At 64.5% G+C, this 56080-nt stretch carries 52 protein-coding genes, 3 tRNA genes and 1 riboswitch (2 of these 56 only partly in view); of the genes, 23 read left to right on the top strand and 32 right to left on the bottom strand.

Annotated features, from left to right (window positions below):
* Positions 1-361: the 5' portion of a TRAP transporter large permease gene (locus FNL56_RS01800; RefSeq protein ID WP_143571314.1), read on the bottom strand. It extends 905 nt beyond the left edge of the window; 361 of the gene's 1266 nt are visible here — the first part of the coding sequence; it begins with the start codon at positions 359-361; its stop codon lies beyond the left edge, outside the window.
* Positions 361-984, bottom strand: coding sequence for a TRAP transporter small permease (locus tag FNL56_RS01795; protein WP_143571313.1), 624 nt, complete (start codon positions 982-984; stop codon positions 361-363). The genes FNL56_RS01800 and FNL56_RS01795 overlap by 1 nt, the downstream gene beginning before the upstream one ends.
* Before the next feature lie 174 nt (positions 985-1158).
* Between FNL56_RS01795 and FNL56_RS01790 the strand changes: the two genes are divergently transcribed.
* A complete protein-coding gene (locus FNL56_RS01790) occupies positions 1159-1836 on the top strand; it encodes a GntR family transcriptional regulator (RefSeq protein WP_143577424.1) in 678 nt (225 codons plus the stop codon).
* Positions 1837-1958: 122 nt separating this feature from the next.
* Here the strand turns inward: FNL56_RS01790 and FNL56_RS01785 are convergent, their stop codons facing one another.
* From FNL56_RS01785 to tesB, 9 genes are all read right to left on the bottom strand, one after another.
* Positions 1959-2774 carry an exodeoxyribonuclease III gene (locus FNL56_RS01785; RefSeq protein WP_143571311.1) on the bottom strand — a complete coding sequence of 272 codons (816 nt, stop codon included), beginning with the start codon at positions 2772-2774 and terminating at the stop codon, positions 1959-1961.
* A 211-nt stretch (positions 2775-2985) separates the two neighbouring features.
* On the bottom strand, positions 2986-3825 hold the full coding sequence (locus tag FNL56_RS01780; protein ID WP_143577423.1) for an outer membrane lipoprotein carrier protein LolA: 840 nt from the start codon (positions 3823-3825) through the stop codon (positions 2986-2988).
* A 176-nt stretch (positions 3826-4001) separates the two neighbouring features.
* A complete protein-coding gene (locus FNL56_RS01775) occupies positions 4002-6497 on the bottom strand; it encodes a DNA translocase FtsK (protein WP_143581736.1) in 2496 nt (831 codons plus the stop codon).
* 25 nt (positions 6498-6522) lie between these two features.
* Positions 6523-7746, bottom strand: coding sequence for an aminotransferase class I/II-fold pyridoxal phosphate-dependent enzyme (locus tag FNL56_RS01770; RefSeq protein WP_143571308.1), 1224 nt, complete (start codon positions 7744-7746; stop codon positions 6523-6525).
* A gap of 268 nt (positions 7747-8014) precedes the next feature.
* On the bottom strand, positions 8015-9457 hold the full coding sequence (locus FNL56_RS01765) for an ammonium transporter (protein ID WP_143571307.1): 1443 nt from the start codon (positions 9455-9457) through the stop codon (positions 8015-8017).
* A gap of 54 nt (positions 9458-9511) precedes the next feature.
* Positions 9512-9850, bottom strand: coding sequence for a P-II family nitrogen regulator (locus FNL56_RS01760; protein WP_143571306.1), 339 nt, complete (start codon positions 9848-9850; stop codon positions 9512-9514).
* 106 nt (positions 9851-9956) lie between these two features.
* Positions 9957-10190, bottom strand: coding sequence for a hypothetical protein (locus tag FNL56_RS01755; protein ID WP_143571305.1), 234 nt, complete (start codon positions 10188-10190; stop codon positions 9957-9959).
* Between the two features lie 47 nt (positions 10191-10237).
* Positions 10238-10576 (bottom strand): P-II family nitrogen regulator, encoded by a 339-nt coding sequence (locus tag FNL56_RS01750; RefSeq protein ID WP_143571304.1) that lies wholly within the window; start codon positions 10574-10576, stop codon positions 10238-10240.
* Positions 10577-10745: 169 nt separating this feature from the next.
* Entirely contained in the window at positions 10746-11606 is an 861-nt protein-coding gene (gene tesB, locus FNL56_RS01745; protein ID WP_143571303.1) for an acyl-CoA thioesterase II, read from the bottom strand.
* A gap of 118 nt (positions 11607-11724) precedes the next feature.
* Between tesB and FNL56_RS01740 the strand changes: the two genes are divergently transcribed.
* The gene (locus FNL56_RS01740; RefSeq protein WP_143571302.1) at positions 11725-12945 is read left to right on the top strand and encodes a ubiquinone biosynthesis hydroxylase; all 1221 of its coding nucleotides are present in this window, start codon (positions 11725-11727) and stop codon (positions 12943-12945) included.
* A gap of 120 nt (positions 12946-13065) precedes the next feature.
* Here FNL56_RS01740 and FNL56_RS01735 read toward each other — a convergent pair whose 3' ends face one another.
* From FNL56_RS01735 to trxA, 3 genes are all read right to left on the bottom strand, one after another.
* Entirely contained in the window at positions 13066-13263 is a 198-nt protein-coding gene (locus FNL56_RS01735; RefSeq protein ID WP_143571301.1) for a Trm112 family protein, read from the bottom strand.
* Positions 13264-13332: 69 nt separating this feature from the next.
* Positions 13333-14007: an LON peptidase substrate-binding domain-containing protein gene (locus FNL56_RS01730; RefSeq protein ID WP_143571300.1), complete on the bottom strand. Its 675-nt coding sequence runs from the start codon at positions 14005-14007 to the stop codon at positions 13333-13335.
* Between the two features lie 31 nt (positions 14008-14038).
* Positions 14039-14956: a thioredoxin gene (trxA, locus tag FNL56_RS01725; RefSeq protein WP_143571299.1), complete on the bottom strand. Its 918-nt coding sequence runs from the start codon at positions 14954-14956 to the stop codon at positions 14039-14041.
* 295 nt (positions 14957-15251) lie between these two features.
* Between trxA and FNL56_RS01720 the strand changes: the two genes are divergently transcribed.
* From FNL56_RS01720 to FNL56_RS01700, 6 genes are all read left to right on the top strand, one after another.
* Positions 15252-15326 (top strand) — tRNA-Gly (locus FNL56_RS01720).
* 137 nt (positions 15327-15463) lie between these two features.
* Entirely contained in the window at positions 15464-15910 is a 447-nt protein-coding gene (locus FNL56_RS01715) for a hypothetical protein (protein WP_143571298.1), read from the top strand.
* A gap of 184 nt (positions 15911-16094) precedes the next feature.
* Entirely contained in the window at positions 16095-17111 is a 1017-nt protein-coding gene (locus FNL56_RS28105) for a DUF2235 domain-containing protein (RefSeq protein ID WP_246661498.1), read from the top strand.
* 339 nt (positions 17112-17450) lie between these two features.
* The gene (locus FNL56_RS28100; protein ID WP_246661497.1) at positions 17451-18386 is read left to right on the top strand and encodes a hypothetical protein; all 936 of its coding nucleotides are present in this window, start codon (positions 17451-17453) and stop codon (positions 18384-18386) included.
* Positions 18387-18573: 187 nt separating this feature from the next.
* Positions 18574-19830 (top strand): PQQ-dependent sugar dehydrogenase, encoded by a 1257-nt coding sequence (locus tag FNL56_RS01705; RefSeq protein WP_143571296.1) that lies wholly within the window; start codon positions 18574-18576, stop codon positions 19828-19830.
* 156 nt (positions 19831-19986) lie between these two features.
* Positions 19987-20571: a c-type cytochrome gene (locus FNL56_RS01700; RefSeq protein ID WP_143581735.1), complete on the top strand. Its 585-nt coding sequence runs from the start codon at positions 19987-19989 to the stop codon at positions 20569-20571.
* A gap of 43 nt (positions 20572-20614) precedes the next feature.
* Here FNL56_RS01700 and panE read toward each other — a convergent pair whose 3' ends face one another.
* The 4 genes from panE to FNL56_RS01680 all read right to left on the bottom strand — a co-directional run bounded on the left by panE (position 20615) and on the right by FNL56_RS01680 (position 23727).
* Positions 20615-21535, bottom strand: a complete 921-nt coding sequence (panE, locus tag FNL56_RS01695) for a 2-dehydropantoate 2-reductase (protein ID WP_143571294.1) — start codon at positions 21533-21535, stop codon at positions 20615-20617.
* A gap of 178 nt (positions 21536-21713) precedes the next feature.
* Positions 21714-22457, bottom strand: coding sequence for an SDR family NAD(P)-dependent oxidoreductase (locus FNL56_RS01690; protein WP_143571293.1), 744 nt, complete (start codon positions 22455-22457; stop codon positions 21714-21716).
* A complete protein-coding gene (locus tag FNL56_RS01685) occupies positions 22454-23062 on the bottom strand; it encodes a 2-hydroxychromene-2-carboxylate isomerase (RefSeq protein WP_143571292.1) in 609 nt (202 codons plus the stop codon). Before FNL56_RS01685 ends, FNL56_RS01690 begins: the two co-directional genes overlap by 4 nt.
* 62 nt (positions 23063-23124) lie before the next feature.
* Entirely contained in the window at positions 23125-23727 is a 603-nt protein-coding gene (locus FNL56_RS01680; protein WP_143571291.1) for a DUF2239 family protein, read from the bottom strand.
* 117 nt (positions 23728-23844) lie between these two features.
* On the opposite strand from FNL56_RS01680, the gene FNL56_RS01675 reads away from it, so the two are divergent.
* A complete protein-coding gene (locus FNL56_RS01675) occupies positions 23845-24510 on the top strand; it encodes a glutathione S-transferase family protein (RefSeq protein ID WP_143571290.1) in 666 nt (221 codons plus the stop codon).
* Here the strand turns inward: FNL56_RS01675 and FNL56_RS01670 are convergent.
* The 3 genes from FNL56_RS01670 to ggt form a co-directional block, all read right to left on the bottom strand.
* Positions 24507-25403, bottom strand: coding sequence for an amidohydrolase family protein (locus FNL56_RS01670; protein WP_143571289.1), 897 nt, complete (start codon positions 25401-25403; stop codon positions 24507-24509). The genes FNL56_RS01675 and FNL56_RS01670 overlap by 4 nt on opposite strands.
* Positions 25390-26694: an MFS transporter gene (locus tag FNL56_RS01665; protein WP_143571288.1), complete on the bottom strand. Its 1305-nt coding sequence runs from the start codon at positions 26692-26694 to the stop codon at positions 25390-25392. Before FNL56_RS01665 ends, FNL56_RS01670 begins: the two co-directional genes overlap by 14 nt.
* Positions 26695-26758: 64 nt before the next feature.
* On the bottom strand, positions 26759-28507 hold the full coding sequence (gene ggt / locus FNL56_RS01660) for a gamma-glutamyltransferase (RefSeq protein WP_143577421.1): 1749 nt from the start codon (positions 28505-28507) through the stop codon (positions 26759-26761).
* A gap of 100 nt (positions 28508-28607) precedes the next feature.
* Here ggt and FNL56_RS01655 point away from each other — a divergent pair, with 100 nt between their 5' ends.
* Positions 28608-30008, top strand: coding sequence for an MFS transporter (locus tag FNL56_RS01655; protein ID WP_143571286.1), 1401 nt, complete (start codon positions 28608-28610; stop codon positions 30006-30008).
* On the opposite strand, the gene FNL56_RS01650 is transcribed toward FNL56_RS01655, so the two are convergent.
* Positions 30005-30577: a thermonuclease family protein gene (locus tag FNL56_RS01650; RefSeq protein ID WP_143581734.1), complete on the bottom strand. Its 573-nt coding sequence runs from the start codon at positions 30575-30577 to the stop codon at positions 30005-30007. The genes FNL56_RS01655 and FNL56_RS01650 overlap by 4 nt on opposite strands.
* Before the next feature lie 67 nt (positions 30578-30644).
* Positions 30645-30878 carry a DUF1674 domain-containing protein gene (locus FNL56_RS01645; RefSeq protein ID WP_143581733.1) on the bottom strand — a complete coding sequence of 78 codons (234 nt, stop codon included), beginning with the start codon at positions 30876-30878 and terminating at the stop codon, positions 30645-30647.
* 191 nt (positions 30879-31069) lie between these two features.
* On the opposite strand from FNL56_RS01645, the gene FNL56_RS01640 reads away from it, so the two are divergent.
* The 3 genes from FNL56_RS01640 to purH all read left to right on the top strand — a co-directional run bounded on the left by FNL56_RS01640 (position 31070) and on the right by purH (position 36057).
* A complete protein-coding gene (locus FNL56_RS01640) occupies positions 31070-32410 on the top strand; it encodes an RsmB/NOP family class I SAM-dependent RNA methyltransferase (RefSeq protein WP_143571283.1) in 1341 nt (446 codons plus the stop codon).
* 170 nt (positions 32411-32580) lie between these two features.
* A complete protein-coding gene (locus FNL56_RS01635) occupies positions 32581-34296 on the top strand; it encodes a heparinase II/III family protein (RefSeq protein WP_143575978.1) in 1716 nt (571 codons plus the stop codon).
* Positions 34297-34358: 62 nt separating this feature from the next.
* Positions 34359-34440: riboswitch (ZMP/ZTP riboswitch) on the top strand.
* 24 nt (positions 34441-34464) lie between these two features.
* The gene (gene purH, locus FNL56_RS01630; RefSeq protein WP_143577420.1) at positions 34465-36057 is read left to right on the top strand and encodes a bifunctional phosphoribosylaminoimidazolecarboxamide formyltransferase/IMP cyclohydrolase; all 1593 of its coding nucleotides are present in this window, start codon (positions 34465-34467) and stop codon (positions 36055-36057) included.
* Positions 36058-36261: 204 nt separating this feature from the next.
* Here the strand turns inward: purH and FNL56_RS01625 are convergent, their stop codons facing one another.
* The 6 genes from FNL56_RS01625 to tsaD all read right to left on the bottom strand — a co-directional run bounded on the left by FNL56_RS01625 (position 36262) and on the right by tsaD (position 42629).
* The gene (locus FNL56_RS01625) at positions 36262-36777 is read right to left on the bottom strand and encodes a L,D-transpeptidase (RefSeq protein WP_143571281.1); all 516 of its coding nucleotides are present in this window, start codon (positions 36775-36777) and stop codon (positions 36262-36264) included.
* A gap of 398 nt (positions 36778-37175) precedes the next feature.
* Positions 37176-39125, bottom strand: a complete 1950-nt coding sequence (gene acs, locus FNL56_RS01620; protein ID WP_143571280.1) for an acetate--CoA ligase — start codon at positions 39123-39125, stop codon at positions 37176-37178.
* Positions 39126-39439: 314 nt separating this feature from the next.
* The gene (locus tag FNL56_RS01615; RefSeq protein ID WP_143575977.1) at positions 39440-40105 is read right to left on the bottom strand and encodes a class I SAM-dependent methyltransferase; all 666 of its coding nucleotides are present in this window, start codon (positions 40103-40105) and stop codon (positions 39440-39442) included.
* A gap of 43 nt (positions 40106-40148) precedes the next feature.
* Positions 40149-40562, bottom strand: a complete 414-nt coding sequence (locus tag FNL56_RS01610) for an EVE domain-containing protein (RefSeq protein ID WP_143571279.1) — start codon at positions 40560-40562, stop codon at positions 40149-40151.
* Entirely contained in the window at positions 40562-41545 is a 984-nt protein-coding gene (locus FNL56_RS01605) for an NAD(P)H-dependent glycerol-3-phosphate dehydrogenase (RefSeq protein ID WP_143571278.1), read from the bottom strand. The genes FNL56_RS01610 and FNL56_RS01605 overlap by 1 nt, the downstream gene beginning before the upstream one ends.
* 10 nt (positions 41546-41555) lie before the next feature.
* Entirely contained in the window at positions 41556-42629 is a 1074-nt protein-coding gene (gene tsaD, locus FNL56_RS01600) for a tRNA (adenosine(37)-N6)-threonylcarbamoyltransferase complex transferase subunit TsaD (protein WP_143575976.1), read from the bottom strand.
* A gap of 141 nt (positions 42630-42770) precedes the next feature.
* On the opposite strand from tsaD, the gene FNL56_RS01595 reads away from it, so the two are divergent.
* The 7 genes from FNL56_RS01595 (at position 42771) to FNL56_RS01565 (ending at position 49681) form a co-directional block, all read left to right on the top strand.
* The gene (locus FNL56_RS01595; RefSeq protein ID WP_143577419.1) at positions 42771-43529 is read left to right on the top strand and encodes a uroporphyrinogen-III synthase; all 759 of its coding nucleotides are present in this window, start codon (positions 42771-42773) and stop codon (positions 43527-43529) included.
* Positions 43530-43581: 52 nt separating this feature from the next.
* The gene (locus FNL56_RS01590) at positions 43582-44766 is read left to right on the top strand and encodes a hypothetical protein (protein WP_143571276.1); all 1185 of its coding nucleotides are present in this window, start codon (positions 43582-43584) and stop codon (positions 44764-44766) included.
* A gap of 7 nt (positions 44767-44773) precedes the next feature.
* A complete protein-coding gene (locus FNL56_RS01585; RefSeq protein WP_143571275.1) occupies positions 44774-46612 on the top strand; it encodes a heme biosynthesis HemY N-terminal domain-containing protein in 1839 nt (612 codons plus the stop codon).
* Between the two features lie 132 nt (positions 46613-46744).
* A tRNA-Thr gene (locus FNL56_RS01580) sits at positions 46745-46820 on the top strand.
* 262 nt (positions 46821-47082) lie between these two features.
* Entirely contained in the window at positions 47083-47841 is a 759-nt protein-coding gene (locus FNL56_RS01575) for a tyrosine-type recombinase/integrase (protein WP_368039327.1), read from the top strand.
* A gap of 495 nt (positions 47842-48336) precedes the next feature.
* Positions 48337-48921: a Crp/Fnr family transcriptional regulator gene (locus FNL56_RS01570; RefSeq protein WP_143571274.1), complete on the top strand. Its 585-nt coding sequence runs from the start codon at positions 48337-48339 to the stop codon at positions 48919-48921.
* Positions 48922-48940: 19 nt separating this feature from the next.
* Entirely contained in the window at positions 48941-49681 is a 741-nt protein-coding gene (locus FNL56_RS01565; protein ID WP_143577417.1) for a hypothetical protein, read from the top strand.
* 431 nt (positions 49682-50112) lie between these two features.
* Here the strand turns inward: FNL56_RS01565 and queG are convergent, their stop codons facing one another.
* Together queG and FNL56_RS01555 are read right to left on the bottom strand one after the other, a co-directional pair.
* A complete protein-coding gene (gene queG / locus FNL56_RS01560) occupies positions 50113-51240 on the bottom strand; it encodes a tRNA epoxyqueuosine(34) reductase QueG (protein WP_143571272.1) in 1128 nt (375 codons plus the stop codon).
* A gap of 232 nt (positions 51241-51472) precedes the next feature.
* Entirely contained in the window at positions 51473-52165 is a 693-nt protein-coding gene (locus FNL56_RS01555) for a glutathione S-transferase family protein (RefSeq protein WP_143581732.1), read from the bottom strand.
* Positions 52166-52368: 203 nt separating this feature from the next.
* Here FNL56_RS01555 and FNL56_RS01550 point away from each other — a divergent pair, with 203 nt between their 5' ends.
* Positions 52369-53178, top strand: a complete 810-nt coding sequence (locus FNL56_RS01550; RefSeq protein WP_168202833.1) for an undecaprenyl-diphosphate phosphatase — start codon at positions 52369-52371, stop codon at positions 53176-53178.
* Between the two features lie 155 nt (positions 53179-53333).
* Here FNL56_RS01550 and FNL56_RS01545 read toward each other — a convergent pair whose 3' ends face one another.
* Positions 53334-54302 (bottom strand): complex I NDUFA9 subunit family protein, encoded by a 969-nt coding sequence (locus FNL56_RS01545; RefSeq protein ID WP_143571270.1) that lies wholly within the window; start codon positions 54300-54302, stop codon positions 53334-53336.
* A gap of 184 nt (positions 54303-54486) precedes the next feature.
* Here FNL56_RS01545 and FNL56_RS01540 point away from each other — a divergent pair.
* A tRNA-Leu gene (locus FNL56_RS01540) sits at positions 54487-54573 on the top strand.
* 84 nt (positions 54574-54657) lie between these two features.
* On the top strand, positions 54658-56080 hold the 5' portion of the coding sequence (locus FNL56_RS01535) for a site-specific integrase (RefSeq protein WP_143577415.1). The gene runs 113 nt beyond the window's last position; 1423 of the gene's 1536 nt are visible here — the first part of the coding sequence; its start codon is at positions 54658-54660; its stop codon lies off the right edge, out of view.

The following is a 56080-nucleotide window of genomic DNA, read 5'->3' as shown; positions in this document are numbered from 1 at the left end:
CCATGATCTGCGCCATGATCGCGACCTGCGCGGTCGCAGATCCCAGGATCGAGGAGATGAACATGTTGGCGAGGATATTGACGTAGGCCAGACCGCCCTTCAGCGAGCCGACGAAGGCCATCGCCATGTCGACGATACGCCGCGTGATGCCGCCGCCGTTCATGATCTCGCCGATCAGGATGAACAGCGGAATGGCGATCAGGCCGTAGCTGTCGACGCCGCCGAACAGTTGCAGCGGGTAGGACTGGAACAGCACCGGATTGCCCGACGCCATGATGTAGACGAAGCCGGACAGGCACAGGCAGAGCCCGATCGGCACGCCGACCAGCATGAAGACCATAAAGGCAGCCGAGGTGAGCATCAGTTCACCCCGTCGAGTTCGGAAAGCTCGAAGCCCTTCGGCGGCGTTCGCGGCACCCATTCGAGATCCTCGAGCAGGTTGGCGATGCCGTGGATGGTGATCGACACGGCGAAGATCGGGAGCGTCAGGTAAACCGCCCAGGTCGGCCAGTTCAGCGTCTGGGTGCGTTCGGTGTAGAGGAAGTTGAAGGTGGCGCCGGCGAACTTGCGGGCGTCGAAGCCCGCGCTGGCGATGCCGATCGGGTCCATCCACAGCACGCAGGTGATGATCAGCCCCGTGCCGAACGCCACCACCAAGCCTGTCGAGATCACCTTGGCGATCTTCCGGTTCCGCGCCGACAGGTTCTCGGTCAGCATCGTCACCGCGAAATCGAGCCGCAGCCGAGTCATCACGGATGCGCCGATGAAGGTCAGCCAGACCACCGAATACACCGCCGATTCGTCGATCCAGTACAGCGGGAAGCGAGTGTAGCGGGTGACGACGTTGATCAGGATCAGCGCGGTCAGCAGCCACATCAGGCCCATCAGAGCGTACCGCTCGATCGTCAACAGCCCACTCGACGCCTTGATGATGGCTCGCCACAGCGGGGAACTCGGGGCGGGTGAAATCGTCTGATCGACCATGAGCGCCCCGAAATGCAACAAATGTGATGCTTTCCCGGATCGTATAATTTATACAATCCGGGTGTCAAACCAGAATATGCACAAATCTGCACCTTTTCCAATTTTGCGCGTTGGGTGAGCATTGGCGGCGAGAGGCATCAACAAGTCGCTGCGGCCAAGCCGCGAACGGAAGTCATGATGAGCGCCCTGAAGCATCGGACCCTCTCGGCCGCGATCGTCGACCAGCTTCGGCAATCGATCCTCGACGGCACCCACAAGGCCGGCGCGCAACTGCGCCAGGATGCTTTGGGCGAAGCCTATGGCGTCAGCCGGATCCCGGTGCGCGAGGCGCTGTTTCAATTGGAAGCGGAGGGGCTGGTCCGCATCGTGCCACAGAAGGGCGCCATCGTCGCCGAACTGTCGCTCGGCGAAATCGAGATCAACGACGTGTTCGACCTGCGCTGCCTGCTGGAGCCGCGCATGCTCGCGCAATCGGCGCCGCGCTTCGAGGCGGAGGATTTCACCCGGCTCGACGATATTCAGGCGGGGTTCGAACGCGCGATCGCGGTACGCAACGTCAGCGACTGGGGCCAGTTGAACGCCGACTTCCACATGGCGCTATACGTCCGCGCCGAGCAGCCGCGCACCCAGTCGATCGTCGCCTCGCTGCTGCAGACCAGCGACCGCTACACCCGCGTGCAGCTCTCGACCACGGCGTCGATGGGCACCGCCGAGACGGAGCATGCCGAGCTGATCGAACTGTGCCGGGCCGGCAAGGTCACGGACGCCTGCCGCTTGTTGGAACGCCATATCGAAGCGGTGCGTCGGGATTTGCTGCGCGTGGTGGGGCGAAAAGGCGCGGCGTCGACCTAGGCTGTCATTCCGGGGCGCAAGTAGCTTCCTCCTAGGGAACCGGGAATCTCGAAGTGTGTCGCATGTCGAGTTTCCCAGTTCGCGGTCGGCTGGCGCCGTCCGCGCTCCGGAACGACAGCTACCTACAGCTCCAGCACCGTCGTTACCGGCACGTGGTCGGACGGTCGTTCCCAGCTACGCGCCTCGCGCGTGACCGCGAATTCGCGGATCATGTCGCGCATCGCCGACGACACCCAGATGTGGTCGAGACGGCGGCCGCGATTGGCGGCAGTCCAGTCGGCGGCGCGATAGCTCCACCAGGTGTAGATCTTTTCCGACAGCGGGATCTGCGCCCGGGCGACGTCGATCCAGTTGCCCTCGGCCTGCACCGCCAGCAACTTTTCGCACTCGATCGGCGTGTGCGACACGACCTTGACCAGCTGCTTGTGCGACCAGACGTCGTTCTCATGCGGCGCGACGTTGAGGTCGCCGACCAGGATGTGGCGCGCCTCGCCGCGTGGATGCAGTCCTTCGCAGGCCTTCATTTCGTCGAGGAACATCAGCTTGTGGGCGAATTTCGGATTGGCGACCGGATCGGCAATGTCGCCACCGGCCGGCACATAGAAATTATGCACCACCAGCGGCACCGTCATGCCGGCCTTCTCGCCGAACGACACCGAGATGTGACGCGAATCGACGTTGTTGCAGAATACCCGGACGTCGCTGGACTCGAACGGCAGTTTCGAGATGATGGCGACGCCGTGATAGCCCTTCTGGCCGTGGATCGCGATGTGCTCATAGCCGAGCTGCCTCAGCCGCTTCAGCGGAAACGCGTCGTCCGGCGTCTTGGTCTCCTGCAGGCACAGCACGTCGGGCTGCATCTCCTCAAGGAATTTCGCCACGAGCTCGATGCGCAACCGCACCGAATTGATGTTCCAGGTCGTCAGCTTGAATTGCATGGGGGACCGCAGGTTCTTCCCCTCTCCCCTTGTGGGAGAGGGTGGATCGACCGCTCTTGCGAAGCTTGCTTCGCACGGGCGGTCGAGACGGGTGAGGGGTAGCCGCACGCCCGGAGGCCGATGAACCCCCCTCATCCCACGCCGACTTCGTCGACGCCACCTTCTCCCACAAGGGGAGAAGAGAAGGAAGAGCTACAGTAACTTCAGAGCGCTAGTTGTTGCCGCCGGGATATTTGGTGAAATCGATCTTGAACAGCGACGGATCGGGCTTCTTCGACGTGTCGAGATTGTAGATCGCCACGGTGGTGTCATAGCCCTGCGGGTCGGTGACGGTCCATTGCTTGAGCTGGCCGTCCTTGGTGCCGATCATCAGCATCAGCCGCGAGGTGCCGACCAGCGCATTCTTCTCCTCGATCGTCACCGAGGTATAGAGCTCGTCGCCGGTGATCGCGACCACGTTGGTGTCGCGCAGCAGGTCGATGCGGTCGGACAGCAGGTAACGCAGCGGGGTCTGCGACAGCGGGTAGATGTCCTGGGTCGCCAGCCTGGTGTCGCGCACCGCGAGCGACGAGCCGTCGGCGACCATCGCGATGGTGGTCGGCGCGTCATATTCGAACCGCACCTTGCCGGGCTTCTGGATGTAGAAATCGCCCTTGGTGCGGCTGCCGTCCGGGCCGACCTGGACGAAATTACCGGTGAGCGTGCTCAGCGACGACAGATAGGCGCTGACCCGGCCAGCCTGGGCTTTCTGGGTGGCGTCGAAGCTGGAAAAGAAATTGGCCGGCACGTTGCGGCGCGGGTCGGGGATCACCGGATTGGGTGGCGCCGAGTTACTGGCGGCGGCGAGCGTCATCGACGGCCGGGGCGCAGCCGGCGGCTCGGCCGCCGACACCTGGAAGCTGCCGCGGACTTTCGGCGCCGGGCGGGGCAGGGGAATCGTCTCGCCAAAGGCGGCCGGCACCAGCAGGCCGGTCACGAAGGCCGCGACGAGCCCGGCGGTGCCGATGCGAATGCTCGGCCGGTTGGCGGCGTGATGGGTCGCGGGTCTCATCGAGGCGTCGTCCTGTTCGGCTTCCGGGGCCCAATTTACCGCGATTTGCTGCAAAAAGGGGAGCAGTATTACGGCCGGATCGATGGCGGATGCCGCCGTCGTCCCGGTCTGCGCTAACCCGGCGCTGTGGCGATTTCGCGTCACCGTCGCCCGAATCTGATCGCGAGGGCGGCGCGTCAAAAGCCGCTCTCTTCTTCTTCGATCAGGATCTCACGCTTGCCGGAATGATTCGGCTGGCCGACGATGCCCTCGTTCTCCATCCGCTCCATCAAGGACGCCGCCTTGTTATAGCCGATCTGCAGCCGGCGCTGGATGTAGCTGGTCGAGGCCTTACGATCGCGCTTCACGATCGCCACGGCTTGCGAGAACAGGTCGCCCGCGCCGCCGCCATCGGCGCCCATGCTGGTACCATCGAATACCGCGCCGCCGTCCTCGCCCTCGGCCGGCTCCTCGGCGGTGACCGCCTCGAGATATTCCGGCTGGCCCTGGCTCTTGAGGTGGCGGACCACCTTCTCGACTTCCTCGTCGGACACGAACGGGCCGTGCACGCGCGAGATCCGGCCGCCGCCTGCCATGTACAGCATGTCGCCGCGGCCGAGCAGCTGCTCGGCGCCCATCTCGCCGAGAATGGTTCGGCTGTCGATCTTCGACGTCACCTGGAAGGAGATGCGGGTCGGGAAGTTCGCCTTGATGGTGCCGGTGATGACATCGACCGACGGCCGCTGCGTCGCCAGGATGACGTGCAGGCCGGCGGCGCGGGCCATCTGCGCGAGACGCTGCACGGCGCCTTCGATGTCCTTGCCGGCGACCATCATCAGGTCGGCCATTTCGTCGACGATGATGACGATATAGGGCAGCGGCTCTAGGTCGAGCTTCTCTTCCTCGTAGATCGCCTTGCCGGTCTCCTTGTCGAAGCCGGTATGCACGGTGCGGGTGAGTTCCTCACCCTTGCCCTTGGCTTCGAGCAGGCGTGCATTGTAGCCGTCGATGTTGCGGACGCCGAGCTTGGCCATGCGCTTGTAGCGCTCTTCCATCTCGCGCACCGCCCACTTCAGGGCAACCACGGCCTTCTTCGGATCGGTCACCACCGGTGTCAGCAGATGCGGGATACCGTCATAGACGGACAGCTCAAGCATCTTCGGATCGACCATGATCAGCCGGCATTGGTCCGGCCGCAGCCGGTACACCAGGCTCAGGATCATGGTGTTGATGGCGACCGACTTGCCGGAGCCGGTGGTGCCGGCGATCAGCATGTGCGGCGTGCGAGCTAGATCGATGATGATCGAATCGCCGCCGATGTTCTTGCCGAGGCACAGCGGCAGCTTGATGCTGCCGTCATTGGTGTCCTTCACCGTCAGCAGTTCGCGCAGATAAACGTTCTCGCGATGTGCGTTCGGCAGTTCGATGCCGATCGCGTTGCGGCCGGGCACCACGGCAACGCGCGCCGACAGCGCGCTCATCGAGCGCGCGATGTCGTCGGCGAGGCCGATCACGCGCGACGATTTGATACCAGGCGCCGGTTCCAGTTCGTACAATGTGACGACCGGGCCGGGGTGCGCCTTGACGATTTCGCCGCGGATACCGAAGTCGCTGAGCACGCCTTCCAGGGCGCGCGAATTGGCTTCCAGCTCGGCCTTGCTGAGCGGCTGGCGATCGGCAGCCTTCGGCGCCGTCAGCACCGACACCGATGGCAGTTCGAAGGTGCCGGACTTGTTTTTTCGCGATGGCTCCTTCGCCGGCTTGCCGCGTGGCTTGCTCGCGACGGGAGCCGCCTCTTCCTCTTCTTCGTCCTCGTCGTCGAACTCTTCCTCGACGTCGTGATGATCTTCCGCTTCCTCGTCATCGCGGCTTTGCGGCGCAATCGACGGGCTGGAGCGGCGGGCGCCGAGCGTCGGCTCATGGCGCTCGAAAGAGCTCGCGCGGGCATCCGGCGCGGAGGTGACGAATTTCGAATACAGGATCGACAGCAGCCGTCCGATCCGCGCCTTGGCGCTCATCGCGCCATGCACCAGCCAGCCCAGCGACACCGAACCGCGGTCGTTGTCTTCTTCCTCGAACGGTGCGTCGTCTTCCTCGATCGGATCGAACGCTTGCTTTGGCTTCGAGCCGAGGCCGCAGGCGATCAGGAAGGCAGCGACCATGGCACTGCCGAGGATCAAACCGAGCACGAAGCGATAGATGAAGCCGACCGGGCCGAAAACCACCGTCGGCGCGCGAAACAGCGCATCGCCGACCACACCGCCGACGCCGGTCGGCAACGGCCAGGAGCCGCCATGCTGCCAGCAGCTGGCGAAGCCCGCCGCGATCACCGTGCACAGGATCCAGCAGGCGATGCGCAGCGCCTCGCGGTCGAAATGCCGGTGCGTCATCATCCGCCAGCCCCACACTGCGACCGGCAGGATCAGCATGATCGAGCCGAGCCCAATAATTTGCATCAGGAGGTCTGCGCCGATCGCCCCGGGATAGCCGGCGATGTTGCGGATCGCCCGCGAGGTGGCGTGGCTGAGGCTCGGATCCTGCACCGACCACGTCATCAGCGCGGCGGCGGCGACGCCGGCGACGCCGATCAGCGCAAAGCCCGCGAGCTCGCGCAGCCGTCGCGCCAGCATCTCGCGAATCGACGCGGGCAGATGGCCGACCAGGGGAATCACGCGTTCGATCGTGGTGCTCATATCGTGGTGCTCAAGGCCCTTGCGATCACTTCAGAATTTCAACCAGCCGGCGCAACGCCTCGGCTGTGGTTTCAGTGTCCTGCACCAGCGCCAGCCGCAAATAGCCGTCGCCGGGATTGCTGCCGCCCGGCTGCAGCCGTGCCAGATAGGAACCCGGCACCACGCGCACGCCGCCGTCGCGATACAGCCGGATCGTCGCGTCCTCGTCGCCGCCATGCGCGGAAACGTCGAGCCAGAGGCAGAAGCCGCCGGCCGGGCGCTTGTATCCGTAGCGGTCGCCGAGGATCTGGTCGGCGAGATCGAACTTCAATCCGTACAGCCGGCGGTTTTCCGCGACATGCGCCTCGTCGCTGTAGGCGGCGACCGCGACCTGCTGCAACGGCACCGGCACCTGGGGCGCGGCAACATTGCGCAGCTCGTGGAACGCGGCGAGAAATTTCTTGTCACCGGCGACGAAGCCGACTCGCATGCCCGGCAGGTTGGAGCGTTTCGACAACGACTGGAACGCGACGACATTCGTGAAGTCAGGTCCGGCGAGTTCCAACATGCTGCCGGGCGCCGCGCCGGTATAGATCTCCGAATAGCACTCGTCGGACAACACGATGAAGCCATGGCGCAGCGCGAGCTGATGCAGCCGGCGGAAGTAGTCTGGCGTCGCAACTGCGCCCTGCGGGTTGGCCGGCGAGGCGATGTACATCGCCACCGTGCGCGACAGCGTGGCGTCGTCGAGCGCGTCGAGGTCTGGCAGGAAGCCGGTGTCGCGCGTGGTCGGCATGAACACGGCTTCGCAGCCGGCGGCACGGGCGCCGGCACCATAGGCCGGATAGAACGGATTGGGCAGCAGGATCGCCGGCGTGCCGTTACGCGGGCCGACGAAACGCGCAGCCGTGATGGCGGCAAAGAACAGCCCCTCGCGGCTGCCGTTCAGCACCAGCAGTTCCGATTCGGGATCGAGCGGACGCGGCAGGCTGAAGCGCGTTCCCATCCACGCCGCGGCGGCGCGACGAAACGGCTCGATACCCTTGGCGATCGGGTAGCGGCCGAAATCGGCAATGTGTTTCGCCAGCACCGGGCCGACGAAATCCGGAACCGCATGCTGCGGCTCGCCGAGCGACAGCGTGATCAGTGGCTTGCCGGGCTGATACGGCGCCAGCAGTTCGGTCAGCCGCGCGAACGGCGAGCGTTCGCTGTCGCGGCCAGCGGAAGCGCTCGCACCGTGGGCCGCGCGGGAAGAAGCGGTCATAGCCATCCTGGAAGCCAGTTAACGGGAGCGGCCGACCGCTTGAACGGTCAACCCAACATGATTGAGCCACCATGATACGCCGAGGTTAAGGCGCGATTAACCATCGACGGATGGGGCCGGCATGCCTGTTTTTCGTAGGCTTCACGCCCCAAAAAAAGGTGAAGGGCCCCAGCTTGCGCTGGAGCCCTTCGGCGGTTGTGGCATTGCCGGGTATTGCCGCAACCGATCTCGGGAGCTGCGAAGGACCGGGTGATCCTCCGCAGCCTCGTGGCGCTTACATGTTGTAGGCGCGTTCGGTGTGCTCGGTGACGTCGAGGCCTTCGCGCTCGACTTCGACATTGACGCGCAGGCCGACGATGACATCGACGACCTTGAACAGGATCGCCGAGCCGACGCCGGACCACACCAGTGTGGTCAGCACAGCTTTGCTCTGTGCGACCATCTGGGTGACCAGGTCGTAATCGCCGATCTTGCCGGCGACGTAGTCCATGACGCCCGTGCCGCCGAGGGCCGGGTTGACCAGGATGCCGGTAGCCAGCGCGCCGAGGATGCCGCCCACGCAGTGGACGCCGAACACGTCGGCGCTGTCGTCATAGCCGAGCGCGTTCTTGATCACGGTGCAGGCGAACAGGCAGATAAAGCCGGCCAGCAGACCGAGCACCAGCGCACCCATCGGGCTTGCGAAGCCGCAGGCCGGGGTGACGGCGACGAGGCCGGCGACCGCACCCGACACGGCGCCGAGCAGCGACGGGTGACCCTTGGTCATCCACTCCGCGAACATCCAGGCCATGGCCGCAGCAGCGGTGGCGAGGAAGGTGTTGACCATCACCAGGCCGGCCGCGCCGTTGGCTTCCAGATTGGAGCCGACGTTGAAGCCGAACCAGCCGACCCACAGCAGGCAGGCGCCGATCATGGTCATGGTCAGGGAGTGCGGAGCCATCAGCTCCTTGCCGTAGCCGGTGCGCTTGCCGATGATCAGGCAGCCGACCAGGCCTGCGATACCGGCATTGATGTGCACCACGGTGCCGCCGGCGAAGTCGAGTGCGCCCCACAGGAAGATCTGGCCGGCATCGGCCATCACTTCATCGAGCTTTGCCTGCGCCGCGGTCTTGGCGGCGGCGTCTGTCGCGGCGGCGACGGCCTTGGCGGCGGCCACGATGGCGTCCGGTCCAGCCCAGTACCAAACCATGTGAGCGATCGGGAAGTAGATCAGCGTCACCCAGAGCGGGACGAACAGAGCGATCGCCGCGAACTTGGTGCGTTCGGCGAAGGCGCCGATGATCAGGCCGGGGGTGATGGCGGCAAAGGTCATCTGAAAGCAGAGGTAGATCAGTTCCGAGATGTTGACGTCAGCGGAGAAGGTGGCTGCCATCGAATCGGTGGTGATGCCGGACAGGAAGGCCTTGGAGAAGCCGCCGATATAGGCCGAGCCGCCGGTGAAGGTGATGCTGTAACCGTACAGCGCCCAGAGGACCATCACGATGCAGGCCGTATAGAACACCTGGATCAGCACCGAGAGCATGTTCTTGGAGCGAACCAGACCGCCATAGAACAGCGCGAGGCCGGGAATGGTCATCAGCAGCACGAGCACCGTCGATGTCATCATCCAGGCGTTGTCGCCCTTGTTGATCGTCGGGTCGGCATAGGCCGACGTTGCGGCAAACAGGCCGACGGCGAGTGCCGCCAATCCCGCGCCAGAGGGACGCTTGAACGTCATTTGTTTGACTCCTGATTGGTAAAAAAGGTGAGCGCGAAATCCAGGGGGCTCGATTTAAAGGGCCGCGGCATCGGCCTCGCCGGTGCGGATGCGGACCGCGTGGTCGAGGGCGATGACGAAGATCTTGCCGTCGCCGATCTGGCCGGTCTTGGCCGCGGAGGTGATGGCTTCGATGGTTTTCTCGACCTGGTCGGAGGCGACCGCCACCTCGATCTTGATCTTGGGCAGGAAGCTCACCGCATATTCTGCGCCGCGATATATTTCCGTGTGGCCCTTCTGCCGGCCATATCCTTTGACTTCCGTCACCGTCAGACCATGAACGCCTATGGCGGTCAGGGCATCACGGACTTCCTCAAGCTTGAATGGCTTGATGATCGCCATAACAATTTTCATGGGTCCTATCCCCGCTTGGGCCCGGCCAAAACACGGTCGGGCGATCTCGACTGAGGTTCACCACGCGGAGAAGTTCACTACGCGGGCACAGCCAGCCCAGATAGAATCAAATGCCGTGCCAGATCGATGAAATTCCGTAACAGTTTATGAAATCGAAGCTTTTCGGGCTTTTGGCATCGACGGCCGCCCTGCGCCATTCGGTCGCGCCCAAAAAATAGTCATTGCCGCTCAAAAGCAGCGCATGACAGGCTCTCGACATAATCCTGCTTATGAGGCAGGCATCATAGAGGTATTCAGGTAGCTCAAACTTCTGCAAAACTGGCGATTCTGCGTAATCCAAAGGCCTTCCAACTCAGGCGGGAAAGGCGGTGGGACGCAACTCAGCGGCTAAAGCGCGTCGCTGTCGGTTTCGCCGGTGCGGATCCGGACGGCGCTGTCGATCGGGACCACGAAGATCTTGCCGTCGCCGATCTGGCCGGTGCGGGCGCCCCGGGTAATGGCCTCAACGGCCTGGGCGGCAAGGTCGGTGCTGACGGCGATCTCGAGCCGCAGCTTGGGCAGGAAGTTCACCACATATTCGGCGCCGCGGTACATTTCGGTATGGCCCTTCTGGCGGCCATAGCCCTTCACCTCGGTGACCGTCATGCCATGCACGCCGATCGCGGTCAGCGCCTCGCGCACTTCGTCCAGCTTGAAGGGTTTGATCATCGCAACGACGAGCTTCATGAAACGACTTCCTGTTGAACGACTTTGCACGGCACCGCGGGCCGGTCGGTGTCGTAAACTGCTGAACATCCTATCGGCATAGCGCGCGAAAAATAAGCTAAATCGCCACGTGGCCAACGACTTGCCCCGGCTTCTCCATCGGGACGCCCGATTTGGCCAAGGACGCGGACTACTCGCGCCGCTCGCGCATCGAGCCTTCTTGCGCCACGGACGCCACCAGCGTGCCATCGGGTTTGAAGATCAGGCCGCGGGCGAGGCCGCGGCCGCCTTGCGCGCTCGGGGAATCCTGGCTGTAGAGCAGCCATTCGTCGGCACGGAACGGGCGATGAAACCACATCGCATGGTCGAGGCTGGCGGCCATCACGCGGCCGTCAAACAAGGTGCGGCCGTAGCGCGCCATCACCGAATCGAGCAGCGAGAAGTCGGAGGCATAGGCCAGCGCGCACATGTGCAACGCCGGATCGTCCGGCAGCTTGGCCGCGGTGCGGATCCAGATGTTGATCCGGCCGTCGGGTATTTCGGTGCCGAAATAGCGCTGGAACTCGACCGGCCGCAGCTCGATAGGCCGGTCCGATTCGTAATAGCGCCGGATGAAGTCCGGCATCTCGATGGTCGGATGCTTGGCCAGTTCCTCGGCGGTGAGTTTTTCCGGCGGCGGCACATCCGGCATCTGGTCCTGATGATTGAACGAGCCGGCCTCCTCGACGTGAAACGACACCATCATCGAGAAGATCGCCTGGCCGTGCTGGATCGCGGTGACGCGGCGGGTCGAATAGCTCTTGCCGTCGCGCAGCCGCTCGACCTCGTAGATGATCGGGATGGCGGGGTCGCCGGGCAGGATGAAATAGCAGTGCAGCGAGTGCGGGAAGCGCCCCATGACGGTGCGGCACGACGCCACCATCGCCTGGCCGATCACCTGGCCGCCGAACACCCGCTGCCATCTCGTCTTCGGGCTGGTGCCGCGGAACAGGTTCAATTCGAGGGTCTCGAGGTCGAGAATATCCAGCAGGTCGATCAGGCTCTTGGACATGGACGTCTTTCCGTCAGCGGCGGCGCCAGGGCGAAACGGCATGCGCCACCCTCTCGCCCTTGTTTCCGTTCCTGTTTCGCCCAGCTATAAGCGCGAGGCAACAGCGGGACCTGAAATCATGGCGGCACAACGAGGCATTGTCATCGGCGGCGGCGCATTCGCCGGACTGGCGCTGGCGCTGGCGCTGCGCCAGGGGCTTGGCGACAGCATCCCGATCATCGTGGCCGACCCCAGCTTCTCCCTGCAGGTGAGCCGCGACAAGCGCGCCACAGCGATCGTAGCCGGCTGCCGGCGGCTGTTCGAGTCGCTCGGCGTATGGCAGGCCGTGGCGGCCCATGCCCAGCCGATCCTCGACATGGTGGTGACCGATTCCCAGCTCGAGGATGTCACCCGCCCGGTATTCCTGACCTTCGCCGGCGCCGTCGAGCCGGGCACGCCGTTCGCGCATATGGTGGAGAACCAACTCCTGATCGATGAGCTGGTCACGCGTGCCACCGCCGCCGGCATCGATCTGCGCCCCACCGCGGTAACCTCCTATACGTCTCGTCCCGATGGCATCAGCGTCACGCTCGGCGATGACCAGGTGATCGAGGCGAGCTTGCTGGTCGCCGCCGACGGGGCCCGCTCCAAGCTGCGCGCCCGCGCCGGCATCGCGACCCATGGCTGGGATTACGACCAGTCCGGCATCGTCGTCACCGTCGGCCACGAGCGCGACCATCAGGGCCGCGCCGAGGAACATTTCCTGCCGTCGGGCCCGTTCGCGATCCTGCCGCTGACCGGCAATCGCTCGTCGCTGGTATGGAGCGAGCAACGCGACGAGGCTGCGCGCATGGTCGCGTTGCCGGACGAGGAATTCCACGCCGAACTGGAGCGCCGCTTCGGCCTGCATCTCGGCGAGCTCCGCGTGCTCGACAAGCCGAAGGCGTTTCCGCTCGGCTATTTCGTGGCGCGCTCCTTCATCGCCGAGCGCCTCGCGCTGGTCGGCGACGCCGCGCACGTCATCCATCCGATCGCGGGGCAGGGGCTCAACATGGGGCTCAAGGATGTCGCCGCGCTGGCGGAATGCATCGTCGATGCCGCGCGGCTCGGGATAGATTTCGGCAGTGCCTCCGTGCTGGAGCGCTATCAGAGCTGGCGCCGCTTCGACACCATGGCGATGGGCGTCGCCACCAATGCGCTGAACCTGTTGTTCTCCAACAAATCGACCGTGCTGCGCGGCATCCGCGACATCGGCCTCGGCCTGGTCGACCGCCTGCCGCCGCTGAAAAGCGTGTTCATCCGCCAAGCGGCGGGACTGTCGGGCGAAATCCCGCGGCTGCTGAAGGGCGAGGCGCTGTAGCAGCTTTGTAGCCCGGATGAAGTCGGCGCGCGCATCGCGCGCGGCGACGCAATCCCGGGCGGCCTTTGTGTTGATCGGCCGGTCCCGGATTGCGCCTCGCTGCATCCGGGCTACGAAAGCTCAGTCAATCTTCCGCGCTTCTTCCGGCAGCATGATCGGGATGCCGTCGCGGATCGGGTAGGCGAGCTTGGCCTTGCGGGAGATCAGCTCCTGGCGGTCGGCGTCGTATTCCAGCGCGCCCTTGGTGAGCGGGCAGACCAGGATCTCCAGCAGCTTGCGATCGACGCTGGCATTGGGGCGTTCGGCGGATGTGGTCATGGTGGCTCCGGCAGGCGGTCGATCAGGTGGTCATGGTAGCAAGACAGTGTGGCGCGGACCATCGCCGTTTTATTGCAGGCCGGGATCGCCCGACGTGCGCTTCTTGGCCAGATCCATCTCGGTGACGGCGATCAGGATCTCGGCCCGCGTCTTGAGGTCGGGGGCTTCCAGCATTGCCTGTTTTTCCGGCGTGCCGTAGGGCGACATCATGGCCAGCGCGTTGACCAGCGCCTCGTTCGGCGCGTTCTCGATGCCGTCCCAGTCCACCTTGAGATCGTTGGCCTTGAGGAAGTCCGTCAGAACCGCCAGCAGCGCTGTGCGATCGACGTCGTCCTCGCCCTTGCGCGCAGTAAAGTCGTCGATGAACGGGAAGTAGTCGACCTTGCACTGCCGATAGGCGGTCAGCACGGTCAGCTCGTCCTTCACCTTGAAGCGCGCGACGCCGGTGAGTTCGAGGATGTAGCGGCCATCACCGGATTCGGCGAGCTGGGTGATGCGGCCGACGCAGCCGACCTTGAACAGCTTCGGGTGCTCCTCGTCCGGCGAGTGCGACATATCGGGCTGGATCATGCCGATCAGCCGATGCCCGTCGCGAAACGAATCATCGATCATCGCCAGATAGCGCTCTTCGAACACGTTGAGCGGCATCTGGCCGCGCGGCAGCAACAGCGCGCCCGGCAGCGGAAACACCGGGATCACCTCGGGAAGGTCTGAGGGTCCCTGATAGTCGGCATTGATGGGCATGTCCGGTTCCGATCTGGCCAAAGGGGGTGCTTTACGAGAACAGGATGGTGGAGAGCCGCTTGCGTCCGTCGAGGGTAGCTTCGTCAGTCGGCCCCCACGCTTCGAAGAACTGGATCAGCTGCTTGCGGGCGCCGTCGTCGTCCCACTTGCGGTCACGCTTGAAGATTTCCAGCAGATGGCTGATCGCCTCGTCGCGTTTGTTGGCCGCGTTGAGCGCGATGGCAAGATCGAAACGCGCCTGGTGGTCGAGCGGATCGGCGGCGACTTTTTGCTCCAGTTCGGTGACCGGGCCGAGGGCCGAGGCCTGATCGATCAGGTCGATCTTGGCCTGCACGGCCTTGACGGCAGCATCCTCGCGCTGCGCGGCGGGCACCAGCTCCAGCGTCTGCCGTGCCTGCTCGAGCGCGCCGGTCTCGACATAGCAACGCGCCAGGCCTGCCAACGCTTGCACCGAGGCCGCGTCGGCCGCGATGATCTCGCCATAAATCGAGGCGGCGGTGGCCGGATCGCCCTCCGCCAGAATGGCTTCTGCTTCCTGCAGCAGTTCGGCGGCGGTGGGTTCCGCGCCGGGCATGCCCGCCGTCAGCTTGTCGATGAAGGCGGTGACCTGGCTCTCCGGCACCGCGCCCATGAAGCCATCCGCCGGCTGGCCGTTGACGAAGGCAATCACGGCCGGAATCGACTGAATTCCCATCTGGCCGGGAATTTCGGGATATTCGTCGATGTTCATCTTGACCAGCTTCACCTTGCCCTTTGCGGCGGTGACGGCCTTCTCGATGATCGGCGTCAGTGTCCGGCACGGACCGCACCACGGCGCCCAGAAGTCGATCAGCACCGGCTGGATCTTGGATTCCTCGATCACGTCCTTCACGAAGCTCTGCGTGGTCGTCTCCTTGATGAGACCGGCCGCTGCCTGCGGCGCTGCGCCGCTTTGTTCCAATATGGTCACGTGAACCTCACCCGATGTCGGAAAATAGGGACCGCCTCGACGGCCTGACGAATTAAATGGCGTTCGCGGCAGCATTTTGCAATCGGGCGCCATCACCGCGCACCCGCCAAATCGCTCCAACCGGCGCGAATCTGCTGTTTGCGGGGTGATTCGATGCAAATTCGGCGCAGAATCCCGTTGCTGCAGCGATTTACCCCGGTTTTCCCGGCTTGAAGTCTGGCTGTTGCATTCGCCGCCAGCATTTGGCATAGGTCTGCGCGTTGACGGCGCGCAAGCGTTGTCCAGCTTCTCGGATGCGGGTGTAGCTCAGTGGTAGAGCACGACCTTGCCAAGGTCGGGGTCGAGGGTTCGAATCCCTTCGCCCGCTCCAGAATTTCTTGGCTCGATATTTCGTACGATGACAGGCCGCCGCAAGGCGGCCTTGTCGTAGGTGGGGGCTCACGCTCGCTTGAAATCGCCGGGCGTTGGGCAGACAATCGCCGTCCTCACTGGGTGCGGGACCTGACAATGCCGGCTAAAACGGATTCCAACCTCGAGATTGCCCGGCGAGCCCATGACGAGGCGCGCGCCGACTTTGCGACCTGGTTGATGATGGCCAAGCTCAACAGCATCGATGCGCTGCCGCAGCAATCGCAGGATTTCTTTGCGGGCTATCTGGCGCTGCTGGCGCGCGGCAAGGTGGCCGAGGCCGCTGCCGCCGAAACCACCATTCAGCTCGTGTACCGGAGCTATTACTCCCGCATGGGCGGCACCGGCACGGCCCCCATTCCCCCCACCGCGCCGAAAGCCAGACCCATGCCCGACGATCTCGGTGGCGACAACGTCACCCCGTTCCGCAAGATCAAGCAGCCGCCGCCCAAGCCCGAGAAAAAGAAACTGCCGGTGGCGCTGATCTTCATCGGCCTGATCGTTCTCGCCGTGGCCTGGAAATATCTCAGCCAGGGGATGCTGTAGCGGCGACGGCGGTGGTGCGTCGTTCAATGCATGACATCGCAGCGACGCGCGCCCTGATCGATTGCCGGGAGCGCTTCCATGTACGCGATTTCGGGTCTAAAAACACTTTTAGGTTGAATTTCTGATTTTGTGGCGCAATTCTCTGCGGCCGGCAGCCTTTTTTGTCGTTCGGGGGAGCGCATCGATGGGCAGAAGCATCGTCCTGCTATCGGATGGCACCGGCAATTCCGCAGGCAAGGTGTGGCGCACCAACGTCTGGCGCACTTTTGAGGCGCTCGACCTGTCGGGGTCGGATCAGGTCGCCTATTACGATGACGGCGTCGGCACGTCTTCATTCAAGCCGTTGGCCATTCTCGGCGGCGCCTTCGGTTTCGGGCTGCGCCGCAATGTGATCGAGCTTTATAAATTTGCCTGTCGTAATTATCGCGATGAAAGCGATAAATTATACGGCTTCGGGTTCAGCCGCGGCGCCTTCACCATCCGCATTGTGATGGGATTGATCACCAATCAGGGCTTGGTGCGGGCTGATACAGAAGCCGAACTGCATAGTCTCGCAAGCGCAGCCTATCGGGCCTATCGGAAGCAGCGCTACGAAAACCTGCGCCTCGAACGTCCGTATCAATTTCTGCGTAACCTGTTCGGGCCGCACTATCCGCCGGCGAACATCCGCAGCAACATCAAGATCGAGTTCATCGGCGTGTGGGACACGGTCTCCGCCTATGGCCTGCCGATCAAGGAAATGAACGATGGCGTTCATGAGTATCTGTGGCCCATCGAATTGCCCGGCGACAAGCTCAGCCAAAGCGTGGCGAGGGCTTGTCAGGCGCTGGCGCTCGACGAAGAACGGACCACGTTTCATCCGCAGCTATGGGATGAGACCGACGAAAATCCGAAGACCCGCAGGCTGACCGAGCGTCGTTCGATCGAGGACGAGCGCATTACGCAGGTCTGGTTTCCCGGCGTGCACTCGAATGTCGGGGGCGGTTATCCCGATGATTCCCTGGCCTATCTTTCGTTCTTCTGGATGCTCGGCGAGGCCAGGCGTAGCGGCTTGAAGTTCAAGTCCGATCACATCGACGCACCGCCCGACGCCGATGTCATGCGGGCCGACCCCGATACGTTCAAGAATGCCATCGCGAAGCGCGACAAGGACGGCCGGCTCTACGATCCGCGTAAGGGACTTGGCGGCTACCATCGCTAAGGTCCGCGAAAACTCGTTCCGGGATTCTATCCGGACTCCAGCAAGGGCGAAGGCGACGAGGTCGAGGTCGGTCGCGCCAAGATTCACGAGAGCGTTTTCAAACGCATCGAAAACAACGCCCATGCCTATGCCCCCGTAGGCCTGCCGCCGCTGTACGACGTCGTCAGGGACAATGGCGAGATCGTCACGCCGGATCAGTTCAGGATTCCAGCGGCGACACGTGCCTTCGAGGACAATGCTGCCGCCGCAGATCGCGCGGAAGCGCAGGAGCATATCTGGAACGAAATCTGGAAACGGCGGGCGGTGTATTTCCTGACCCTCGCCGCGACGCTGTGGCTGTTGCTGTTTCCGCTGGTGCGCAATGCCCAGCCGGTCGATGAATTGACGAGCCGGTTTCGTTGGGTGTCCGACATCCTGCGCGTGATCCAGGGCTTCCTGCCTTCGCATCTGCGCTTCTGGTTCGACGGCTACTCCCGCGAGCCCGGTCTGTTCCTGGTTTCGGCATTGCTGGTGGCGGGGCTGCTGTTGCTCGGCGGACGCATTGCAGCGACCACGAATGGCAAGATGAGCGCAATCTGGCGCAAGCTACCCGGTGCGCCGCAAGGACTGCCGAACAATCTGCTGTACAGGCTGCGCAGCAGCCCGGCCTACGAAACGACGCTCGTGACCCTCAAGTCGCGAATTGCCCCGGCGGTGTTCGCCATCTTCTTTGTCTACATCGGATTGGCCGTTGCCAGCCACCTGCTGTTCAACATTCAGGATGTCTGGGGCGCCACCTGCAAGGAGACGCCGCAAGCCAGCCTTGTGGCGCTGAAGCCCGGCGTCAAAGTCGAACTGCCGAACGCATTCCACACCAAAGAGCTCTGCCATGCGACGGGGGTCATGCTGACCGCTCGGGAGCGCTATGTCATCGAGATGGCACCCACCGCGTGGGACGATGGCGGCATCCCGGTGGAGCCGGGCGATTCTCCATGGGAGGCCGCCAACTGGATGCAGAAATTGCTCTTCATTGCCGCCGTTCCGCTGCGCCGCGAATTGTTTCAGGACTGGTTCGAGGTCGTGGTGCGCTACGGCCGGACCGGCGGTGAGGAAGCGTTCTATATTTATGACCCGACGGCGTCGAAGATCGAGTTTCCGATGCGGCCAACGCGGGACGGCGAGTTGTTCGTCTTCGTCAACGACGCGGTCATTGGCCTACCGCTGCTGTATGATCGCCTCTATCGCAACAATCACGGCAGTGCCAAAATCTTTGTGACGCTAAAGAAAAAAGACTGAGCGGCAATCCGGAGCGCCGCATTGCAACACGACGCAATGCATCACTTTGCAGTGCATACCGCTCGTCATGCTTGGCGCTCTCTTTTCTTGTGGTAGCATTGCGCCGCCTGACCGAGAAAAACGGCAGGCGCGTTTCAGCGTCCAACGAGACATTGCAGCCAAAACGTGCTGCCCAGGGAGTGACACGATGACATCGATGTTCCGTCGATCCGTGCTCGCATGTGCCGCCGTCCTTGCATTCGCCGGGATCGGTCAGGCCAGCGCTCAGGAAAAACTCAAGAGCTACAAGTCCGATACCAAGGAGTTCTGGACCAACCCGCCGCCGGACTGGTTTCTCGGCGACGAGACCGAGGCCCAGAAAGGTCTGGCGCCGCCGTCCGGCCCGCCGACCGGCATCTCCGATGCCGAACTGGCGGCGACGATGAAGAAGATCAAGCTGCCGGATGGCTTCAAGATCGAGGTCTATGCCTCCGGCGTGCTGGCCGCTCGGCAAATGGCCTGGGGCGACAAGGGTACGCTGTTCGTCGGTTCGTTCGACCTCGGCAACATCTATGCGATCACCGAGAGCGGGGGCAAGCGGCAGGTCAAGACCGTGGTCAAGGGCCTGAAGATGCCGACCGGCGTCGCGTTCCAGGACGGCGCGCTCTACGTCATCGATATCAACCGGCTGATCAAATATGACAATGCCGAGGCCAATCTCGATAAGCTCGGCGACGGCAAGGTGGTCTATGACGACATGCCGTCTTATGTAGCGCATGGGTGGAAGTATCTCGCGCCGGACAAAGATGGCTGGTTCTACGTGCCGTTCGGCCCGCCCTTCAACATCGGCATCCCGCCGACTTCGCTGTCGCAGATCCGCCGCGTCGATCCCAAGACCGGCAATGCCGAGATCGTGGCCCTCGGCGTCCGCAACAGCGTCGGCGGCGACGTCGATCCGCGCACCGGCAAATACTGGTTCACTGAAAACGCCCGCGACTGGATCAGCGACGACATGCCGAGCGACAAGCTCAACATGATCTCTAGGCTTGGCGAGCATTTTGGATATCCGCATTGCCATCAGGGCGATATGGAAGATCCGAAATTCGCCATGGGTCACAAGTGCTCGGAGTTCACGCCGCCGGTGCTGAACCTCGGCGCGCATGTGGCCCCGCTGGGGATGAAGTTCTACACCGGCAGCCAGTTTCCTGCCGAGTACAAGAACAACATCTTCATCGCCGAACATGGCTCTTGGAATCGTCGCAAATATCAGGGCGCGCGCATCAAGCGGGTGATCGCCGACCCCGATGGCAAGAACGCCAAGCAGGAGATTTTTGCGTCAGGCTGGCTCGAAGGCGACCAGGGCTATCTCGGCCGTCCCGCCGACATCGTGATCGCCAAGGACGGATCATTGCTGGTGGCGGATGACTGGGCCGGTGCGATCTACCGGATCAGCTACGCGAAGTGACGGCCGGCCGTCGTTTCGGGGCGTGAGCCGCAAGCAAACCTCAGCCGCTCCTTTTGGAGCGGCTGAGGACCCCGAAAGCATGTCGGTGTTCCGGGTTCAGTCGCAGCTGGCGCTGCGCCTGCCCGGAACGACAGCAACAAAATGGGAATGCCGTCAATGCACCGCGCGCCTCGTTTCGGACTGACCCTTCTCGTCGGTGCGTTTTTCGGCCAACCCCTGATCGCTGCCGATCTCGTCGCGGGCCAGGAGAAGGCTCAACTTTGCACGGCGTGCCACGGTGACAACGGGCAGTCTCAAATCCCGAACATTCCCTCGCTCGCTAGCCAGCTCGACGCCTTCATCCAGTGGCAGCTGGTGTATTTCCGCAGCGGCACGCGCAAGAACGAACAGATGCAGCCGATCGTCGAGCAATTGGGCAATGAGGACATCCGCAACCTCGCCGCCTGGTTCGCCTCCCTGCCACCCGCGGCGAAAAAGCCCGACGACAATCCCGACCTGTCCGCCAAGGGCGCGCAGGCCGCCGCCGGCCGCCGCTGCGGCCTGTGCCACGGCGACGACTATGCTGGCATTAAAGGCGTGGCCCGGCTTGCCGGACAGCGCGAGGAATATCTCGCCAAGGCGCTGCACGACTTCAAGTCGGGTGTCCGCTCCGGCGGCGGCCGGGCGGCGATGGCCGATGCCGCCTATCCGCTCAGCGATGAAGAGATCGAAGCGCTGGCGCATTATCTCGCGCAGCTGTGAGGGGCATTCTTACCCTCTCCCTCAGAAGGGGAGGGCGAAGAAGTTATCCCCTCGACGCCTCATAGGCCCTGAGATGCGTATAGGTCACCCGCAGCTTCGGCACCGGCATTTTGGCGGCGTCGGCGCGGGCGATCAGATCACCGATGATCTGGTCGGCCTCGATCGGCGCGCCATTGAGAATGTCGCGGAACATCGACGCTGTTAGCTTGGAGCCTTCCGCCGTCAGCGTGCCTTCGGTGCGCTCCAGGAATGCCGCGCGCGGCGCGTAGCCATTGGCCGAGGCCACCGAGGCGCATTCGTCGCGGACACCGAGGATGAAGTCGCGCCCGCCGGGCGCGCCGACGATATCGCCGACCGAAGCGCGCATCAAACTGGTAGCGCCGGCGATCGTTGCGAGAAAAACCCATTTTTCCCACATGTCGTGCAGGATCGTCGCGCTCGGTCTGCCGTCGAAATTGCCGGTGGCCATGATCGCGGCGAGCTTGTTCACCCGGTCGGACATCGCGCCGTCGCGCTCACCAAAGCTGAGCGACTGCATCGGCGCGAGTTGCACCACTTCGCGCTGCGCGTTCAGCGTCGCCGCGATCTGGCACTGGCCGCCCATCACGTTGGCTGCGCCGAAGCGCTGCTCCAGCACATCGAGATGCCGCATGCCATTCAGCATCGGAATGATCGCGGTGTCCGGCCCGACCGCCGGCGCGAACGAGGCGATGGCGTCATCGAGATCGAAGGCCTTGCAGCTCAGCAGCACGACGTCGAAGGTGTCGCTAAGCCGGTCGGCCAGAACGGTCGGCGGATTGGCCAGCGTCACGTCGCCATGCGGGCTCTTGATGACGAGGCCGGCGCTCGCCAGTTCGGCGGCGCGCTTCGGCCGCACCAGAAACGTGATGTCATTGCCGCCCGCCAGAAGCCTGCCGCCGAAATAGCCGCCGATGGCGCCGGCGCCGACCACGAGGATACGCATGGGAATGTCCTTGATTGTCAGTTGTTTGCTTTGACCGTGAAGCTGTCATTGCGAGCGTAGCGAAGCAATCCAGAAAGTCGCACGCTCTGCAAGAGCTGGATTGCTTCGTCGCTTCGCTAAGGGGAAAGCCACTTGGCTTTCCCTGACCTCGCAATGACGGCGGAGAGCGTTTAGCGAATCACCACTTTTCCCCGAACGGCCGGATCTCCATCTCGAACGTCCAGGCGCTGCGCGGCTGCTGATAAAGCTGCCAATAGGATTCGGCGACCGATGAAGGCGGCATCAAGAGGTCGGGATTGTCGAGCGCTTCCTTGCCCCAGAGCTGTTCGCGGCGCTCGCGCACCCAAGCGGTATCGACGCCGGAATCGATCACCAGATGCGCGACATGGATGTTCTGTGGGCCGAGTTCGCGGGCCATCGATTGGGCCAGCGCGCGTAACCCGAACTTGGCGGAAGCAAAGGCGGCGAAGCCCGCGCCGCCGCGCAGGCTGGCGGTGGCACCGGTGAAGAAGATGTGGCCTTGTCCGCGCGCCAACATCAGCCTCGCGGCCTCGCGCCCCGCGAGAAAGCCGGAATAGCACGCCATCTCCCAAACCTTCCGGAACACCCGCTCGGTGGTTTCCAGGATCGGGAAGTTGACGTTGGCGCCGACATTGAAGATGCAGACCTCCAGCGGCGCATGCGCGTCGGCGTCGTCCAGAAACGCCGCGACCTCGTCTTCCTTGCGCGCATCGAGCGACCGCGCGACGATCCGGCCGCCCGCCGCCTCAATCTCTGCGACCAGCGGTGCGAGCTTGTCGCCATTGCGGCGGCCGGCGAACACCGTGAAGCCCTCGGTGGCGAATTTCTTGGCGATCGCCGCGCCGATGAAATCGCCGGCGCCGATCACGGCGACGGTGGCGTTACGCTTCGGCGCGGTCATTTGCCGGCGCCCGCGAACAGATCCTCGATGTCGCGCAACTGCTCCTTGCCGTAATACATCTCGTTGCCGACGAAGAAAGTCGGCGAGCCGAACGCGCCGCGTTCGACCGCGTCCTGCGTGTTGGCGACCAGCTTTGCCTTCACCTCCGGCTCCTGCGCGCGGGCAAACAGTTTTGCGGCGTCGAGTCCTGACGCGTGCAGCGCGGCGGCGGCGATCTCCGGATCGTCCATCTTCTTCGGCTCGCGCCACATGTGGTGGAACGTCGCCTCCACATATTTCTCGAACACGCCTTCGAGCTGCGCGGCGATCGCCGCGCGCATCAGGTTGAGCGTGTTCACAGGAAAGGACGGATTCCACACATAGGGCGCGACGTTGAAGCGCTTGAGAAAGCGCGCGGTCTCGATGGCGTGGAATTCCCGCTTGTTCTTGATTCCGGCGAGCGTCTCAGCCGGCGACTTGTTGTTGGTCGCCTTGAAGATGCCGCCAAGCAGCACCGGCACGTACTCGAACTTCGCGCCGGTGCGCGCTTCGATCGCCGGGATCGCCCCGTGGGCCAGAAAGGCGTTGGGACTGCCAAAGTCGAACAGGAATTGCGGAGAGGGCATGGGTGGCTCCCTGACTGGCGGCTTGTCTGCCGCCTTATATGATGACTGTCATCCAAGCGAGCCTAGCTGTTCGATTCGCCGGGATCAACTGCCGAAAGCAGGCGCAGGAGATGGCTACGGATGTCAGTAGGCCACGCCGCCGTCAGATCCTGGAGGCGCGCGACATTGCCGGCGAACAGCGCGCGTGAGGCCTCCTCGAAGCCCGGCCGGTCGCCGGCCATCGCCGACATGAAATGATAGGCGGCGTCGCGGGCGGCCCGCATCCGGTCGGCGTCGGCAGTGGCGCGGCGGGCATCGTCGACCAGTTTTCGCAGCGCGACCGAGGCGCCGCCCGGGCGGGCGTTGAGCCAGTCCCAGTGCCGCGGCAGCAGCGTCACCTCGCGCGCCACCACGCCGAGCTTCGGCCGGCCGCGCCCGCGCGCCTCCGGCGCCGTCGGCGCCGCCGGCTGCACCGGCGGTGGCAGCCGGGCGACGATGTCGCGGTGGCTACCGCGCAGGTCGAGGTCGATGGCGCGGCCGCTGGCATCGTCGAAGATCAGGACCGGCGCCGTGGACGCGGTGCCGGACGCCATCTTCACGGCGATCGCCACTTCCGCGAGGGATCCGGAGGCCAGCAGCCGGTCGCCTGCAAACGCGCTGAATTGGCTCGAAGTCGTTGCATTCATGGTGATAACCTGCGGTCTACTGGAGCGAACTGAGGTCTTTATTTAAACCCGGATAATATCCCCGTCAATAACACCCGGGTAAAACAAAGCGCCGTTCTCGCCCTCAAAGGACCCTTCATGATCACGCTTCACCACCTGAATAATTCCCGCTCGCAGCGGGTGCTGTGGCTGCTCGAAGAACTCGGCGTGCCCTACGAGATCGTGCGCTACCAGCGTCAGTCCAACATGCTGGCGCCGCCGGAATTGCGCGCCATCCATCCGCTCGGTAAGTCGCCGGTCATCACCGACAATGGCAACACGATCGCCGAATCCGGCGCGATCATCGAATATCTGGTCGAGACCTATGGCAACGGCCGGCTGATCCCACAGGCGGGCACGCCGGCGCGGCTGCGCTTCACCTACTGGCTGCATTATGCCGAAGGTTCGGCGATGCCGCCGCTATTGATGAAGCTGATTTTCGGCCTGCTGCCGAAGCGCGCGCCGCTGTTGATGCGGCCGCTGGTCAACGCGATCTCGGCCAAGGTGCAGGACACGATGATCGATCCGCAGCTCAAGAATCACATGGCGTTCTGGGAAGGCGAGCTGGGCAAGAGCGAATGGTTCGCCGGCCCCGAATTCACCGCCGCCGACATCCAGATGAGCTTTCCGCTGGAAGCCGCAAGCGGCCGCGCCGGTCTGAAGCAGGGCCACCCCAAGGTGATGGCCTTCCTGGAACGAATCCACGCCCGCCCGGCCTATCAGCGCGCGCTGCAGAAGGGCGGGCCCTATTCGATGGGGGGCTAGACGGCTGGAAAGCCGAACAGCCGCTGCGGATTGTCGACGAGTACGCGCTGCCGCAGTGCGTCGTCCGGCACCCAGTCCGCCAGCAGGTCCAGCAGGTCGTTGACGCCCATCATCGCGTCCCAGTTCGCTACATGCGGCCAGTCGGAGCCCCAGACGCACCGTTCCGGCGCTGCTTCGGCGAGAAGCCTGGCGAACGGGATCGTGTCGCCATAGGGCGGGCCGCCTTCGGTACTGGTGCGGTAGGCGCCGGACAGCCGCACCCAGCCGCCATCGCGGACCAGCGACAGCAAAACCTGAAAGCCGGTGTCGGCCGTGCCACGGGTGGTCGGGAAGTGCCCCATATGGTCGATCAGGAACGGCACTGGCAGCTTTGCAAATCGCGACGCCAACGCCGGAAGATCCCCGGCATCGATCAGGAATTGCAGGTGCCAGCCCATCTCGCGGCACACCGCGGCATAGTCCTCGAGCTGGGAAAAGCCGACACCGCCGCCATACAGCACGTTGATACGCAGACCGACGACACCGGCCTCCTTCAGCGCGGCCTTCTCGTTGTCCGGGCAGTCCAGCGGGATCACTGCGATGCCCCGCAGCCGTTGGCGGTTTGCCTGCAGCGTCTCGACGAGGAGGCGGTTATCGGTGCCGTGCACGCTGACCTGCGTCAGCACCCCATAGGTCATCGCGGTAGCATCGAGCATGGCCAGGTAGTCGGCGGCCGAAGCCGCCGGTGGCGTGTAGCTGCGGCTTGCGACAAAGGGATATTCGGGCGGCAGGCCGATGACGTGGGCGTGGGTGTCCACCGCGCCGGGCGGCACAATGAAGCGCGTCGTGGTGCGCTGCACCGGCTGCGGGCCGGGGCAGGCGCGTGGCTCGCTGTTTGAATCAAGCGTCGGCATAGAGAATCCGTCCGCGGGTTTCAGGCAGCGCGAAGGCTGCGATGAAGAACAGTCCATAGGCAAGCACGGCGAAGATGGCGATCGCATTGCCGAGCGTCGTGGTCGTCGACAATGCGCCGACCAGGAATGGAAATAGCGCGCCGAAGCCGCGTCCGAAATTGTAGCAAAACCCCTGGCCGGAGCCGCGCAACCGCGTCGGATACAGTTCGGTCAGGAACGCGCCCATGCCGGAGAAGTAGCCGGAAGCAAAGAAGCCGAGGGGGAAACCGAGAACCCACAGCACTTCATTGGTTAGCGGCACCTGGGTGTAAATAAGGATCACCGCGATGGCGCCGAGCGAGAAGGTCAGGAATAGGTTGCGGCGGCCGATCCGATCCGCGAGCCAGGCCCCGACCAGATATCCGATAAAGGAGCCGATGATCAGCGCCGAGAGATAACCGGTCGAGGAGACGATCGACAGCTTGCGTTCTGTGGTAAGAAAGCGCGGCACCCAGAAGGTGATAGCGTAGTAGCCGCCCTGACAGCCGGTCGCCGCCAGCGAGGCGAGGATCGTGGTCTTGAGCATCGGACCTGCAAAGATCTCGCGCAGTTTCGGCCGATCGCCGGTCGCATTCTGGCGCGCGCGCGTCTCCGCGGCAATCTTCGGCTCCTCGACATAGCGGCGAAGATAGAGCACCAGCAGCGCCGGCAGCGCGCCGATCGCAAACATCCAGCGCCATGCGATCTCCGGCGGCAGATAGGAGAACAGGATCGCCTGCGACAGCACCGCAAGGCCCCAGCCGATGGCCCAGCCGGACTGTACCGAGCCCACCGCGCGGCCGCGATATTGCGGGCGGATCGCTTCGCCCATCAGCACCGCACCGGCGGCCCATTCGCCGCCGAAGCCCAGTCCGAGCAGCGCGCGGGCCACCAGGAGCTGATCGAAATTCTGCACGAAGGCACAAACCAGCGAGAAGAAAGAGAACCACAGGATGGTGATCTGCAAGGTGCGGACGCGGCCGATACGGTCGGCGAGATAGCCACCGAGCCAGCCGCCAATGGCGGACGCCAGCAGCGTCACGGTGCCGGCGAGACCGGCCGTGCCGGGATCGACGTTCCACATCACGATGATGGTGCCGATCACCAACGGGTAGATCATGAAGTCCATGCCATCGAGCGCCCAGCCGGTGGCACAGGCCCAGAAGGTGCGCCGCTCGGGCACGTTCATGTCACGATAGAACGCGAGAAGACTGGTGTCTTCGATGGCCGCCACGTCGATGCTGCCCGTAACTTCGGGCCGACCCTTATTCATGTAGATGCTCCCCAGACTAGTCATTCACGGCCGGCGTCCAGGCCGGCTCAGGGCATCCGACATGTCAGTATCCGGATGCTGCAGCCCCACGCGTACGCGGATCGGGCGCACCGAGCAAGCCGCCCGGCGTCACGGCGATGGAGTTGGCCGAGGTCTGTCCCATCGGCTCCAGTACCCGGTGGCCCATCGCCGTCAGCGCCGCCAGCGTCGCATCGGAGAAACCGCGCTCGATGCGGACCTCGTCGGGCAGCCACTGGTGGTGGAGCCGCGGCGCGGCCACCGCGGAGGCCACGTCCATCTGATAGTCGAGCACGTTGACGACCACCTGTAGCACCGTGGAGATGATCCGGCTGCCGCCCGGCGACCCGGTGACCAGCACTACCTTGCCGTCCTTCAGCACGATGGTCGGCGACATCGACGACAAAGGCCGCTTGCTAGGTCCGGGCAAATTGGCCTCGAAGCCGACCAGGCCGAAGGCATTAGACGCGCCGGGCGCGGCGGTGAAATCATCCAGCTCGTTGTTGAGCAGCACGCCGGTGCCTTCCGCAACAAGGCCCAAGCCGTAGGGAAAATTCAACGTGTAGGTGTTGCTCACCGCATTGCCGGCGGCATCGACCACCGAATAATGCGTGGTGTTCTCGCCCTCGCGCGGTGGCACCGCGGAGAGCGCGTCGGTCCAGGGCGTCGCGCGCGCAACGTCGATCGAGACGCGCTGCCGGGCGGCATAGTTTTTTGATAGCAGCGTGGCAATCGGTGCGGTTACAAAAGCGGGATCGCCGAGATAGCGTGCGCGGTCGGCATAAGCGCGCTTCATCGTCTCGATCAACAGATGCAGCGAGGGCGCGCTGCCCTGCGCCTTGTCCTGCATCGGAAAGCTTTCGAGAATGTTCAGCGTTTCCATCAGCACAATGCCGCCGGAAGAGGGCAGCGGCATCGAGACGATGTCGTACCCGCGATAGCTGCCGCGCACCGGCGGGCGGATCACCGGCCGGTAGTTGTTGAGGTCGACGAGCGTGAAAATGCCGCCGGCGGCGCGAATGCCATCGACGAGTTTTGTGGCGACAGGTCCCTCATAGAAGCCGTGCGGCCCCTGCGCCGCGATCGCGGTCAGCGTTGCCGCCAGATCGGTTTGCACCAGCGTATCGCCGGGGCGCAGCGCGGCGCCGTCGGCGCGGGCGATCATGCGCAATGATGCCGGCCAGCGCGATAGCCGACGGCGCCAGTCAGGCAGCGTGTCGGCGAGGTCATCATCGAGCACGAAGCCGTCGCGCGCCAGCGCGATCGCGGGCTGCAGCATGTCGGACAGCGTGAACTTGCCGGAGCCATATTTTTCCAGTGCCAGCGCCAGCCCTGCAACGGTGCCGGGCACGCCGATGCCGAGTGCCGAGTCGCGCGACTTCGCGATGTCGGGCTGCCCGTCGGCACCCAGGAACATGTCGCGAGTCGCCGCCGCCGGCGCGGTCTCGCGATAATCGATCGTGATGTCCTCGCCGGTTACGGCGGAATGGATCACCATGAATCCGCCGCCGCCGATATTGCCGGCGCGCGGATAGGTCACCGCCATGGCAAAGCCGGTGGCCACCGCGGCGTCGATGGCGTTGCCGCCGCGTGCCATCACATCGGCGCCGACTCGTGCCGCGATTTTTTCCTGCGCGACAACCATGCCGTGCTTTGCCGCGACCGGACGGATGGTGCCGGGCGGCGCCGGCGTGTAGACGCCGCGCTCCTGCGCGAGAAGCGGCGCGCCATTTGCCATGCTGCCCAGCACGGCGGCGATCACCAGCAGACGGCGAAACGAATTCAATAGCAGCATCGGCGCTCCTGACGGCGGCCGTGATCGCACCACCTTGCTGAATCCTATATGGATTGCGATCGAGATGGCACAATCGTGCGATTCGCGGAGACCTTTCTGGATGGCCCCGGCCGCCGTTGCACACGCTGTCGATGAGACCCCCCGGGTCTACCCGCCACGCTCCGCCGTGGTCGGCTGGATGCTGTTCGACTGGGCCGCGCAACCCTATTTCAGCCTGATCACGACCTTCGTGTTCGCGCCGTATTTCGCTACCCGCGTGGCGTCGGACGCCGCCGCCGGCCAATCGATGTGGGGCTTCGCCACCGCCGCGGCGGGTCTGGTGATTGCGCTGGCGTCGCCGGTGCTCGGCGCGATCGCCGATGCCAGCGGCCGCCGCAAGCCGTGGATCGCGGTGTTCGGTGGCGTGTTCGTGATCGGCGCCTGCATCATGTGGATCGGCAAGCCCGGCAATCCCGACATCATCCTGCCGCTGCTGATCGCCTATGGCTTTGCCACCATCGGCATCGAATTCGCCACCGTGTTCAATAATGCGATGATGCCGCAGCTGGTGCCGCCCGACCAGATCGGCCGGCTGTCCGGTTCCGGCTGGGCGCTGGGCTATGTCGGCGGCATTCTCAGCCTGATCGTGGTGCTCGGCTTCATGGCCGCCAGCCCGACGACCGGGCGCACCCTGTTCGGTCTGGTGCCGCTGTTCGGGCTCGATCCTATGAGCTTCGAAGGCGATCGCATCTCCGGGCCGCTCAGCGGATTGTGGTTCGTCGTCTTCGTGCTGCCGATGTTTTTGTTCACGCCGGATTTTCCGGCGAAGCTGTCGGCGCGCAAGGCGTTGCAGGAAGGCCTGAGCGATTTGCGCCAGACGTTGCTTGAATTGCCGCAGCATCGCTCGATGATGGCGTTCCTGATCGCCAACATGATCTACACCGACGGGCTGGTATCATTGTTTGCCTTCGGCGGCATTTATGCGGCCGGCACCTTCGGCTGGAATACGATCCAGATTGGCACTTTCGGTATCACACTGGCGCTGGCCGGCACGGTGGGCGCCTTTCTCGGCGGCCGGCTCGACGTCCGGCTGGGCCCCAAGCGCGTGATCGCCGGCAGCATGTCGGTGCTGCTACTTTCTATCGTCGGCATGTTGTGCATCGACAAGGACCGTATCCTGTTCTGGAGCGTGACGCCGCCGGCGCCGGGTGGCGGGCTGTTCGCGGCACCTGCGGAACAGGCCTATCTCGTACTCGGCTGCCTTATCGGCATGGCCGGTGGCCCGCTGCAGGCGGCCTCGCGCACGTTGCTGATCCGGATGGCGCCGCGCGATCGCATCGCGCAATTCTTCGGGCTGTTTGCGCTGACCGGCAAGGTGACGTCGTTCATGGGCCCGCTCTTGATCGGCATCGTCACCGCCGTCACCGCGAGCCAGAAAGCCGGCATGGCGGTGCTGGTGCTGTTCTTTGTTGCCGGCCTCGTCCTGCTGTCGCGGGTACGGGTCAAGCCGGTCGTGATCTAGCGCGAACCACACCACCCGCTGCGATGGCCGCCGCCATAGCTGCGGACATGGCCGCTGCCGAGCAAGACCGCCGAGACATTCGGTGTGCGCCTTGTGGCGACGTCGGCGACGACGCGGCCGGGATATTTGTCGGGGCCGATATTGAAGATCGTCACGCCGCCTTCGCGCAGCACCTTGTTGAGCGCGTCGCCGGCGGCTTCCGCCAGCCGGACCTCCTGCGCGCATTGTCCCTTCAGCTCCGGTGCGTCGATGCCGCGCAGCCGGATTCGGGTCGTCAGATCGATGCCGGCTTCCAGATGAACGCGCGCGGCGAAGGTATCACCGTCGATGCCATGCAGCACATCGACCGCTTGCGGCGCGGCGGTATTGCCGGCGCGTCTCACGATGGCGTCGGCGTCGCGCGCCGCCGGCGTGTTCCACTCCTGCGTCGAGGGGGCCGGCCCGCTCACCCAGCGCTTGACCGGCAGCATCGCGCCCGCCGCCATGCCGAGCACGAACACCCACGGCAGCGCCGCGGAAAAGCGTCGGCGCCAGGGCGACGACGAATGGATGTGGGACGACCGAGCCATCTATCGGGTCTCGTTGGAAGGGCAGTCGGAACTCCGTCGTTAATATCCGGGGAGGATGGTTGTGCGTCTAAAAATCCGACGCGATGCCCTTGCGTTCCCAGTCGCCGTAACGTGTCGGCTCCGGCCCGGCGGGGCCTTGCAGCTCCTTCGCCAGCCTCTCGGGATCTCCTTTGGCGACGTGGCGCGCTTCGGCTTCGGTCAGCGCGCGCTGCGCGGCGGGCGACAGTATTTTCTTCGGCGCGGGTTCCGGTTCGGCCGCCTGCGCCGGGTTGCTGGATGAGTCGTGGGAAGTGTCGGTCATCTCGGTTCCTGCCGTGTGCGGAGTATCAGGCGATGCCTTATCGCTCAGAAATAGTGAAGCCCACCGTGTACGATATGTATATAAAGGCGATTCTTACATTTGGCATATTCGCATGCGAGTAAATTTTTGCTCGCTGGCGCGCGCAGGCCGGCCCGCGCTGATGATATTGATCCTCTTTCGTGAAGTTTTGCATGTCGCAAGTCAGATACGCCCCGCCCACCGAGGTGCCCGGCCTCGCCGCGCGTCGCATTGCGGCCGATATTCTCGATGGCGTGCTGCACAAGCGCCGCACCCTCGATGACCAGCTCGAGGGGGCTGCGGCGCATCCCGGCCTCAAGGCGCTGTCGGACCGCGACCGCGCCTTGATGCGCCGGCTGGTGGCGACGATCTTGCGCCGCATGGGCACGCTCACCCACGTCTTGTCGCGGATGCTCGATCGCGGCATCCCGACGGACGCGCCGCGCGCGCAAAGCGCGCTGATGATCGGCGCTGCGCAGATTCTCTGGATGGATGTTCCCGATCACGCCGCCGTCGATCTGTCGGTGCGGATGGTGCAGTCCGACCGCCGGGCGGCGAAATATGCCGGCCTCGTCAATGCCGTGCTGCGCCGCTGTGCCCGCGAGGGCCAGCCGCTGATTGACGAGATCGCCGCGCAGACGCTCGACGTGCCGGCGTGGCTGATGGCGCGCTGGAACGCGAATTATGGCGAGGCCGTCGCGCGCGACATCGCGCAAGCGCTCGGCCATGAGCCGTCGCTCGACCTCACGGTGAAATCCGAGGTCGAGGCCTGGGCAACGCGGCTGCACGGCGAGGTGCTGCCGACTGGCTCGGTGCGTACGCTGCTGCAGGGCTCGGTGACCATGCTGCCGGGCTTCTCCGACGGCCAGTGGTGGGTGCAGGACGCCGCCGCAGCACTTCCGGCGCGGCTGTTCGGCGACATCAAGGGCAAGCGCCTGCTCGACCTCTGTGCTGCCCCGGGCGGCAAGACCGCGCAATTGATCCACGCCGGCGCCGAGGTCACCGCGGTCGATCGCTCGCACAACCGGATCGCGCGGCTGCGGGAAAACCTCAGCCGGCTGTCGCTGCAGGCCGAGACCGTGATTTCCGACGGCACCGAATATCCCGGAGAGGGCTTTGACGGCGTGCTGGTCGATGCGCCCTGCTCGTCCACCGGCACCATCCGCCGGCATCCCGATGTCGCCTGGCTGAAGCAGGAATCCGATATTGTTTTGCTTACCGCGCTGCAGCGCCGCTTGCTGCAGAAGGCCGTGACCATGCTGAAACCCGGCGGAACTCTGGTCTATTGCACCTGTTCGCTGGAACCTGAAGAAGGCGAACACGCGGTCGCCGCTTTGCTCGATGCCGATCCCAGCCTGAAACGCGCGCCGGTCGATGCCAGCGAGGTCGCGGGTCTGACCGACATCGTCACGGCGGACGGCGACCTGCGCACGCTGCCCAGCCACCTGCCGCACGCCGATCCGCGGCTGGCCGGGCTCGACGGTTTCTATGCGGCGCGGCTGGTTAAATCCTGATTCCGCAGGTCTATCGGCTGATTTTGCCAAGTTCCACCGGTGATGGTCTTATAGTGTGCGCTCGGCGCGTTTCCGGATAAAAGGGATTCGCAACAAATTGTTCTTATCCCGATATCCCTCGTCCAAAGGCGCGCGTGGTCGCTCATCGCCAACGTATCTCGAAGCTGATCCTGCGCCGCTTTGCGCGGACGGCGCTGTCGCGCGCTTCGGGTGGCTCGGTGGCGCTGTCCCGTCTGTGGCCGGGGCGCGCTGACCGGCTGATCATCGCGCCGCACGACCTGCGCACCGCCGACGCCACCCGCGCGGCTGAGATCTACGCCGGCCGCTTCGTCTTTGCCGGCAAGATCGTTACCTGCCACGGCCGCTCGATCTTCGACCTCGAGCCGCCGTCGGAAGACTGGGAAGTGGCCCTGCTCGGCTTCGGCTGGCTGCGCCATCTGCGCGCCGCCGACACCGCCATCACCCGCGCGAATGCCCGGTCGCTGGTCGACGACTGGATCACCAACCCGTCGCGAAAGCGGCCGGTCGGCCGCCGCGCCGATGTCACCGCGCGCCGCGTGATCTCGCTCTTGTCGCAGGCGCCGCTGGTGCTCGGCGACACCGACGGCAAGTTTTACCGTCGATATCTGCGCGCCTTGACCCGCGAGATCCGCACCCTGCGCTATACATTGTCCGACGTGCCGGACGGCGTGCCGCGGCTGCAGGTGCTGATCGCGCTGTGCTATGCCTCGTTGTGCCTGGCCAACCAGGCCCGCCACGTCCGTACCGCCACCAAGAAACTGTCCGACGAGTTGCAGCGCCAGATCCTGCCGGATGGCGGCCACATCTCGCGCAATCCCGGCGCGCTGATCGAGCTGCTGATCGACCTCTTGCCGCTGCGCCAGACCTTTGCAGCGCGCAACATCGCGCCGCCGCCGGCGCTGCTCAATGCGATCGACCGCATGATGCCGATGCTGCGCTTCTTCCGCCATGGCGACGGCAGCTTTGCCCTGTTCAACGGCATGAGCAATGCGCCGTCGCATCTGTTGGCGACGCTGCTGGCCTATGACGACACCCACGGCACGCCGATGGTGAACATGCCGCATACCGGCTTCCAGCGCCTCGACGCCGGCGCGACGACTGTGATCATCGACACCGGCCCGCCGCCGCCGGCGAAGCTCAGCCAGGAGGCGCATGCCGGCACGCTGTCGTTCGAATTGTCCGCCGGTCCCAGCCGGATCGTGATCAATTGCGGCATGCCCGCCACCGGGCGCGACAACTGGCGCGCCTTTGCCCGCAGCACGCCGGCGCATTCCACCGTGACCTATCACGAGACCTCGTCGTGCCGCTTTGTCGAACGCTCGTCGATGAAGAAGTTCCTACAGGGCGCGCCGATCGTCGATGGGCCGCGCGTGGTCGAGAGCTACCGCGAGATCAACGAAAACGGCACCATGCTGACGACGTCGCATGACGGCTACCAGGGTCGCTTCGGCGTGGTGCACCGCCGGGTGCTGATGATGGCCGAGGACGGTTCGCGGCTCGATGGCGAGGACACGATGTCGATGGCGCCGGGGGCGCGGCTCAAGGCCAGCAATACCGACTATGCGATCCGCTTCCACCTGCATCCGTCGGTCAAGGCGAGCCGGCTGTCGGACGCCCGCGGCGTCATGCTGGTGCTGCCGAACCGCGAGGTCTGGACCTTCGAGGCGCTCGACGACAAGGTCGAGCTGGAGGACAGCGTGTTCCTGGCGGGCAATGACGGACCGCGCCGTACCGCGCAGATCGTGATCCGGCAGGATTCCAAGAACACGTCCAGCGTGCGCTGGAGCTTTGCCCGCTCGGCCTCCTCCCCTGCCGCCACCAACGCCCGTCGCAACGCGCGCCGCGAGCCGGAATTGCCGCTGTAGGGGTTCTATCCCAGGCGCTATTCGGTCCACGTTGTGCAGGACGGCGAAAACTGCTAATCGACCCTCGCTCGCGCGACTGGCGACCTTGGATGGAGCACCATCGGGAAGCGCGAGCCACATCTGCCGCGCGCCTGGGCATCACATTCCTTCAACCAGAGGATTTTGCCCATGACCGATCACCCGCGCAAGATCACCCGCGCATTGCTGTCCGTTTCCGACAAGTCCGGACTGATCGAATTCGCCCGCGCGCTGGCCGCCCACGGGGTTGAGCTCGTGTCCACCGGCGGCACCGCCAAGGCAATTGCTGCTGCAGGCCTCAAGGTGTCCGACGTCTCCGACCTCACCGGCTTTCCCGAGATGATGGACGGCCGCGTCAAGACGCTGCATCCGAAGGTGCATGGCGGGTTGCTGGCGATCCGCGGCAATGCCGAGCACGTGCAGTCGATGACCGAGCACGGCATCAAGCCGATCGATCTCCTGGTGGTGAATCTTTATCCGTTCGAGGCGACCGTCGAGAAAGGCGCGTCCTACGAGGACTGCATTGAGAATATCGACATCGGTGGTCCCGCGATGATCCGCGCTGCCGCCAAGAACCATGACGACGTCACGGTGGTGGTCGAGGCGTCCGACTATCAGTCGGTGCTCGACGAGCTTGCCACGAACAACGGCGCGACCACGATCACGCTGCGCCGCCGCCTTGCCGCAAAAGCCTATGCGCGCACCGCGGCCTATGACGCCGCGATCTCGAACTGGTTCGCCGCGCAGTTGAAGATCGAAGCGCCTGACTTCCGCAGCATCGGCGGCAGGCTCGTCGAGGCGTTGCGCTACGGCGAGAACCCGCACCAGTCGGCCGCGTTCTACCGCACCCCCGAGCAGCGCCCCGGCGTCGCCTCGGCGCGCCAGGTGCAGGGCAAGCAATTGTCCTACAACAATCTCAACGACACCGACGCGGCCTATGAGTGCATCGCCGAGTTCAACGCGAAGCGCACCCCGGCCTGCGTCATCGTCAAGCATGCCAATCCCTGCGGCGTCGCCGAAGGCAGCGACCTGGTCGAGGCCTATCGCAAGGCGCTGGCCTGCGACTCCACCTCGGCGTTCGGCGGCATCGTCGCATTGAACCGCACGCTGGATGCGGAGGCCGCGCGCGCGATCACCGAGATTTTCACCGAGGTCATCATCGCGCCCGATGCCACCGACGAGGCGATCGCCATCGTCGCTTCGAAGAAGAATTTGCGGCTGCTGCTGGCCGGCAGCCTGCCCGATCCGCGCGCGCCAGGCCTGACCTACAAGACCGTCGCCGGCGGCCTGCTGGTGCAAAGCCGTGACAACGCCGTGGTCGACGACATGACGCTGCGCGCGGTGACGAAGCGGCAGCCGACCGAGGCCGAACTGCGCGATCTGAAATTCGCGTTCCGCGTCGCCAAGCACATCAAGTCCAACACCATCGTCTATGCCAAGGATCTCGCCACCGTCGGCATCGGCGCCGGCCAGATGAGCCGGATCGATTCTGCCCGCATCGCCGCGCGCAAGGCGCAGGATGCGGCGGTGGAAATGAAGCTGGCGGAGCCGATGACCAGGGGTTCTGTGGTGGCGTCGGACGCGTTCTTCCCGTTCGCCGACGGTCTCCTGGTGGCGATCGAGGCCGGCGCCACCGCGGTGATCCAGCCCGGCGGCTCGGTGCGCGACGACGAGGTGATCAAGGCCGCCGATGACGCCGGCATTGCCATGGTCTTCACCGGGGTGCGGCACTTCAAGCACTGAGTTTCGACTGGACGGAGCGACGGCGTTCCGTTCACCTCTCCCCATTGGGGCGAGGTCGGCCCGGCGAAGCGTAGCGAAGCCGGGGCGGGTGAGGGGGCACAGCTCCATCGAGAGGTCCCTGACCCCTCACCCGGCCGCGCTTGCTTTGCTCGCGCATCCGACCTCTCCCTCCGGGGATAGGTGAACGGAGCCCGGCCGCAAAGCTCAGCGCTGCGTCACGACCACGGGCGTACCGACCGGGACGCGGCCGAACAGGTCGCTGATGTCCTCATTGTACATTCGCACGCAGCCATAGGAGACGAAGCCGCCGATCGAGCCCGGACGGTTGGTGCCGTGAATGGCGTATTCGCCGCCGGCCAGCGTCAGCGCGGCGACGCCCATCGGGTTGGACGGCGATCCGCCGGCGATCACGTCGGGAAGTCGCGGATTGTCGCGCTTGACTTCCGCCGGGGGTGACCAGGCCGGTTCTCGATACTTGCCGTCGATCTTGGTGACGCCTTCCCACTGCTTGCCGGGCCGGCCGACGCCGACCGGATAGCGCACCGCGGTGCCGTCATCGAGCACGAGATACAGCCGGCGCTCGCTGGTCTTCACCACGATCGTGCCGGGTGCATAGCCGCCCTGGAACACGACCCGCGCCGGGCTGGCCTGCACCGGATGCGAAGCCAGCGCCCCCGCGGCAAGAGTAGCGGCCAGCGCAACGGCGTACTTCGTCGGCATCAATCCCTCCCATGAATGAACGAAATGGTGCCGGGATCATCGAGCGATCGCCTTAAGCATCCGGTATCATCCGGCGCCGGCGGCGATCGAACGGCGCGATCAAGGAGAAATCCTGCCGACAAAGTAAATGATCTGGAAATCACAGCGGCGGGCAAACCGCGCGGCGAAAGGTGAAGTCGATGATCAGGCAGGGAACGGTGCGCTGCGGGTCACAGCAGAAAGGGGGGCACCAGCAGTGCCACCGTCGTTGCGAGCGCAGCGAAGCAATCCAGAAAGCGGAAAGCGCAGTAAGAACCGGATTGCTTCGTCGCAAGGGCTCCTCGCAACGACGGCTGATAGGCCAAAGCTTAATCTCAAGGTAGTCGCCAGAGAAGACTGGCGACCGTATTCGGCGTCAATTACACCCCCGGCCGCTTGTTCTGACGGTGCTCGACGAGATCATCCACCACCGCCGGATCGGCCAGCGTCGAGGTGTCGCCCAGCGTGCCGGATTCGTCCTCGGCGATTTTTCGCAGGATGCGCCGCATGATCTTGCCGGAGCGGGTCTTCGGCAGGCCCGGCGCGAACTGGATGAGGTCCGGCGAGGCGATCGGGCCGATGTCCTTGCGGACCCAGCCGACCAGTTCCTTGCGCAGCTCCTCGGTCGGCTCCACGCCCGTCATCAGCGTGACATAGGCGTAGATGCCCTGACCCTTGATGTCGTGCGGATAGCCGACCACCGCGGCCTCCGAGACTTTTGCGTGCGAGACCAGCGAGCTCTCGACCTCGGCGGTGCCCATGCGGTGGCCGGAGACGTTGATGACGTCGTCAACCCGCCCGGTGATCCAGTAGTAACCGTCGGCGTCGCGGCGGCAGCCGTCGCCGGTGAAGTACTTGCCGGGATAGGTCGAGAAATAGGTCTGCTCGAAGCGCGCATGGTCGCCGTAGACCGTCCGCATCTGGCCGGGCCAGGACCGCGCGATGCACAGATTGCCCTGAGTCTCGCCGGCCTGCACATGGCCGTCGGCATCGACGATCTCCGGCACCACGCCGAAGAACGGCCGCGTCGCCGAGCCCGGCTTGAGTCGGGTCGCGCCCGGAAGCGGCGTGATCAGGATGCCGCCGGTTTCGGTCTGCCACCAGGTATCGACGATAGGGCAGCGCTTCTCGCCGACCACGTTGTAGTACCACTCCCAGGCCTCCGGATTGATCGGCTCGCCGACGCTGCCTAGCAGCCGCAGGCTCTTGCGGGAGGTGAGGTGCACCGGATCGTCGCCGGCCTGCATCAGCGCGCGGATCGCGGTCGGCGCGGTGTAGAAGATGTTGACCTTGTGCTTGTCGATGACTTCCCAGAACCGCGACATCGTCGGATAGCTCGGCACGCCCTCGAACATCAGCGTGGTCGCGCCGTTGGCCAGTGGCCCGTACAGGATGTAGCTGTGGCCGGTGACCCAGCCGACGTCGGCGGTGCACCAGTAGATATCGCCCTCGTGATAGTCGAACACGTATTTGTGCGTCATCGAGGCGAACAGCAAATAGCCGCCGGAGGTGTGCAGCACGCCCTTGGGCTGGCCGGTCGAGCCCGACGTGTAGAGGATGAACAGCGGATCTTCCGCATTCATCGCCTCGCACGGGCATTCGGCGGTGACCATCTCGGCGGCTTCGCGGTACCAGAAGTCGCGCGCCGGATCCATGGTGACCGCACCGCCGGTATGCTTGACCACGACCACCCAATCGACGTCGCCGGCCTTGGCTACGGCGGCATCGACATTGGCCTTCAGCGGCACCTTCTTGCCGCCGCGCAGGCCTTCATCCGCGGTGATGATGATCCTGGACTGGCAATCGGTGATGCGCTGGGCGAGCGAGTCCGGCGAGAAGCCGGCAAACACCACCGAATGGATCGCGCCGATTCGCGCGCAGGCCAGCATCGCATAGGCCGCCTCGGGGATCATCGGCAGATAGATGGTGACGCGGTCGCCCTTCTGGACGTTGCGGGTGCGCAGGATGTTGGCGAAGCGGCATACCTCGTCGTGCAGTTCCTGATAGGAGATGTGGCGCGACTGTGAGGGATCGTCGCCCTCCCAGATGATCGCGGTCTGCTTGGCGCGCGCCGGCAGGTGGCGGTCGATGCAATTGTAGGCGACGTTGAGCACGCCGTCCTCGAACCACTTGATCGAGATCTTGCCGGGCGCGAACGAGGTGTTCTCGACGGTGGTGAACTTCTCGATCCAGTCGAGGTTTTCGGCCTGCTCGGCCCAGAAGGCGTCCGAATCGTGCACCGAGCGATCGTACATCGCGAGATATTTGGCATCGTCGACGTAGGCGCGCGTAGTCCATTCGGCTGGCACGTCGTAGATTTTCTCGGACATGTTCCCCTCCTTGCACTGCGATCACGGCCGCGGGTGGCCGCAACGGCTGTCGTTGTTCCCGCGATTATGCGCCCGCGCGGGGTACCGCGACAAGGCACTCGTCCTAGGCCTTTTGTAGGTCGGCAAGTCGTCCTGCCGCCCACACGGCAATTCCGGCCTTACCGGCCCCGAACCCGGCAGAGGCGGATAACGTCATGATGGAACAGTCGAATTTGTAGCCTCGTGGCGCAAGCCCGGCGGCGTGAAGCGCGTGCCACGGAATTCCAACGGTTATCCGTGCCGTTATCTTCCGGGCCACGGCGGAGCCGGCAAGGCTACGCCAAGCCCCATACGGCGGTGAGCTTGATGTCGGCATCTTCCAGTTCGCGCGACACCGGCACCCTGTACTCCGCAATCCTGTGCAGCCGGGCCTTCGGCAGGAAGCTGCGACCGGGGTCGCCGATCAGGACGGTCGCGCCGGCTACGGCTTTATCGTCGAGGAAGTCGAAGGCGCGTTTCGCCGTGTCGCTTTCATAAAAGATATCGCCGGCTAAAATGGTTTCGGCCACAGGCGCGGTCGCGCCCGCCAGCAGATCGTCGCCGCTGACCTCGATCACGACCTTGTTGACGCGCGCGTTCAGTGCGATCGCCATGCGGGCAAAGCCGTCGATGTCATAGGCGATGACGCGGGCGGCGCCGGCTTTCGCGGCGGCGATGGCGACGATGCCGGAGCCGGAGGCGAGATCGATCACGGTTTTGCCGGCAACTGTCTCGGGATGATCCAGGATATAGCGCGCCAGCGCCTGGCCGCCGGCCCAGGCAAAGGCCCAGAAGGGCGGTGGCAGGCCGATCTCGTTGATCTCGTCTTCGGTCTTGGTCCATAGCGGCACCGCCTCGTCGGCGATGTGCAGCCCGATTTCCGGCACCAGCGGCACCGGGAGCAACAGCGTATTGGCGATGATGAAGACGGCCGGATCGCCGACCGCCGCAGGCACGAGCATGTTGTCGGCGCTCACGTCGAAAGAAGCGTCTGCGCGCGCGCGCTCACAGTCCGCCCAGCTTGCAGATCATCTTCCATTCGGCATCCGTTACCGGCTGCACCGACAGCCGCGAATATTTTAGCAGCGCCATTTCTGCGAAACGCTCATCGGCCTTGATCGCAGCCAATGTCACCGGCGTCTTCAGCGGCTTGTCGGCCTTGATATCGACGCAGACGAATTTCGAGGATTCATCGGTCGGGTCCGGGTAATGCTCCTTGATGATCTCGGCGATGCCGACGATCTCCTTGCCCTCGTTGGAATGATAGAAGAAGGCGCGGTCGCCCTTCTTCATCTTCATCATGTATTGCTTGGCGGTGTGGTTGCGCACGCCCGTCCAGGCTTCGCCCTTCGCGCCTTTGGCGACCTGTTGGTCCCACGACCATGTCGAGGGCTCCGATTTAACCAGCCAGTGCGCCATTAGTATCCCTCTGCCTTGAACGGCCGCGTCAGCAGGCCCTCGATCGCCTGGTCGATGGTGGCCGCGCCGCTGAGAATCGCGGCAACGGCATTGGCGACCGGCATATCGATGTGTCTGGAAGCTGCCAGTTCAACCAGAACCGGCGCGGTGAATTCGCCCTCGGCGAGCCTGTCGCGCGCGGGTTGCTCGCCACGGCCGAGTGCGGCGCCGAGAGAAAAATTGCGCGACTGCGCGCTGGAGCAGCTCAGGATCAGATCTCCAAGCCCGGACAGGCCCGACAGCGTCTCGCTTCGCGCGCCGCAGGCGCGGCCGAGCCGCAGCAATTCGCTGAAGCCGCGCGTCGTCAGCGCCGCGAGTGCGGAGGCGCCGAGCTTGCGGCCGGCGACGATACCGGCGGCGATCGCCAGCACGTTTTTTGCAGCACCGCCGATCTCGACGCCGCGCACGTCGGTGGAGTGGTAGGGCCGGAAGGTCGCCGAGCCCAGCGCCTTCACGAGATCGATCGCCATGGTCTCATCGGCGCAGGCCAGCGTCACGGCCGTCGGCAATCCCCGCGCGACGTCGTCGGCGAAATTCGGTCCCGACAGGATCGCCGGGACGGCGTTCGGCGCCACCGCTGCGATCACCTCGGTCATGAACAGCCGCGTGCCGCGCTCGATGCCCTTGGCGCAGGCGACCACGGGCTTGCCGTCGGAGAGCAGCGGCGTCAGGGCCGTCAGCGCGTCGCGCAATTGCTGCGACGGTACGGCGAGCAGAATGACATCCGCACGCGCGGTCAGCGCGAGATCGGCCGTCACAAAAACCGAGGCATCGATCGCCACGCCCGGCAGCCGCGGGCTTTCGCGCGTGATCTGCATTTGCTCGGCGGCGGCGGTCGAGCGCGCATAGAGCACGACCTCACGCCCGGCGCGCGCGGCAACGTCGGCTAGCGCCGTGCCATAGGCCCCGGCGCCGATCACCGCGACTGAACTGAAGTTCACCATCGCGCTATCCTCAATACGCTGCGCGGGTTTTGCCGTAACCGGCCGGCGCGACCGCATCGGCATCGAGCAGCCAGCGGGCGCGCGGCGCAGCTTCCATCGTGTCGGTGAGGCCCAGCGCCAGGCGTTCGGCGCCGGCCCAGGCGATCATCGCGCCGTTGTCGGTGCACAATTCCGGCGGCGGCATGATCAGGATGGTGCCGGCCTTGGCCGCCACTTCCAGCAGCGCGCCGCGGATCGCCTTGTTGGAGGCGACGCCGCCGGCCGCCACCAGCGCCGTCGGCTCGCCGAAACGTTCCTTGAACAGGCGCAGCCCGACGCTGAGCCGGTCGGCGGTAGCATCCAGCACGGCGGCCTGGAAGCTGGCGCAGAGATCGTTGATGTCCTGCGGCTCAAGCGGCGCGATGCGGCCGGCCTCGTTGCGCACCGCGGTCTTGAGGCCGGACAGCGAAAAATTGGCGTCGGGGCGACCCAGCATCGGCCGCGGAAACGCAAAGCGTTTGGCATCGCCGGAAGCGGCGGCGTGCTCGACCTGCGGCCCGCCGGGATAGGGCAGGCTGAGCATTTTTGCCACCTTGTCGAAGGCCTCGCCCATCGCGTCATCGACAGTGGTGCCGAGCCGTACATAATCGCCGACGCCGAGCACCGCGACGATCTGGGTGTGGCCGCCGGAGGCCAGGAACAGGCAATAGGGAAACGACAGCGCGTCGGTCAGCCGCGGCGTCAGCGCATGCGCCTCCAGATGGTTCACCGCGATCAGCGGCGTGTCATGCACCATCGCGATCGCCTTCGCCGTGGTGAGGCCGACGATCACGCCGCCGATCAGGCCGGGACCGGCGGCGGCGGCGACCGCGGAAAGATCGATGAAGCCGGTATCGGCCTCGGTCATCGCGCGGCGCACGATACCGTCGAGCAGGTCGATATGGGCGCGCGCCGCGATCTCCGGCACCACGCCGCCATAGGGCGCGTGGTCGGCGATCTGCGAATGCACGATGTTGGACAGGATGCGGCCGGAACCGTCCGGGCGGCGTTCGATCACGGCCGCGGCGGTCTCGTCGCAGGTCGTCTCGATTCCCAGCACGCGCATCGGCCTACCCGTCAAAATTCAATCCTTGCACAATCCGCCCGAGCGGGCTTTTGCTGCCCCGGCGTAGCATTGCGGGGTTGCACGGTGCAATCTCCGAAGCTCCTTCACCTCTTCCGCCGATCGATCGGAAAGCGTCGCCGCATGGCCATTCTCGTCACCCGCCCGCAGCCCGACAATGACCGCACCGCAAGCGCGTTGCGGGCCCGCGGGCTCGACGTCTTGCCGGCGCCGATGCTGCGCTTCGAGAAGGTGATCGTGCAGGACGACCATGCCGACGACGCGCAGCCGCATTACGGCGCGGTGATCGTCACCTCCGCCAATGCGCTGCGCGCGATAGAGGACCAGCCGATCAAGGCTGCCCTGCTTGAGCTGCCGCTGTTTGCGGTCGGCGAGCGAACCGCCGAGGCGGCGCGGGACATCGGCTTCACGAACGTGATCTCCGCCGATGGCGACGCCCATGCGCTGCGCGACCTCGTGGTTGCGCAGGTCAAGGCGAAGCTACTGAAGAATTCTGCCACGCTTTTGTATCTCGCCGGCGCCGATCTGGCCCGCGATCTCGCCAGTGAACTCGGGCAACGCGGCTTCAGCGTCGTTACCCACACCGCCTACCGGATGGCGCCGGTGACCGAGCTGCCCGCCGCGGTATCCGACGGCTTTGCCGCGGGAACCATCCAGGCCGTGCTGCACTATTCAAGGCGCAGTGCGCGCGCGTTCTTCGCCGCGTCGCGCGCCGCCGGCGTCGAAATTTCGGCACTTGCGGTACCTCATATCTGCCTGTCCGATTCCGTGGCATCGATCGTGCGCGATGCCGGCGCCACCCAGGTGCTGCTGGCGGCCACGCCGGATGAAAATGCCCTGTTCGCGGCGCTGGACCGTGCCATCGCGCCTTTATCGCGCTAAGAGAAGATGGCGAACCTGACCGGGTTCGCCCCTGCCAAGAGGAACCCGCGCCATGGTCGATGACAGGCCCGAACCGACTGGACCGCTGGACCCGAACCGGCCGCGCCGCGCGCCATCGACCATCGAGTTGCCGGCCTCCGAGGTGACCAGCGCGACCTCCGGGCCGACGGTTTCCGAATCGGCCGACGAGCCGAAGATGGCTCCCGAGCTGCCGGAGGAAACCGCCGCCGAATCGATCGCCGATCCGGTCTCCCCGGAGGAGACAGCGCTGCCGTCTGCGAAGCGCCCCTCGGTGGTGCTGCCCGCTGCGACCGGCGCGCTGACGGCGGCTTTGCTGCTTGGCGGTGCCTGGCTGGCCGGCTGGCCCGGTGCGCCGGCGCCGGAACCGCAGGACAATTCCGCGCTCGATGCCCTGGCCGCGCGCGTTGCCCGGATCGAGGCTCGTCCGGCCGCACCGGCCAATGCGGGTACCGCGCCGGACTCGGCGCAGGCCGCCCGGCTCGACACTCTGGAAAAATCGCTGGCCGCGCTGCGCAGTGACCTCGCCGCGGCGAAATCCCAGACCGCCGTCGCCGTCGCCGCGGTTTCCGAGCTGAAATCCGCAGCGGCCGGGCCGGCAGTCGACCTTTCGCCGATCACTGCCCGGCTCGGCGCGGTCGAGCGCGCCGCCGGCGCCCTGAAAACCGAAATCGTCGAGCAAAGCGCCAAGCCGGCCGACGACCGGCCGCTGCGTCGCGTCGTCGCCGCCTCGCTGCTCGACAGCACCGTGCGGCAAAGCGAGCCTTATGCTGCGGCCCTTGCTGCAGCAAAACCGCTGGCCGATGATGCCGCGGCGCTGAAACCGCTCGACGGCTTTGCCGCCACCGGCGTGCCGAATGCCGCCGCACTTGGCCGTGAGCTGCTGGCGTTGCTGCCGAAGCTGGTCCCCGCGGCCGAGCCGGTGTCGACCGGCAGCATCGTCGATCGCCTGCAGGCCGGCGCCGCCCGGCTGGTCCGCATCGAGCGGACCGACGCCGTCGCCGGCCCCGACAGCGCGGCGATTGCGTCGCGCGCCGCCGCCGCCGCGCGTCGCACCGACCTCGCCGAGGCCAGGCGCGAACTCATGACCTTGCCGCCGGCAGATCGCGCCACCGTGCAGCCGTGGATCGACCGCGTCGATGCCCGCGACCTAGCCCTTGCCACCTCCCGTCAGTTCGCCGCCGACGCGATGGCGGCGCTGTCCAAGCCGGCGCGATAGGAAACCCATGCTGCGTCTCATCTCGTTTCTCGTATTGATCGCGCTGGCCGGCGCCGGTGCCGCCTGGGTGGCCGAACAGAGCGGCGACGTCGTGCTGTCGTGGGGCCACTGGCGCGCCGTGACCTCGCTGCCGGTGTTCGCGCTGGCCGTTGGCCTCGTCATCGTCGCCGCATTGCTGGCCTGGTCGCTGCTGCGCGGCATGTGGCGGATGCCGGCGCGGTTGCGCCGCAATCGCCGCGACAAGCGCCAAGCGCGGGGCCGCCAGGCCATCACAAGGGGCCTGCTGGCGATCGGCCATGGCGACGGTGCTGCGGCCCGCAAACATGCCGACGCGGCGGCGCGCCTCGTCGCCAACGATCCGCTGGCGCTGCTGCTGCAGGCGCAGTCGGCGCAGCTCGAGGGTGACCACCATGGCGCCAACCGTGCGTTCCGGACGATGGCCGAGCGCGAGGATACTCGCCTGCTTGGCCTGCGCGGCCTGTTCATCGAGGCGCAGCGCAGCGACGATCCGCATGCCGCGGTGGCGATCGCCGAGGAGGCCTTGAAGCTGGCGCCGGGCTCGACCTGGGCCTCGCAGGCGCTGCTCGGCTTCCGCTGTTCGCAGGGCGACTGGAACGGCGCGCTGGCGATCCTCGACAACAACCTGTCCTCCGGACTGATCGACCGCGCCGCGTTCCGTCGCCAGCGCGGCGTGCTGCTGACCGCGCGGGCGCAGGAGCTGGAAACCGTCGACCGCGACCTCGCCCGCGAGAGCATCAGTGAGGCCGTCAAGCTGGCGCCGACCCTGGTGCCGGCCGCGGTACTGGCCGCCCGGTTTCAGAGCGAGGCGCAGCAGATCCGCCGCGCCCTCAAGATCCTCGAGGCTGCCTGGATCGCGCAGCCGCATCCGGATCTCGCGGACGCCTATGCCCATGCCAAGCCGGGCGATGCCGCCCGCCAGCGGCTGGCGCGGATCGAGACACTGGCGGCCAAGGCCCCCGGCCATGTCGAAAGCGCGCTGGCGCTTGCGCGCGCCGCGATCGACGCCGCCGAATTCGGCCGAGCGCGCGAGACGCTGGCGCCGTTCACGCAGGACCCGACGCAGCGCGTCGCGATCCTGATGGCCGAAATCGAGCGCACCGAAAACGGCGACAGCGGCCGGTCCCGCGCCTGGACGATCCGCGCGGTGCGCGCCCGGCACGATCCGGTGTGGACCGCGGATGGCTATGTCTCGGACATCTGGCGTCCGGTGTCGCCGCTGACCGGCCGAATCGATGCCTTCCAGTGGCAGACGCCGCTGGCGGCGCTGCCGTCGGACCGGATGTCGACCATCGAAGCGGATATCTTGCGCGAAACCGTGCTGGCGCCGCCGCCGCGCGCGGTGCCGCCCCCCGCTGCCGCTACCGCCACCGAGGCTGACGGGCCCGAACAGGCGTCGTCGGAGGCCCCGAAAGCTGCTGTGGCAACCGAGTTGCCCTCCCCGCAGACCCGTCCCGCGACCGAAACGGCGCCGGAGCCCAGGCAGGAGCTAAAGCGGGAGCCCAAAATCGAGATTCAGCCGGAACCGGAACTGGCGGAAGCGGATCCGGAACCTGCGGTCGAGCCCGCCCCGCCCGCTCCGCCGCCCGCGGCCCCGCCGCTATTTTTTCGTCCCCGTCCCGACGCCGCCGGCAAGCCGCCGGGCGCCACCATGCCGCCCGCCGCCATGCCGCCGATCCGTCCGCCAATCCCTGCGGTGATCCCGATCGTGCGCGCGCCCGATGATCCCGGGGTGGACGAGGAAAATCCGCGCGACGAATTCGCCGAACTCAACGCCGGCCAGCAGGCCGGCGGCTGGCGCGGCTTTATTGGCCGCATCGGCGGCTGAGCCGTCCGATCACGACACGGGATCGGACGCTTTTGCGCGCCGATCGGCGCGCCGCTTCTTGCAAAGCGCCGCCCCGAACGATATCAGATGCGGCAGCGTTTCCGGCCTACAGGCCGAATCGCCGCTTGGTTCGCCGCAATAGCTCAGTTGGTAGAGCACGTCATTCGTAATGACGGGGTCACAGGTTCGAGTCCTGTTTGCGGCACCATTTTGCCATCCAAATCAGGCCGATATAGTCCAAAATCTACTGTAAATCAGTAGGTTACGTGATATTTGTGTCCAGCGCCGTCCAAGGCGGTGCGTTGGTATCTGAAGATTTTTGTTGGTGTATCTGTTGGTAACGATCCGATGCAGCGGGGGATGTACCAACATGGCACTGACCGATCGTGAAATCCGAAAAATTGAACCGGGTACTACACGGGCAAAGTTGTCGGACGGCGCCGGATTGCAGCTCTGGGTAATGCCGGACGGTGCGATGGCGGCTCGCCTACCGTTACAACGGCAAGCAGAAGACCCTCGCCATCGGCGTATACCCGACGACCAGCCTTCGAGAGGCGCGCGACGCGCGCGATGACGCCAGACGCCTGCTTGGCTCGGGACAAGACCCCTCGCTGGTCCGAAAGCTGGCCAGGGCCGCAAAAGCGACGGCGTCGGCCAATACCTTCAACTCGCTGGCCGACGAACTCCTCGAAAAGAAGCGCGCGGAAGGAAAGGCGGAGCGCACCTTCGACAAGGTTGAATGGCTCCTGAACCTTGCTCGCCCTGATCTTGGGGAGCGCCCTATTGCGGAGATCGTCGCCCCTGAAGTGCTACGGGTCCTGAAAACGGTAGAGGCTCGGGGTCGACTCGAAACCGCCAAACGGCTGCGGGCAACCATCGGGCAGGTCTTTCGCTTTGCCGTCGCGACCGGGCGAGGAGATACGGACCCGACGGCCTCCCTTCGGGGAGCTATCGCGTCGCCAGTAGTCCAGCACCGTGCGGCCATCATCGAACCCAAAGCCTTCGGTGGCTTGCTCAGGGCCATTGCTATCTACGAGGGGTCGCCAGAAACGAAGGCCGCTCTAGAACTGTCGGCCCTGACTTTTGCACGTCCCGGTGAGGTCCGTGCAGCGGAATGGAGCGAAATCGATCTCGATGGCGCAACCTGGTCCATCCCGGCCGCAAAAATGAAGATGCGACGGCCGCATCGCATTCCGCTGGCACCCCCGAGCAGTTACCTTGCTGCGTGAGCTTCACGGCATCACCGGGAATGGACGCTTCGTTTTCCCGTCCAATCGCTCGCGCGAGCATTGTATGAGCGAAAACACCATCAATGCCGCCTTGCGCAGACTCGGCTTCACAAATGCGGCTTGTGGAACGCAGACGCCATCGAGCGTCAGCTGGCTCACGTCGATAACGATAGTGTGCGGCGCGCTTATGCTCGCGCCGACTATTGGGATGAACGGGTCCGCATCATGGACTGGTGGGCAGAAAGATGCAGGGAGATGGAGGCGGGCGGCACGATCGTCCCCCTGCGGGCAATCTGAGAAATCGTCGGCTCAGGGCGTTAGCCTACAAATTTGGAGTAGCGCTGGGATGTCCGCTTTCGTGCGAATAGCGGACTCAAGTCTGACATCGCGCAACGTCCGTTATGTGCCAAATCCAGAAATCCGCTGCATCTTGGTATAAGGTTCGTCGGTATTCTTTGCAGTAATCTATCTGGTTGAGAAGGTCCTTTGGCGAATATGGCAGACTGGCTCACGCGAACTATTCGGGTTGCTGGGGTCGAACGCGCGTTCCGGGCTAAACAAGTTCTGTTTCGCACGGGTCAACGAACTGCAGGCTTCTATGAGGTGATCACCGGGAATGTTTGTCTCGTGCGTGTGGATCGCGCGGGGCGCGAGGCTGTGCTGCAGATCGCTGCTGCTGGCGAGACACTCGGTGAGGCCTCGCTGTTCGCGTCGGCGTATCACTGTGATGGGATTGCGACGACCGATGCCGTCGTTCGCTTGTATCCCAAGACAATCGTGCTCGCCGAATTCGAGCGCGATCCAAAAGCCGCACAAGCTTTTATGGCGATGCTGGCACACCAAGTAATGAACCTACGCACGCGCGTTGAACAGCGCAATATTAACTCCGCCCACGATCGTGTTCGGCACTATTTGGCCCTCAATACTGGCACCGATGGACGTACTATTAGGGTGACCGGCACACTCAAGGACCTGGCCACTGAACTCGGCCTTACACATGAAACGCTCTATCGAACGCTCGCGGACCTGGCGGCCGCCGGAGAGATCGAAAGATCCAAAGGAAAGATCAAGCTGATGTGACCGCCAGCATGACCGTCGTATGATCAAGGTCATATGCAATTCCAACGCAAATGGCGTATTCGAGCAACTAGGGCAAGCTTTTAGTATGAGGTCGACGATGTCATCTTGGTTATCTAAGGCCGGCTTAGTCGGCATTGCGATCGTTGCCGCGACCGCTTATGCGGCAGCGCAAATGCCTAACCATGCCCGTATGCATGAGCAGATGAATTCGGGTAGTCCCGATCAGCATCAACAGATGATGCAGCAGGGTGGCCCCACGATGCATGGCATGCAAGGCGGGATGGGTCAGCATGGTATGATGGGAACCAAATCGGCCGGTCAGCCAACACTTCCTGGCCAAGAGGCATTCGGCACGATCCAACAAGTCGTGCGCATCCTGGATGAGGATCCAGCGACCGACTGGTCGAAAGTTAACATCTCAGCGTTGCGCGAGCACCTCATCGATATGGATGAGGTCACGATGCGCGCCACGGCTGTGGATCATGCCCTCGACAACGGAATTGAAATCGCCGTGACCGGAGAGGGCCGCACCATTGACGCTATCAAGCGAATGGTCCCCGCGCATGTGCACGAACTTAGTCAGCTAGGCTGGAATGCAAAAACAGAAAACATACCCAATGGGGTGAAGCTCACCGTTATCAGCCAAGATGCCAAGCAGGTCACGAAGCTCAAGGCACTTGGCTTCATGGGCATCATGGTGCAGGGATCGCATCATCAGTTGCACCACCTGATGATGGCGAAGAACGAGTTCGTCCACTAACCGAAGCGCCTCCCGCTACGGCTTAACGCTGGCGACATCGACCGCCGGCGTGTCTGGGCGATGTTACGTGATCTCTCAACTGGCATAAGCGCATGCCGGCCCAATGCTGAATTTGGGCACGACGTCCGTTAGGGGTCAAACTCGGAAGTCGGCGACCGGAACCGTGAGGTCTGCTACACCCCCAACACCGGACATCGTCATGCCTTTGCCCGGTTAGGAGCAGTCAGCCGTCCTGGCGCTGGCCAGGAAGGTTTCCAGCGCGCTGATGTCGAGCCCGGCGAGCCGCGTCATGGGCTAGACTGCACCACGGTTGGCAACAGTTGGTATATTTGTTGGTGCGGTCGCGGATTATAGAATTAAAAATCCATGATTCCATCATGTTAGTAATAGAATGTGATGCCTGTTTGCCTATTCGCCCTGCCGGGTTTCCGTCAGGCGGGGCTGACGTCCACCGGCCATTCCGAACGAACATTTTCATCGCTCTCCGCTGCGAGATGCTGCTGCGCGAGCGCGCCAAACGCCTCCGGCGCCATCAATTGCGACAGCGCCCACACCGCCGCGCCGCGCACGGTGGGGCTCTCATCGCCGAGCAGTCGCTTCGCATCATCCATCAAAGCGACATCGCCCGAATTGCCGATCGCGATCAGCACATTTCGGATGAAGCGGTCGCGCCCGATTCGCTTCACCGGCGACTTGGTGAACAGCGCGCGAAACTGCGCGTCGTCCAGCTTCGACAACGCATGCAGCGATGGCGCACGGAGTTCGTCGCGCGCGGCGAGTTTGATCTCGCGGCCTTGTTGCGCAAACTTGTTCCACGGGCACGCGGCGAGGCAATCGTCGCAGCCATAGATGCGATTGCCCATCGGCTGGCGGAATTCGCGCGGGATCGGTCCTTTGTGCTCGATGGTGAGATAGGAGATGCAGCGCCGCGCGTCTAACTGGTACGGCGCGGGAAACGCCGCCGTAGGACAAGCGTCGAGGCAGGCGCGGCACGAGCCGCAGTGATCGACCACTGCGTCGTCGCGCGGCAGCTCCAGCGTGGTGAAGATCGCGCCGAGGAACAGCCAGGAGCCGAATTCGCGCGAGACGAGATTGGTGTGCTTGCCCTGCCAGCCAAGCCCGCCGGCCTGTGCCAGCGGCTTCTCCATCACCGCTGCGGTATCGACGAATACTTTGACGTCGCCGCCGGCCTGGCCGATCAGCCAGCCGGCCAAGAGCTTCAGCCGCTTCTTGATGATTTCGTGATAGTCGTCACCCTGCGCGTAGACCGAGATCGCAGCCTTCGATCGCTGCGCCAGAATTGCCAGCGGGTTTTCGTCGGGTCCGTAATTGACGCCGAACATGATGACCGAGCGCACATCCGCCCACATCACCTTGGGATCGGCGCGGCGGCCGGGATTGTCGGCTAGCCATGCCATCTGGCCATGCGCGCCGGCGGCGAGAAACGCCTCGAGCCTTTCGCGCACGCCGGCGATCGCATCGGGATCGGCGATGCCGATCGAGTCGAAGCCGAGTGACAGGGCTTCGCGGGTGAGGGCGTCTCGCAGGTCGGGCGTCATGGCGCGCGCGTCGCCGCAGGCGCAATTATATCGCTGCCGAACGCCAAGCCCATCCGCTTGTCGTCCCCGCGAAAGCGGGGACCCATAACCTCCGGGATCGTCGTGACGCAGGGTCGCTGCCACAGCGTCATCCATGCACGCCAGCGTGTATGGGTCCCCGCTTTCGCGGGGACGACGGGCTGAGAGTTAGGAGATCGACGGCGCGAACAACCTGGCAATGCGTCGAGCGGAATCAGAAATCCAGATCCACATAGGTCCGCGACGCCGGCACGCCGGCCAGCCACTCGCTGAGCAGCGGACGGAACGACGGGCGGGATTTCACCCGCGCGTACCAGGCCTTTGCGGCGTCGTCCTCGCTCCATGGCACATCGCCCAGATAGTCGATCGCCGACAGATGCGCCGCTGCGACCAGATCCGCATAGCTCAACCGGTCGCCGGCGAGAAAATTGCGCGTCCGCGCCAGCCAGCCAATATAGGCCAGATGATAGCGCACATTGGCGGTGGCTGCGCGAATCACATCCATCGACGGCGCGCCGCCGCCGAGTTCCTCGGGCATGAAGCGCTTGTAGATGCGTTCGTTGACCAGCGGGCCGGAGGCCTCCTCGAAGAATTTTTCGTTGAACCAGGCCATCAGCCGGCGCACCTCGATGCGCTCCTCCATCGCCACCGGCAGCAGCCGGCGATCGGCCATCGCAGGCCCATGGGTCTCGTCGAGATATTCGGCGATGATGCCGGCGTTCGGAATCGGCGGAAAGCCGTCGGTCAGCAGGACCGGCGGGGTTCCAGCCGGATTGAGCGCCAGAAACGCCTCGCGCCGGTCCCAGGCGCGTTCTTCCACCAGCTTCACGTCAAGGCCGTACTCGCCGAGGACAAGGCGGATGAAGCGCGACTGCGGACAGAACGAGTGGTGGTAAAGGGTGTACATGAGGGCCTTGATAGTTATGCGGTCGTTAACAAAACGTCTCGTTTTGAGCAATGCATGGCAGCCCGCCGGCGCGCGCCAACCTAGCGAAGCGCGCTAGCGAGGCAACCCGCGATGGCCGGCTTTTTGCGATTGCGGCGGTGCGGGATATAGGCGAGAAGAACCCGGCTTTTTGAGGCCGGGGACCAGCAGAACGGACCAACAGCATGATGTCTGATGCGATCAGGGCGGTGATTCTCGGCATTGTCGAGGGTGTCACCGAGTTCCTTCCGGTGTCTTCCACCGGCCATCTGCTGCTGGCCGAGCGGTTCTTCGATCTCGGCGAGGACAGTTTCTGGAAGAGTTTCGCCGTGCTGATCCAGCTCGGTGCGATCCTGGCCATTCTGGCGCTGTATTTCGGCAAGTTGTGGCATATCGCGCAGGGCCTGTTCCGCGGCAATATGGAGGCCCGCCGCTTCGTGATCGGCGTGCTGGTGGCGTTTCTGCCGGCCGCCATCATCGGCGCTTTGATGGGCGGCTACATCAAGAGCTATCTGTTCAATCCGTGGGTGGTGTGTTTCTCGCTGATCGTCGGCGGCGCGATCCTGCTGTGGATCGACCAGCTCGATCTTGCGCCGGTCCACGACGACGCCACCACCTTTCCGCTGCCGATGTATCTGAAGATCGGCTTTGCGCAGTGCGTCGCGATGATCCCCGGCGTGTCGCGCTCCGGCGCCACCATCGTCGGCGCGATGCTGCTCGGCGCCGAGAAGCGCGCGGCGGCGGAGTTCTCGTTTTTCCTGGCGATCCCGACCATGGCCGGCGCCTTCGTCTATGATCTCTACAAGAGCCGCGGCGATCTCTCGATGGATCACGGCGTCATCATCGCGATCGGCTTCGTGGTGTCGTTCGTCACCGCGATCATCGTGGTGAAGAGCTTCCTCGGCTACGTCACCCGCCACGGCTTCACGCTGTTCGCCTGGTGGCGCGTCATCGTCGGCACGCTCGGCCTGATCGCGCTGGCGCTGGGGTATTGATCCCGCCACAAACTCCGTGTCGTCCCCCGCGAAAGCGGGGACCCATAACCACGGTAGCGAAAGAATAGACTCGGACGTCAGCCGCAGCGTTTAACCAGCACGACAGCGTATATGGGTCCCCGCGTTCGCGGGGACGACATTCGGAGAGGCCGGTGTTAATTCGTGCCGTTATGGGCGAACTGGCCGGTCGCGCGGTAGCGCCACAGATATTGCGGGGCGATCGCTTCCAGCGAATCGGGCGTGATGCCCAAGCCTTCCAGCGTCAGCCCGGCCGCTTTGGCGGCTTCCGACACCACATTGTCCGACCGTAGCATAGTGACCTGGTCCGGCGTCAGCTTCAGCGCGCCCGGCGCGAATTGCAGCGCCATCGCCTGCAGCTTGGCAAGGCCGAACGGCACCGGCACGAGCACGCGCTTGCGCTCGATGGTCGCCAGAATTATCTCGATGATCTGCCGCATCGTCAGCACTTCCGGCCCGCCGAGCTCATAGGTGGCGCCGGCCTGCGCCTTGCCGTCGACGGCATCTGCCACCGCGGTGGCGACATCGCCGACATAGACCGGCTGCATCCGGGTATCGGCGCCGAACACCGGCACGATTGGCATCATCCGGGCAAGGCCGGCGAATCGGTTGGTGAACTGGTCCTCGGGGCCGAACACGACCGACGGGCGCAAAATCACGGCCGAGGGCACCGCGGCCAGCACGGCCGCTTCGCCCTTAGCCTTGGCGCGGGCATAGCCGGCCTCGGAATCGGCGTCGGCGCCGATCGCCGAGACATGCACCATGCGCGCGCCGATCTCGGCGGCGGCCTGGGCGATCGCTTCGGCGCCCTTGGCCTGCACGGCATCGAAGGTCTGCTTGCCGCCCTCGGTAAGCACGCCGACCAGGTTGACGACGACCGAGGCGTCGCGCATCGCGGCCTTGATCGAGGCCGGAAAGCGCAGATTGGCCTGCACGGCGTGGATCTGGCCGACCCGGCCGATCGGCTGCAGGTGGCCGGCCATCTCCGGCCGGCGTACCGCGACCCGGATCCGGTAATCGCGCTTCACCAGCGCGCGCACGACGTGGCGGCCGAGGAAGCCGGAGCCGCCGAAAACCGTAACGAGGGTGTCGATGGGCGCTGCCATGATCGTATCCTTAATCCGTTTTCAACAACCGAATCGCCGCCCGGAAGGCGGCCGAAACCCGGCGCCAGCAGGCTGTTTCGCGATACGCCAACCCCGCCTGCCTGTACAGCGGATTTGCCGCCCGACAAGCGATTTGACAAGCGCGTTCAGGGTCCCTACTAACCGGCTCCATGCTCTCGGGCATGCCCAGGTGGCGGAATTGGTAGACGCGCTGGCTTCAGGTGCCAGTAGCTTAACGGCTGTGAAGGTTCGAGTCCTTTCCTGGGCACCATCCCCCTTTTAAACCATTGGTTTGAAAGAGATTTAGCAAGATCAGAGGCTTAGCACTACCCGCCTGGTACAAAAGGCTGGTACAATGCCCCTTGCAATGTCACGTCCCTGGAAGCATCCCAACAGCGGTTTCTATTGGCTCCGGAAAGGTGTTCCGGAAGACCTGCGTGCGCTCGTTGGCAAGCGCGAAGAGAAACGCAGCCTGCTTACGCGAGACCCTGTTGAAGCCAAGCGACTTCACGCTGAGGCCTTGGCGGAACTGGAGGCTCGTTGGGCGAACTTGCGGGCCGGTCCCAAATCCCTGAGCGAACGTGAAGCGCACCAGATGGCAGTGGCAGTGCACGATCACTGGCTGGGCCAGTATCGCGAAAACCCCAGTAGCCAAACCACATGGGATACGGAGCTTGGTGTCCGGCTATTCCTTCCGCCGAAATCTACGTCTCCTGCACAAATCTACGACGCCAGTTTCCTCCTCCAGGTGGATAATGACGCCTCCCGAGTGGATGAAATGGAGGGGCGGTGCCTTAGGGGCGCCGACGAATGTTTGGCCTCTCAGGGGCTAAAGGTTGACGAAAATAGCCGCTGGTTACTCGCCAAAGCGATCGCAGCTGCAGTGCAGCGAGCTAGCCTGACGCTGAAACGCTTGGCCAATGGCGAGGCGATAGAGAACTCCTTCTTCTCCCCCAGCAGTGTCGCGCCCGCTAGCGCCCCGGTGTCTGAAAAGCCTGTGCCATTCCAAATCCTGATCAAGGGATGGGCGGCCGAACGTCGACCAGTCGAAAAGACGGTCTACGAGTGGACGCGGGTAATGCACCAGCTTGAGAAATTTCTCGGCCATGATGATGCGCGTCGGGTCACGGGCACCAACTTCGTCGCCTGGAAAGCGGCGATGGTTGAGGAGGGCCTCCGCCCGAAGACGATCCAGGACGCGAAGCTTGCACCGATGCGTGCCATTTTCGAATGGGGATTCAAAAATAAGCTGATCTCGGCGAATCCGGCCGAAGGTGTCTCACTCGAGGTCAAGAGCAAACAGGGTGAGAAGAAACGAAGCTTCACGGACGAAGAGGCCAAGACGATCCTTCGAGCAGCTTCGGCGAGCAAGGACCCGGTCAGGCGTTGGGTGCCGTGGATCGGTGCATATTCGGGAGCGCGCGTCTCCGAGATCTGCCAATTGCGATCCGAGGACGTCCTGCAGATAGACGACATCTGGTGCATGAAGCTCGATCCTGAGGCGGGCTCACTGAAGACGAGTGGCTCGGAGCGCATCATTCCTGTGCACCCGGCTTTGATTGAGGCCGGCTTCGTGAAGTTTGCAAGTCGGGCCAAGTCCGGGCCGCTTTTTGCCGAGCTGGCGCCGGACAAGTTTGGAAAGCGCGGAGGCAACGGCACGAAAATAATTGGCCGTTTCGTTCGCCAGCTAGGACTGCTTGATCTGCGGTTATCCCCAAGCCACTCATGGCGACACCGGATCAAGACGCTGGGCCGAAGGCATGCACTAGCGAAGGACA

Origin of the sequence: Tardiphaga sp. vice304, from assembly GCF_007018905.1 — a bacterium.
In the GTDB taxonomy this organism is placed as follows: domain Bacteria; phylum Pseudomonadota; class Alphaproteobacteria; order Rhizobiales; family Xanthobacteraceae; genus Tardiphaga.
The sequence above is the reverse complement of the archived record's forward strand: the minus strand, read 5'-3'. Positions and strand labels throughout refer to the sequence as shown.

Excerpts from the sequence above, each read along its gene's own strand:
- FNL56_RS01795 (WP_143571313.1), bottom strand. The coding sequence starts at position 984 with ATGGTCGATCAGACGATTTCACCCGCCCCGAGTTCCCCGCTGTGGCGA.
- FNL56_RS01790 (WP_143577424.1), top strand. The coding sequence starts at position 1,159 with ATGATGAGCGCCCTGAAGCATCGGACCCTCTCGGCCGCGATCGTCGAC.
- FNL56_RS01785 (WP_143571311.1), bottom strand. The coding sequence starts at position 2,774 with ATGCAATTCAAGCTGACGACCTGGAACATCAATTCGGTGCGGTTGCGC.
- FNL56_RS01780 (WP_143577423.1), bottom strand. The coding sequence starts at position 3,825 with ATGAGACCCGCGACCCATCACGCCGCCAACCGGCCGAGCATTCGCATC.
- FNL56_RS01775 (WP_143581736.1), bottom strand. The coding sequence starts at position 6,497 with ATGAGCACCACGATCGAACGCGTGATTCCCCTGGTCGGCCATCTGCCC.
- FNL56_RS01770 (WP_143571308.1), bottom strand. The coding sequence starts at position 7,746 with ATGGCTATGACCGCTTCTTCCCGCGCGGCCCACGGTGCGAGCGCTTCC.
- FNL56_RS01765 (WP_143571307.1), bottom strand. The coding sequence starts at position 9,457 with ATGACGTTCAAGCGTCCCTCTGGCGCGGGATTGGCGGCACTCGCCGTC.
- FNL56_RS01760 (WP_143571306.1), bottom strand. The coding sequence starts at position 9,850 with ATGAAAATTGTTATGGCGATCATCAAGCCATTCAAGCTTGAGGAAGTC.
- FNL56_RS01750 (WP_143571304.1), bottom strand. The coding sequence starts at position 10,576 with ATGAAGCTCGTCGTTGCGATGATCAAACCCTTCAAGCTGGACGAAGTG.
- tesB (WP_143571303.1), bottom strand. The coding sequence starts at position 11,606 with ATGTCCAAGAGCCTGATCGACCTGCTGGATATTCTCGACCTCGAGACC.
- FNL56_RS01740 (WP_143571302.1), top strand. The coding sequence starts at position 11,725 with ATGGCGGCACAACGAGGCATTGTCATCGGCGGCGGCGCATTCGCCGGA.
- FNL56_RS01735 (WP_143571301.1), bottom strand. The coding sequence starts at position 13,263 with ATGACCACATCCGCCGAACGCCCCAATGCCAGCGTCGATCGCAAGCTG.
- FNL56_RS01730 (WP_143571300.1), bottom strand. The coding sequence starts at position 14,007 with ATGCCCATCAATGCCGACTATCAGGGACCCTCAGACCTTCCCGAGGTG.
- FNL56_RS01715 (WP_143571298.1), top strand. The coding sequence starts at position 15,464 with ATGCCGGCTAAAACGGATTCCAACCTCGAGATTGCCCGGCGAGCCCAT.
- FNL56_RS28105 (WP_246661498.1), top strand. The coding sequence starts at position 16,095 with ATGGGCAGAAGCATCGTCCTGCTATCGGATGGCACCGGCAATTCCGCA.
- FNL56_RS01705 (WP_143571296.1), top strand. The coding sequence starts at position 18,574 with ATGACATCGATGTTCCGTCGATCCGTGCTCGCATGTGCCGCCGTCCTT.
- FNL56_RS01700 (WP_143581735.1), top strand. The coding sequence starts at position 19,987 with ATGCACCGCGCGCCTCGTTTCGGACTGACCCTTCTCGTCGGTGCGTTT.
- panE (WP_143571294.1), bottom strand. The coding sequence starts at position 21,535 with ATGCGTATCCTCGTGGTCGGCGCCGGCGCCATCGGCGGCTATTTCGGC.
- FNL56_RS01690 (WP_143571293.1), bottom strand. The coding sequence starts at position 22,457 with ATGACCGCGCCGAAGCGTAACGCCACCGTCGCCGTGATCGGCGCCGGC.
- FNL56_RS01685 (WP_143571292.1), bottom strand. The coding sequence starts at position 23,062 with ATGCCCTCTCCGCAATTCCTGTTCGACTTTGGCAGTCCCAACGCCTTT.
- FNL56_RS01680 (WP_143571291.1), bottom strand. The coding sequence starts at position 23,727 with ATGAATGCAACGACTTCGAGCCAATTCAGCGCGTTTGCAGGCGACCGG.
- FNL56_RS01675 (WP_143571290.1), top strand. The coding sequence starts at position 23,845 with ATGATCACGCTTCACCACCTGAATAATTCCCGCTCGCAGCGGGTGCTG.
- FNL56_RS01670 (WP_143571289.1), bottom strand. The coding sequence starts at position 25,403 with ATGCCGACGCTTGATTCAAACAGCGAGCCACGCGCCTGCCCCGGCCCG.
- FNL56_RS01665 (WP_143571288.1), bottom strand. The coding sequence starts at position 26,694 with ATGAATAAGGGTCGGCCCGAAGTTACGGGCAGCATCGACGTGGCGGCC.
- ggt (WP_143577421.1), bottom strand. The coding sequence starts at position 28,507 with ATGCTGCTATTGAATTCGTTTCGCCGTCTGCTGGTGATCGCCGCCGTG.
- FNL56_RS01655 (WP_143571286.1), top strand. The coding sequence starts at position 28,608 with ATGGCCCCGGCCGCCGTTGCACACGCTGTCGATGAGACCCCCCGGGTC.
- FNL56_RS01650 (WP_143581734.1), bottom strand. The coding sequence starts at position 30,577 with ATGGCTCGGTCGTCCCACATCCATTCGTCGTCGCCCTGGCGCCGACGC.
- FNL56_RS01645 (WP_143581733.1), bottom strand. The coding sequence starts at position 30,878 with ATGACCGACACTTCCCACGACTCATCCAGCAACCCGGCGCAGGCGGCC.
- FNL56_RS01640 (WP_143571283.1), top strand. The coding sequence starts at position 31,070 with ATGTCGCAAGTCAGATACGCCCCGCCCACCGAGGTGCCCGGCCTCGCC.
- purH (WP_143577420.1), top strand. The coding sequence starts at position 34,465 with ATGACCGATCACCCGCGCAAGATCACCCGCGCATTGCTGTCCGTTTCC.
- FNL56_RS01625 (WP_143571281.1), bottom strand. The coding sequence starts at position 36,777 with ATGCCGACGAAGTACGCCGTTGCGCTGGCCGCTACTCTTGCCGCGGGG.
- acs (WP_143571280.1), bottom strand. The coding sequence starts at position 39,125 with ATGTCCGAGAAAATCTACGACGTGCCAGCCGAATGGACTACGCGCGCC.
- FNL56_RS01615 (WP_143575977.1), bottom strand. The coding sequence starts at position 40,105 with ATGCTCGTGCCTGCGGCGGTCGGCGATCCGGCCGTCTTCATCATCGCC.
- FNL56_RS01610 (WP_143571279.1), bottom strand. The coding sequence starts at position 40,562 with ATGGCGCACTGGCTGGTTAAATCGGAGCCCTCGACATGGTCGTGGGAC.
- FNL56_RS01605 (WP_143571278.1), bottom strand. The coding sequence starts at position 41,545 with ATGGTGAACTTCAGTTCAGTCGCGGTGATCGGCGCCGGGGCCTATGGC.
- tsaD (WP_143575976.1), bottom strand. The coding sequence starts at position 42,629 with ATGCGCGTGCTGGGAATCGAGACGACCTGCGACGAGACCGCCGCGGCC.
- FNL56_RS01595 (WP_143577419.1), top strand. The coding sequence starts at position 42,771 with ATGGCCATTCTCGTCACCCGCCCGCAGCCCGACAATGACCGCACCGCA.
- FNL56_RS01590 (WP_143571276.1), top strand. The coding sequence starts at position 43,582 with ATGGTCGATGACAGGCCCGAACCGACTGGACCGCTGGACCCGAACCGG.
- FNL56_RS01585 (WP_143571275.1), top strand. The coding sequence starts at position 44,774 with ATGCTGCGTCTCATCTCGTTTCTCGTATTGATCGCGCTGGCCGGCGCC.
- FNL56_RS01570 (WP_143571274.1), top strand. The coding sequence starts at position 48,337 with ATGGCAGACTGGCTCACGCGAACTATTCGGGTTGCTGGGGTCGAACGC.
- FNL56_RS01565 (WP_143577417.1), top strand. The coding sequence starts at position 48,941 with ATGATCAAGGTCATATGCAATTCCAACGCAAATGGCGTATTCGAGCAA.
- queG (WP_143571272.1), bottom strand. The coding sequence starts at position 51,240 with ATGACGCCCGACCTGCGAGACGCCCTCACCCGCGAAGCCCTGTCACTC.
- FNL56_RS01555 (WP_143581732.1), bottom strand. The coding sequence starts at position 52,165 with ATGTACACCCTTTACCACCACTCGTTCTGTCCGCAGTCGCGCTTCATC.
- FNL56_RS01550 (WP_168202833.1), top strand. The coding sequence starts at position 52,369 with ATGATGTCTGATGCGATCAGGGCGGTGATTCTCGGCATTGTCGAGGGT.
- FNL56_RS01545 (WP_143571270.1), bottom strand. The coding sequence starts at position 54,302 with ATGGCAGCGCCCATCGACACCCTCGTTACGGTTTTCGGCGGCTCCGGC.